This window comes from Bradyrhizobium sp. AC87j1 (assembly GCF_002936975.1).
Lineage (GTDB): Bacteria > Pseudomonadota > Alphaproteobacteria > Rhizobiales > Xanthobacteraceae > Bradyrhizobium > Bradyrhizobium shewense.
In genome coordinates, this window is record NZ_PTFE01000018.1 from 57,672 (window position 1) to 101,588 (window position 43,917).

Annotated in this window: 19 protein-coding genes (1 of these 19 cut by a window edge); 8 read left to right on the forward strand and 11 right to left on the reverse strand. The window is 61.6% G+C overall.

Going from position 1 to position 43,917, the window contains the following annotated elements:
* Positions 1-62, reverse strand: partial view of an acyltransferase family protein gene (locus CV770_RS12425; protein WP_104462549.1) — the beginning only. The gene continues 1,141 nt to the left of window position 1, outside the view; only the first 62 of its 1,203 coding nucleotides appear in the window; it begins with the start codon at positions 60-62; the stop codon falls past the left edge of the window.
* Between the two features lie 701 nt (positions 63-763).
* Between CV770_RS12425 and CV770_RS12430 the strand changes: the two genes are divergently transcribed.
* The 3 genes from CV770_RS12430 (at position 764) to CV770_RS12445 (ending at position 4,312) form a co-directional block, all read left to right on the forward strand.
* Complete coding sequence (locus tag CV770_RS12430; RefSeq protein WP_018323195.1) at positions 764-1,258, forward strand: hypothetical protein; 495 nt, start codon at positions 764-766, stop codon at positions 1,256-1,258.
* A gap of 32 nt (positions 1,259-1,290) precedes the next feature.
* Positions 1,291-3,522 carry a Wzz/FepE/Etk N-terminal domain-containing protein gene (locus CV770_RS12435; protein WP_104462550.1) on the forward strand — a complete coding sequence of 744 codons (2,232 nt, stop codon included), beginning with the start codon at positions 1,291-1,293 and terminating at the stop codon, positions 3,520-3,522.
* Positions 3,523-4,024: 502 nt separating this feature from the next.
* Positions 4,025-4,312 (forward strand): hypothetical protein, encoded by a 288-nt coding sequence (locus CV770_RS12445; protein WP_091956176.1) that lies wholly within the window; start codon positions 4,025-4,027, stop codon positions 4,310-4,312.
* A 42-nt stretch (positions 4,313-4,354) separates the two neighbouring features.
* Here CV770_RS12445 and CV770_RS12450 read toward each other — a convergent pair whose 3' ends face one another.
* Both CV770_RS12450 and CV770_RS12455 read right to left on the reverse strand, forming a co-directional pair.
* Positions 4,355-5,785 carry an undecaprenyl-phosphate glucose phosphotransferase gene (locus CV770_RS12450; protein WP_091956177.1) on the reverse strand — a complete coding sequence of 477 codons (1,431 nt, stop codon included), beginning with the start codon at positions 5,783-5,785 and terminating at the stop codon, positions 4,355-4,357.
* A gap of 218 nt (positions 5,786-6,003) precedes the next feature.
* Positions 6,004-6,297, reverse strand: coding sequence for a hypothetical protein (locus tag CV770_RS12455; protein ID WP_104462552.1), 294 nt, complete (start codon positions 6,295-6,297; stop codon positions 6,004-6,006).
* A 101-nt stretch (positions 6,298-6,398) separates the two neighbouring features.
* Here CV770_RS12455 and CV770_RS12460 point away from each other — a divergent pair, with 101 nt between their 5' ends.
* Positions 6,399-7,136, forward strand: coding sequence for a metallophosphoesterase family protein (locus CV770_RS12460; protein WP_104462553.1), 738 nt, complete (start codon positions 6,399-6,401; stop codon positions 7,134-7,136).
* A gap of 60 nt (positions 7,137-7,196) precedes the next feature.
* On the opposite strand, the gene CV770_RS12465 is transcribed toward CV770_RS12460, so the two are convergent.
* The gene (locus tag CV770_RS12465; protein WP_038972575.1) at positions 7,197-7,475 is read right to left on the reverse strand and encodes a hypothetical protein; all 279 of its coding nucleotides are present in this window, start codon (positions 7,473-7,475) and stop codon (positions 7,197-7,199) included.
* Positions 7,476-8,052: 577 nt separating this feature from the next.
* Here CV770_RS12465 and CV770_RS12470 point away from each other — a divergent pair.
* Positions 8,053-8,319: a hypothetical protein gene (locus CV770_RS12470; protein ID WP_091956179.1), complete on the forward strand. Its 267-nt coding sequence runs from the start codon at positions 8,053-8,055 to the stop codon at positions 8,317-8,319.
* A gap of 139 nt (positions 8,320-8,458) precedes the next feature.
* Here the strand turns inward: CV770_RS12470 and CV770_RS42115 are convergent, their stop codons facing one another.
* Entirely contained in the window at positions 8,459-21,886 is a 13,428-nt protein-coding gene (locus CV770_RS42115; RefSeq protein WP_104462554.1) for a VCBS domain-containing protein, read from the reverse strand.
* 877 nt (positions 21,887-22,763) lie between these two features.
* Here CV770_RS42115 and CV770_RS12480 point away from each other — a divergent pair.
* Both CV770_RS12480 and CV770_RS12485 read left to right on the forward strand, forming a co-directional pair.
* On the forward strand, positions 22,764-23,864 hold the full coding sequence (locus CV770_RS12480) for a helix-turn-helix transcriptional regulator (protein WP_104462555.1): 1,101 nt from the start codon (positions 22,764-22,766) through the stop codon (positions 23,862-23,864).
* A 489-nt stretch (positions 23,865-24,353) separates the two neighbouring features.
* Positions 24,354-25,025 carry a hypothetical protein gene (locus tag CV770_RS12485; RefSeq protein WP_104462556.1) on the forward strand — a complete coding sequence of 224 codons (672 nt, stop codon included), beginning with the start codon at positions 24,354-24,356 and terminating at the stop codon, positions 25,023-25,025.
* 177 nt (positions 25,026-25,202) lie between these two features.
* On the opposite strand, the gene CV770_RS12490 is transcribed toward CV770_RS12485, so the two are convergent.
* The gene (locus CV770_RS12490; protein ID WP_104462557.1) at positions 25,203-26,639 is read right to left on the reverse strand and encodes an OpgC domain-containing protein; all 1,437 of its coding nucleotides are present in this window, start codon (positions 26,637-26,639) and stop codon (positions 25,203-25,205) included.
* 445 nt (positions 26,640-27,084) lie between these two features.
* On the opposite strand from CV770_RS12490, the gene CV770_RS12495 reads away from it, so the two are divergent.
* Positions 27,085-27,747 (forward strand): response regulator transcription factor, encoded by a 663-nt coding sequence (locus CV770_RS12495; protein WP_091956184.1) that lies wholly within the window; start codon positions 27,085-27,087, stop codon positions 27,745-27,747.
* Here the strand turns inward: CV770_RS12495 and CV770_RS12500 are convergent.
* The 5 genes from CV770_RS12500 to CV770_RS12525 form a co-directional block, all read right to left on the reverse strand.
* Positions 27,742-29,862 carry an MASE1 domain-containing protein gene (locus tag CV770_RS12500; RefSeq protein WP_201759823.1) on the reverse strand — a complete coding sequence of 707 codons (2,121 nt, stop codon included), beginning with the start codon at positions 29,860-29,862 and terminating at the stop codon, positions 27,742-27,744. The genes CV770_RS12495 and CV770_RS12500 overlap by 6 nt on opposite strands.
* 2,322 nt (positions 29,863-32,184) lie before the next feature.
* A complete protein-coding gene (locus CV770_RS12510) occupies positions 32,185-32,418 on the reverse strand; it encodes a hypothetical protein (protein WP_091956186.1) in 234 nt (77 codons plus the stop codon).
* Positions 32,419-33,529: 1,111 nt separating this feature from the next.
* Positions 33,530-34,096, reverse strand: coding sequence for a hypothetical protein (locus CV770_RS12515; RefSeq protein ID WP_091956187.1), 567 nt, complete (start codon positions 34,094-34,096; stop codon positions 33,530-33,532).
* Between the two features lie 23 nt (positions 34,097-34,119).
* Positions 34,120-34,704, reverse strand: a complete 585-nt coding sequence (locus CV770_RS12520) for a hypothetical protein (RefSeq protein WP_245453747.1) — start codon at positions 34,702-34,704, stop codon at positions 34,120-34,122.
* 335 nt (positions 34,705-35,039) lie between these two features.
* Positions 35,040-43,910 (reverse strand): Ig-like domain-containing protein, encoded by an 8,871-nt coding sequence (locus CV770_RS12525; RefSeq protein WP_104462558.1) that lies wholly within the window; start codon positions 43,908-43,910, stop codon positions 35,040-35,042.
* Between the last annotated feature and the right edge of the window lie 7 nt (positions 43,911-43,917).

Consider the following 43,917-nt stretch of genomic DNA (forward strand, 5'->3'; position numbering starts at 1 on the left):
GTCGCGGCGATCCCCCGAATGCTATCGAGCGGCAGGACATGCGCCTTCTCACGATGAACCATCTCCGTCACATCAACATTCCGTAGCTATTGCACCGCAGCAGTGTGTATCAGGTCTTGCGCGCGTTCAATCTCTGCGATCGCGGACTCGCATTCGACGCATGAGGGTCGACGATAATTTCAAAGCTCGCAGATCATTCGGACATGCGAGCGCCAAGTTCACGCCACTTTTTGCTTGAGATCGAAGTGCGTCGGCGCGCAAATCAATTCGGACGTGATGATTGCGAGTATTTGCGTGCAAAGTGTGCGCTAAATTCGGCGCTGTTGCGATCAAGGCGACCGCAAAGTCATTGCTCTATCCCCATGCACGGTGACCCACATATTGCGCTGATAATTTTTTGCAAGCGGGGAACAATGAGTCGCGTGACGACTTGTGTCGGTTTTGCGACGCATGCTCGCGACACTTCGACGTTCAACGCCTCTTATGTTTTCAGTTTGCAACATTCCTAGGCGCCAGCGTGCCGATCTCGCAGGCATTGCATATCTTCATTTTGCAACCGACCGGGAAACAGACAATGCACGCGTTGTCTCGCCGAGCACACGCACGCAGCTTTTGCGCCGCACAAAAATTGACACAGTTGCATGTCAAGTTTCGCGTGTTCTCCTATTGCAACAGGGAGCAAGGGACTCGGATGGGTTGCGGACTAACACGTCGTCTTGCGAGATCGCGATGGCTACCGATCGTCTTGGCATGTTCTGCCTTGATGGTGTCGAGCATCGATGCTTGCCGCGCCCAATGCGTCGAATTTACGGATCGTGCCTCGCAGCTCCAACTCGACACGTTCGTAAAATCGCCCTCCTCGCTTCTGGAGCAGCTGCGCAATGACAAGGAGAAGCTGAGATATCGGCTCGCCACCTTTATCGCCACGAACCCGTCGGTGTTGCCGTCCGTGCAGACCCTCATCTCGGCGTCGACTTCAACCGACCGTTCAGCCATTGGCGCCGCGTTGAGGATCGCCGAAGGGCGGTGCACGTCGACGAAGCCAGACGCTGCGCGCAAGATCAGGGATTTCACGCAGCGGATCGGCGATCTCAACGTGCAAGCAGGTTATTCCGCCGCCGGAGAGGACGCCTCCGGCGCCCAGGCCCAATCGCAAGACAAGGGCCGTGCGCAACCGCCCCGAGGCGGGGCGCTGCTCGACGGCGAGTGGAAGACCAAGCTGGCCAACCCGTTCAAGCCCGTCCCCCTTCCGAATTGATCAGCGATCGTCAAAAGGCAGCGAATTAACAAATGTATCAGCCTAGAGAACATTTCCAGTCGGGCCACAGATTCGGCATCGAATTCGGCGGAGCCGTCCTCAGCTTCGAACGCGTGGCCGATGTCCTGCGCCGGCAATGGCCGATCATCGCGGTGTGCACCGGCGCTTCGCTGGCGCTGGTGTTCGTCTATCTGATCATGGCGCAACCCATGTACACGGCGAATGCCCGCATCATGATGGATACCCGTCAGGCGCAGGTGCTGGACAAGGACAGCAACGCCAACAGCGCCCTCATCGATACCGGATACGTCGACAGCCAGGTTGAGGTCATCAACTCGGACGACCTGATCCTCTCGGTGGTCCGTCGCCTGAAGCTGACGGACGATCCGGAGTTCAACGGCTCCAATCCCGGCGTGCTCTCCATCGTCCTCGGCAAGTTCATGGCGCTGTTCGGCTCCGGAGAGCCGGCCTCGCAGGAGCGGCTCGAGCACGCCGTGGTCGAGCAGGTTCAGAAGAATCTGAGGACGGAACGCGTCCTGACGACCTATGTCTTGTCGCTGAACTATCGCTCGCGAAGCCCTGACAAGGCCGCCAAGATCGTCAACGCCGTCGCCAGCGCCTACCTTGTCGGCGCCCTGGAAGCCAAATATCAGTCCACCAAGCGAGCGACCGAATGGCTTCAGCAGCGCAGCATCGAGCTGAGCGAGCAGGCAACGGCCAGCGACCGCGCCGTGCAGACCTTCAAGGCCGAAAACAACATCGTCGGAACCAGCCGCGGCCTGATGTCCGAACAGCAATTGTCGGACCTCAACACCCAGCTGGTTCAAGCGCGGGCGTCGACGGCCGAAGCCAAGGCCCGGCTCGACCGGATCACCGCGATTTCGGACCAGGACGTCGCACAATCGACGGTGACCGATGCTCTCAACAACTCGGTCATCACCCGCCTGCGCGCGCAATATCTGGACCTCCAGGCCCAGTATGCCGACTGGTCGAGGCGCTATGGCAAGCAACATCTTGCTGCGGTCAATCTGGCCAACAAGATGGAGGAACTGCGCAAGAACATCGCCGACGAGCTGCATCGGATCGGCGACGCCTATCGCAGCGACTATGAGATCGCAAAGAGCCGAGAAGCCTCGCTCGAGAAGAACGTAAAGGAACTCGTCGCCCAAGCCGGCGATACCGGCCAGGCTGCAGTCAAGTTGCGCGATCTCGAAAGCGCTGCCGACACCTACCGCAACCTCTACAACAACTTCCTCGAGAAGCTGCAGAGCGCGACGCAGAACCAGAGCTTTCCGCTCAGCGAGGCGCGCCTGATCAGCACCGCCACCAAGCCGGATCGCAAGAGCTCGCCGCGCACGGTCCTGGCCCTGGTGGGGGGCCTGGTTGGCGGCCTGTGCCTCGGCTTCGGCGCCGCCTTTGCCCGTGAACTGCTCAGCGACGTGTTGCGGACCCCTGGCGAGGTCGAGGACGAGCTCGGCGTGAAGTGCCTCGGAGTCCTGCCGGACATTCGTCCGCCGACGAAGACCGGCGCGTTGCTATCGACGTCCGCGAAGACCGGTCCACCCGATCTGTCCCGCTACGTCGTCGATCATCCATTCTCGCGATTTGCCGAGACGTTGCGCAACATCAAGGTATCGATCGACGTTGCGCGCCTGACCCGCGAGATCAAGGTGATTGGCATCGTCTCGTCTCTTCCCAAGGAAGGAAAGACGACGGTGGCGGCCAACTTCGCCCAGTTGATCGCCCTCACCGGGCATCGCACGGTCCTGATCGACGGCGATCTGCACACGCGCTCGCTCACGCGAGAGCTCGCGCCGAACGCCAAGAGCGGACTGGTAGAGGCGCTCAGCGATCCGGCCAGCCTCGGCTACCATGTGCAGCGAAGCAAGGAAACGGGCCTGGATTTCCTGCCGTCCGTCGTGGCCTCCCGCATGGTCAATTCGGCAGACGTCATTGGATCGAAGGCGATGGCCGATCTGCTCAAGGTGCTGAAAGAGCACTACGAGTATATCGTGATCGATCTTGCCCCGGTGATGCCGGTGGCGGATTCAAAGGCCGTCAGCTTCCTGATCGATGCCATGGTCTATGTAATCGAGTGGGGGCAGACGACACGAAGCGCTCTTCAGGAGTCGGTCTCCGGGTCGGAAGTCCTGCAGAAGAAATTGCTCGGCGCCGTGCTCAACCGCGCCAACCCGAAGATGCTCAAGCGCATCGAGGCGTACAAGGGCAAGCATCACAACAGCTACTACGTCGAGCATGCCTAAAGCATGATCCGGAAAAGTGCGCGGCGGTTTTCCGAAAAGATCATGCTTAAACAACAACCTAAAGCGCGATGACGATTCATCCTAATCGCATCGCGCTTTAGGCGGAGGCGCGGCAGGCCGCGCCCAGCCGAATTGTGGAGACGTCGGGCCCGCTGCCATTTGGCAGCGGGCCAATTTTTTGCGTTCTTCGGAACTATCGCCTGAAGAGGAGCGAGTGCGCCTTCGCGCACGAATGGAGGATTGCGCCGAGCTCACCTCGGACTGCTGAGGCCTCCGTATTCGTCCGGAATCCACAACTTGCAGTTATTGCTCTAGCCAAAAGCAAGGATTGACGAAGGCTGCGATGGCTAGGACAGTGCGCCAATTGGCAACCATTCATCGGCAAGACGAGACAATCCGGTCCTCGATGCTTCAAAATGCTGAAACTTTGGGCATCTTTCTTTCTGGGTTCCCTGAGGCTAACCTCGGCTGATATTTGTCGTTCATTTCCGGCGGGCTCGGAATGCTGATCGTCCTGACGATTTTGACTATTTGGGTTCTGCTCAACATCCTGTTCGTGTTGATCGTGGTTCCCCCACGCAAGCCGCGTCGGCAGCCGATGGCGACGACGCTCTCACCCGCGCCCATCGACCCGAGTCAAAGGGAAATCGAGCAGGACGAACCCTTCTCGATCCGCCATGTCATCGTTTCCGTTGCGATGGGGGCTTTCTTCGTGCTGGTGCCGCCGTTGCTTGCCTTGCGCGACGCGATCATGCGGCTCTTCAGCAGGTCGTCGAGAGACGGAACCTGATCCCCCGAGGATCCGGTTCCGGACAGTGAAGAAATTGAACGACTAGTATGCTTCCTGGAACATCACTGCGGACGCCGTCCGGGCCATAATCTTCAGGTCGAGCCAGATACTCCAGTTGCTGACGTACCAGACGTCATATTCGACCCGCTTCTCCATCAGATCGATCGTCGGCGTTTCCCCCCTGAACCCGTTCACCTGGGCCCAGCCGGTCAGGCCCGGCTTCATGTGATGGCGGTAGACGTACTTGCTGATGATCTCGTCATAGTAATTGTCATGGGCCAGCGCGTGCGGACGCGGTCCAACCAGCGACATGTCCCCGCGCAGCACGTTCCAGAGCTGCGGCAGTTCGTCGATGCTCGTCATACGAAGGAAGCGCCCGATCTTGGTGACCCGAGCATCCCTCTTGGTCGCCTGGGCAATCGTCTCGCCGTTCTCGCAGACGGTCATGCTCCGGAACTTCCAGATCTCGAACGGCCTGCCATTGAAGCCGCGGCGCGACTGGCGAAATATGACGGCTCCCGGGGAATCCAGCTTGATCAGCACGGCAACGGTGAGCAGCAGCGGCGTCAAGATTACGAGAGCGAACAGGGCCACGCCGACGTCGAGACAGCGCTTTTGCAACCGCTCGAGAATGGTGAGAGGCGGCCGCTGGATTTCGACCGCTACGGTTCCGCTGACCGGCAGGAAGGGACGAGCCACCAGATCGGCGACCGGATCGTCCGGTAAAAGGCGTATCGGTTGGGGGACGGCGCGCAGATATGGCCCGAGCTTGCGGAGCATCGGCAATTCGTCCCAGTCGATCGCAAGCAGGTATTCATCGACGTCGGCCGAGCGCGACTGACGGATCACGTCACGAATCTGCCGCTCCCAATGACCGTCATCCCGCTCGTCGCCGAGCACGAAATGGCGCATGACGTCGAAGCCATTCCTCCGCAGGTCCTTGAAGCGGCTGGAGGTGAAGTCGAGCGGCTTGAGGCTGAGCAGGATCACCTTGCGATCGACCAGCCGGCTTCGCGCAAAACTCGTGCCGAACACCGCCTGCCAGACGAAGCGGAGGCTGACCAAACCAAGTCCGCCGATCACGGCGAACACGATGACGGTGCCGCGGGACAGATTGTCGGTCGATTTCAGCAGGAACGCCGCAACAGCAAGGATCGTCAGCGACGTCAGCCAGATTAACACCGCCTTTCGAAGCTGCCAGACGATGTTGAGCAGCCGGTGCGTGGCATAGACGTCCCGGAAATAGGCGACTGCGACGAACACCACGCCGACAAACAACCCCGCTCCCACCGAAGCGCCGTCGGTGGGCGAAGCGACGGCGGCGCCGTACAGCGAAGCCCCGGCGGCATAGCTCAACAAGATCAGCAGAAAGTCAGCCGCCATGACGACGATTTGAAATGGCCTCTGAAGAGCGCCACCTCGCGTCGACGACAGCGCGTGAGCGTTTTCAGAACCATAAGTTGCAACAGCCATTCGAACCTCTGCCTATCGAGAGTGTGCCTGACGCTCATCGTGATGCTGAAGACTCGTCACTGCCCCGCACGGAAAGTGTTGAGTGATCGCAGCGACATTGTGGCGTTGCACGCAAAACTTTTGCGGCGCACGGATCATGCGTCGTGTTGAAATGCGCAGCGAAATTCGACGCGCTGAAAATGTCGTCACAGTGATGACATACGAGCGAACGCGTTGCCCTATTTTGAATCAAGTTCCACGTCCATCGCGATGCTTGGCCATCGCGCGAGCACCTCTTCGCTCATCTTTCGGGCGATGCAATCCTTCGACGAAGCACAATGAGTCATTTGCGAGAATTTCGATGATTTTCTATCTGGGCGTGCGATGCGAAATTGCGCCCAGGCATGCATCTTTGCTGCACTCTCGCCTTCAGCGATGCAATTCCCGCGGGCCGCGCCATTCGCGCTGCCGATCGCGAACAAGGTCGGCAAAAAATGCCGCCCTTCTTTTGGCGTGATCGAGCCGGAGAACAAGGACGCTCCCTCACCGAATTCACCTCGTTCGTGTTAGATGGAAGCTCTCCGGTGCCGGCGACTTGGGGAAATTTTTTCGACCACCCGATCGATTGAGCGCCATGATATCTCTCGCCCGACCACGCCCGCCTATTCCCAAACCGCAATTGCCGGAGGGAGTCCGCATCTATGCCATCTCGGACATTCATGGATGCGCGCATCTGCTCCAGCCGATGTTGCGGGTGATCGACGCCGACGTCGCCTGCAGCCGACCGCGCTACGCGGTCGAGGTCTTCATGGGCGATTACATCGATCGCGGCCCGGATACGCGCTCCACCCTCGACGTCCTGATCGAACGGAGCCGCCGGGGCAACGCGGTCTTCCTCAAAGGGAATCACGAGGCATTTCTGGTGAGGGTGTTCGAAGACCCTTCACTGTTCGAGGATTGGATTGCCGTCGGCGGGACCCAGACGCTGATGTCCTACGGGCTCGCGCCGCCGGACCTGAAGCGCGACGAGCCGGCATCGATCATGCGCGATCTGATTCGGGCGATGCCCACCGAGCATCTGGAATTCCTCGACAATCTGCGGCTGAGCTTCAGTTGCGGGGACTTCTTCTTCGTTCACGCCGGCGTTCGCCCGGGCGTTCCGCTGGCCGAGCAGGCGGAGCGCGATCTGCTCTGGATTCGCGAAGAGTTCCTGCGCAGCGAGGAGCAATTCGGCAAGTATATCGTACATGGCCATACGCCGGTCCGTAGTGCCGAATTCATGGCGAACCGCGTCAACATCGACACCGGTGCCTATGCGACCGGCAACCTCACCCTGATGAGCATCCAGGGCAGCCGCATGCTCGCGGTATGACGCGGAGCCTTGGTTCGCGACGGCTCGCCTATCGGACTATGGCATCGACCTCGAGCGGATCTAGTTGAGCAAGCGGGGCTTTTCCAGCCGCGCACGTGTTTCAGCCATCCAATCGTTCCAGGCTCGCTCGTGCTTGACGTAAAGCTCCAGCCAGCGCTCCCCATGTCTGTCCTGGCGGACACGGCGCGCCTCGACAAGCAAATCGGCGCCGGGGCGGGAGCTTGGATTATCCAACGCTTCGAACTCGACCGTCTCCGAGATCGTCAGCCCGACAAGCACGCGTTGTCCGGCGCCATCGACGATGTAACGCCGCGGCGCATCCTTCTTGGGTTCGCTCATCTCGTCATGCCCCATTCGTACCAGTGAGATCCCGCCAGCGAATCGGACGTTGCCTAAAAAGCTCGTCGGGCGTGGCCGAACGTCGAGGTGGGAGTCGGTCCGGTCATTCGGCGCGAGGCGCCGCGGGATGAGCTCGCAGGGCTTCGTTGCACGCGCCAAGCGCGTAGCGCGTATCCCAAGGTGAGGCCAGCGCCGAAAATGAAAGCGGAGAGGAATGCAGAAGTCATAGGAGTCGCCCTAGATAGTCCGGGACTCATCAAGAGCGAGCAGTGTGTCGACATCATGGTTCTTGCCGACTTCGGGCGCCGAAAGATTGTTCATGCCTGACCTCTTACGTGCATGCGGCATAACCTCCCGTGCATCGACCGCTGCGATCAAGATCGCTCTATGAGAGTCACTCTATATAGAGAGATTGACCTCGCGATCCCGATCCGTCCAAAGGCTGCTGCCGTCGAACGGACCTGGCACGCCTTCCCACGAACAGGAAATTTCGGGCCAACCGGCCAATCCATGCCCTTGCAACCATTCGGGACCCGTCGCATTATTTCGCGTCTCATATTACGAGGGATTCAATCCAATGACCGTCCGCGCTCTTATTCCATCCATTGCCCTGTCCGCTCTCGGCCTCGCTTTGACGGCATCCGTAGCTCCGGCAGCCGAGCTCGCTCTTGCGCCGGCACATCAGCGGGCGGCCTACGCCCAAACCGGGGTCGTGCTGTGGGATGACGTCTATCCGCCCGCGATCTACGGCCCGCAGCTTCGCTCCGTCGAGGAAGTCGCCGCCATGAAGGCGCAGGCGCGTCCAGTGTCCCAGCGCTGGTGGGGCTATTGGTACGTCCGGTGAGCGCAGGAGCGCTTAGCTAAGAGCCCCCCTGAGAGGCCAGCCACCTTCGACCCAGCGACCTTCGACTACAGACCGCCGATCCACCGGATAGCCGGTGGCGGCGGTTTTGCTTGGGCGCCTCTCCGAAGCGGGTTCCCTCTCAGGCCAACAGGAAGTTGCCGTTGTGCAGCGTGCCCGTGACATTTTGCAGGCTCACGTCCATATCGCTCGTTCCGTCGCCGTCGATATCGATCTGAAGATAGTCGTTACCCGGCCCGGAATTCTGCAGGTGGGCCGAAGCCTGGTTAGCACCGAGCAGCGCCGCATTCTCCACGTACTCGATGTGACCGCCAGCGACGCTAATGCCCGAGAACGTAAAGCTGTCATTATCGGCGTCGAAATTGTGAATGGTATCCGCAGCGCCGGCGGCGGAATCCGCGGTGCTGACAAAGCGGAAGTTGTCATGGCCCGCGCTGGCGAAGATCTCATCCGCACCCGCGCCAGCAGTGATCGTCGTGTTACCTGACGCATTGCCGATCGTGATCCTGTCGAAATTCGCGGCGGCATTGACGGTTTCGACATTGGTCACCGTGATGTCATAGACATTCGCGTTGAAGTTCAGAGTGTCGTTGCCGCCGCCGAGATCGATCACGTTCGCCGGGCTGCCCTGCAACGTCAGAATGTCGTCCGACGAGCTCCCGTTGAGCAGATTCACGTTCCACAGATTGTCGAACGAATTGCTGCCTGCGGCGAGATTCAGGACGTTTGCCGTCCCTTCGCCGAGATTGACCGACACTCCGGACACGGTGTTCAGAAGCGTGACCATATCGTCCGACGGGTTGAGATTGCCGGTAAAATCACTGCCGTTGAGGTTCTCGACGCCATTGATGCTGACCGAATTCACGCCATTGGCGAGGGACACCAGATCGTTTCCACCGCCCATGTCGATGACGATGCCATCGACATTGTTCGTCAAGCTGACTGAATTGTCGCCAGAATTGCCGTTGATATGCTCGACGCCGGCCACGGCGAATGCAGCGAAGTTTCCGTTAAGGACGATCGTATCCTCGCCGCCGCCGAGGTCGATCGCGACGCCGTTGACGGCTGCGATCGCGCCGGTGACGGTCAAGGTGTCGTCGCTTGCGGTTCCGTGCACGTGGTTGACGTCGTAGATGTTCACGAACGAGTTCGCGCCGGCAGCAAGATTCATCGTATTGTCGCCGTTGCCGAGGCTGATGTTCAGGCCCGTGACAATCGTCGACAGGGTGAGCACGTCGTTGACGCCGGGCGTCACGCCGAAATCGGACCCGCCGACTCCCTCGACACCGATCAGGCTGAGCGTGTTGGCGCCGCCCGCGAGATTGAGCTGATCATTGCCACCCCCGAGGTCGACGACCAGTCCGTTGGCTGTCGTCGTAAGGTTGACGAACTCGTCGTTGCCGTTGCCGATCAGGTTTTCGACACCCGAGAGGTTGAGCGTGTAACCGTTACCGAAGATGCCGTTGAGCAGGAGAGTATCCCCTGTCCCGGCTCCCAGATTGATCCCGTGTCCGAAGATGTTGGCTCCGACGCGAAGATAGTCGTCTCCGGCCGTTCCGATCACGGGTGCCGTGTTAGAGAACTGTTGCGCCGAGAGATCGATCGGACTGCCCGAAACTCCCGACGACAGCAGCACGATGGCGTCGCTGAACTGCAGCGCTTCGACATTGATCAGACTGTCGGTGCCGTCACGGTTCACAACATTGTCTTGAACCTGGATCGTTCCCGCCGTCGTCACGGTGTATTGCGATTGCGTACCCGAGAAGATCGCCAAATCGGAGCCGGCGTCGCCGTCGATCGTATCGTTGCCGCCCTGGCCGGTAATGCCATCATTGCCGCCGCCTGCGTTGATCGTGTCGCCACTGCCGCCGCCGAAGAAGAACTCGTTATTCGAGCTGCCGAGCAACGTATCGACCTGGTTCGAACCCTGGACGCTGTTGACGCCTCCCGTGATGAAGTCTGCTCCGGCCGCACCGCTCACAAGTCCCGTCGAAAGATCGACGGAAACTCCGCCCCCGCTCGCCTGAGAATACGAGACCCGCGTATTGCCGTTGCCGGTGATGGTGTCGTTACCGAGCAGGCCTTCGAACAGGTTGAAGGTGCCGAACGATCCGGCAGAGGTCACGCCGGTGAAGCCCGCGGCATTGTAGGTGTCGTTCAGGTTGCTGCCGGTCGCACTGTTGACGCCCACATAGCTGTCGGTGCCGATCGAGCTGCCACCGGTCGCAGTCCCAGCCTGCAGGTTGACCGTCACGGCATCGGTCGCGCTGGAATAGATGATCCGGGTGTTGCCGTTGCCGGTGATCGCATCGTTGCCAGCCAGGCCCTCGAATTGGTTGAAGTTGCCGTTGTTGCCGACGTTGTTGGTTGCGCCGTTCTGGAAACCAACGGCGCCGAAATTCGTGGCCGTGAAGACATCGTTGAACGTGGTGCCCTGGGCACCCTCGATTCGGCGGAACGTATCATTGCCGATCGAACCGTCACCGGTCGCGGTGCCCGCTGTGAAGTTGATGGTGACCGGGCCGGTGGAGAAGTAGATGTTGTTGTAGCTGATGACATCGAAGCCACCGCGGCCGTCGATGAAGTCGTCACCGGCAAGTCCGGTGAAGGTCTCCGTGGCCGTGGTGATATCGCTGCCGCTGATGGTGTCGTTGAACATCGAGGCCATCACGGCGTTGACGCCGCTGAACGTATCGTTGCCCGTGGACAAGTCACCGCTTGCAGTACCTGCCAGCAGATCGACCGTCACCGCGCCGGTGGCGTTGGTGAATGCAACGCGCGTGTTGCCGTTACCGGTGATGCTGTCATTACCTCCCATGCCGATGAATTCGTTGAAGGTGAGGTTGGAACCGGCATTTTGGCTGCCCCCGCTGAAGCCAACGGCGTTGAAGACGTCGGCAGCGTTCGAGCCGCGCACGGACTCGACCGATCGCAGCGTGTCGGTGCCGACCGTCGCGGCGTCGCCTACCACAATTCCCGAGGCCAGCTGAACGTTGATCCCACCCACTGCGGCCGGATCGAGCGCGTAGTCCGCCCGGTCAAAGCCCGCCCGGCCGTCGATGAAGTCATCGCCGGCGCGGCCTTCGAACGTTTCCACTGTTCCTGGGCCATTGGCACTGCCGAGCAGTTGGTCGACAAATCCGGAGCCGACAACACCCGCAAAGCCCGAGCCCACCAAGGTATCGGTACCGACCGAAGCATCTCCCGTCGCCGAGTGGGCCGTCAAATCGACGGTCACGCTGCCCGATGCATTGGCATACGAGATGCGCGTCAGGAGCGCACCCAGGCTATTCGTTGCTCCCGTGATGCTGTCGTTCCCGCCGCGGCCTTCGAACTCGTTGAAGCCCACATTGGTCCCGGCAATACCGGTATCGCCCGCAAAGCCGGTCGCGTTGAACGTGTCGGCGTAGTCGCTGCCCACGATCCCCTCGACGTTCACCAGCGTGTCAGTGCCGACCCCTGGACCTGTCACGGAGCCTGCCGCGAGATTTGCGGTAATACCTCCCGTTGCAGCGACATAGTCGGCGCGGTCGAAGCCGAGGCCGCCATCGAGCAAATCGTTGCCGTCGAGGCCCTTGAGGCGATCGTTGCCGCCGAGGCCGCTCAGGCTGTCGGTATAGGCGGTGCCGACCAGTGTATTTGCGCCGGCGTCGCCGGTGAGATTCACGCCCTGCCCCAGGATGAAGTCGGCAGCCGTGAGGTTCGACAGCGTCACGTTCAGCAGGGTGAGGGTGTCGCCATTGCCGAAATTGATGACCGTGTTCGGTCCCTGTTGGGTGGCAAGCGTCTGAACGTCTGCAAGGGTCGAGACGCCAGGGATCCCCGTGAGGTCGATCTTGTCGGCGTCGGCCTGCAGGAAGTCGCCGATGGTGTCGGCACCGCCGCCGGCAGCGTAGACAAAGGTGTCTGCACCGATGCCGCCGTTCAGGCCGTCGTTGCCAGCACCGCCGCTGAGCAGATCGTTGCCGCCGTTGCCGAACAGTTGGTCGTTGCCGCCAGAACCGGTGATCGTGTCGTTGAAGTTCGAGCCCGCAACGTTGGTCACCCCTCCAATGATGGTGTCGTGACCCACCGAACCGTCGCCGTCCGCGGTACCGCTCGCGAGATTGACGATCACGCCGGAGGTCGCATTCCCGAACTGGATTTGCGTGCTGCCGTTGCCGGTGATGGTATCGTTACCGCCCTGGCCCTGGACGGCGTTGAAGCCGGCGAACCCGGTTGCGTCGAACAGGTCGGCAAAATTGCTGCCGGTGGCGCTGTTGACACCGGAGAACGTGTCGTGGCCGACCGAGGCGTCGCCGCTGGCCGTTCCGGCCTGGAGGTTGATGGTGACGCCGGCGGTCGCATTGGCATAGATGACCCGGGTGTTGCCGTTGCCGGTGACCTGGTCATCACCGCCGAGGCCCTCGAACTGGTTGAAGGTGCCGTTATTGCCGATATTGAGCGCACCGGCCTGGCCATAGCCCGTCGCCACATAGCTGTCGGCATAGCCCGTGCCCTGAATGCCCTCGATCGAACGCAGGGTGTCGGTGCCAATCGACCCGTCGCCGGTCGCCGTGCCCGCCGCCATGTCGATCGCGACGCCACCCGTGACCGTGCTGAGGCTGTTGTAGATGGCAACGTCGAAGCCGGCGCGGCCGTCGATGTAGTCGTCGCCGCCAAGACCGGTGAAGTTGTTGTTGAAGCTGCTGCCCAGCAGGGTATCGGCGAAGGTCGAGCCTTGCACCGCATTGACGCCGGTGAAGCTGTCGGTGCCCTCGGTCGCACCCGTGGCGCTGCCGGCGACCGTGACCGCATTCGTGGTCCCGACGACGCTGGTCTCGAGGTCGACGCTGACGCCGGAGGCCGCGATCTGGTAGTTCAGGCGGGTGGAGCCGTTGCCGATGATGGTGTCGTTACCGCCGGCGCCGGCGAAGTCGTTGAAGGTGCCGGAGGAGCCGACATTGGTCGCCCCGGCCTGACCGAATCCGGTCGCATCGAACGTGTCGTCGAAATTGGTGCCGCGGGCGGCCTCGACGCTGCGCAGCGTGTCGGTGCCGACCGTCGCATCGCCGTTCACGGTGCCCGCGGCGAGGTGAACATAAATGCCCGATGTGGTCGTCGTATCCGAATTGTAGGTGACCTGATCGTAGCCGCCACGGCCGTCGATATAGTCGTCACCGCCGCGACCTTCATAGGTCTCGTAGGTAAAGGCCGCATTGTCGCTGCCGTAGAACGTGTCGTTGGAAGCCGAACCCCAGATCGTCGAGACGTTGGAGAACGTGTCGTGGCCGACGGAGGCATCGCCATCGGCGGTCCCTGCCCCGATGTCGACCGTGACCGCGCTGGTCGCGCTCAGATAGGACAGTCGCGTCACTGCCTGCCCCAAGGCGTTGAGATCGCCGATGACACTATCGTCGCCGCCGCGCCCTTCAAACTCGCTCTGGCCGGTGGCCACGCCGGGCAGACCGGTTGAGCCTGTAAACCCGGCCGCGTTGAACGTGTCGGCAGAATTGCTGCCGAGGATCCCCTCGACATTCACCAGCACGTCTGTTCCGACGCCCGGGCCGGTCACCGAGCCTGCCGCAAGATTGGCGGTGATGCCTCCCGTTGCATCGCCGTAATCGGCGCGATCGAAGCCCTGGCCGCCGTCGAGCTGGTCGTTGCCGCCGAGGCCTTGCAGGACGTCGTTGCCGCCGAGGCCGCTCAAATTGTCGGCATAGACTGTGCCGACCAACGTATTCGGGTTGGCATCGCCGATCAGATGAACTCCTGGCGCGAAGATGAAATCCGCAGCAGTCAGGTTCGATAGAGTCACGTTCTGCAGCGTCAGGCTGTCGCCATTGCCGAAATTGATGAACGTGTTCGGTCCCTGCTGCGAGGCGATCGCCTGCACGTCAGCGAGGTTGTAGATGCCTGCGCCCGAAAGGTCGATCTTGTCGGCTTGCGCATGCGAGAAGTCGCCGATGAAATCGGCACCGCCGCCGCTGACATACACGAAGGTGTCGGCGCCACCGTTTCCGAGCAGATTGTCGGCGCCGCTGCGGCCCTTCAGCGTATCGTTGAAGCCCGATCCCGACACGCCGTTCACGCCGCCGGTGATGGTGTCATGCCCAACCGAAGCATCCCCATTGACGGTGCCGCTGGCGAGGTCGACAACGACGCCGCCGGTCGCATTGGCGAACAGCAGCTGCGTGCTGCCGTTGCCGGTGATGAGGTCGTTGCCGGCAAGACCCTGGAACGAATTGAATCCGACGAAGCCCGTCGCGTCGTAAGTGTCGGCGAAATTGCCGCCATAGACACTGTTGACACCCGTGAAGGTATCATGTCCGACCGACACGTCGCCCGTGACCGAGCCGGCGTTCAGACTGACGGTGACGCCGCCCGTGGCATTCGTGTAGAGCAGTCGTGTGCTGCCGTTGCCAGTGATCTGATCATCACCGCCGAGGCCCTCGAACTGGTTGAAGCCGCCATTGTTGCCGACATTGAGCGCACCGGCCTGACCATAGCCAGTTGCCACATAGCTGTCGGCGTAGCCCGTGCCCTGAATGCCCTCGATCGAACGCAGGGTGTCGGTGCCAATCGACCCGTCGCCGGTCGCCGTGCCTGCCGCCATGTCGATCGCGACGCCACCCGTGACCGTGCTGAGGCTGTTGTAGATGGCAACGTCGAAGCCGGCGCGGCCGTCGATGTAATCGTCGCCGCCAAGACCCGTGAAGTTGTTGTTGAAGCTGCTGCCCAGCAGCGTATCGGCGAAGGTCGAGCCCTGCACCGCATTGACGCCGGTGAAGGTGTCGGTGCCCTCGGTCGCGCCCGTGGCGCTGCCGGCAACCGTGACCGCATTCGTGGTCCCGACGATGCTGGTCTCGAGGTCGACGCTGACACTCGAGGCCGCGATCTGGTAGTTCAGGCGGGTGGAGCCGTTGCCGATGATGGTGTCGTTGCCGCCGGCGCCGGCGAAGTCGTTGAAGGCGCCGGAGGAGCCGACATTGGTCGCCCCGGCCTGACCGAATCCGGTCGCGTCGAACGTGTCGTCGAAATTGGTGCCGCGCGCGGCCTCGACGTTGCGAATCGTGTCGGTGCCGACGGTCGCATCGCCGTTCACGGTGCCCGCGGCGAGGTGAACATAGATGCCTGAGGTGGTCGTCGTGTCCGAATTGTAGGTGACCTGGTCGTAGCCGCCGCGGCCGTCGATATAGTCGTCGCCGCCGCGACCCTCATAGGTCTCGTAGGTGAAGGCCGCATTGTCGCTGCCGTAGAACGTGTCGTTGGAGGCCGAACCCCAGATCGTCGAGACGTTGGAGAAGGTGTCGTGGCCGACGGAGGCATCGCCATCGGCGGTCCCTGCTCCGATATCGACGGTGACCGCGCTGGTCGCGCTCAGATAGGACAGTCGCGTTACCGCCTGCCCCAGGGCGTTGAGATCGCCGACGACGCTATCATCGCCGCCGCGCCCCTCAAACTCGCTCTGGCCGGCGGCTACGCCGGGCAGACCGGTTGAGCCGGTAAACCCGGCCGCGTCGAACGTGTCGGCATAGTTGCTGCCGACCACGCCTTCGATGTTGACCAGCGTGTCCGTCCCGACGCCGGGTCCCGAGATGGTGCCGGCCGCGAGGTTGACGACGATGCCGCCGGTCGCATCGGTATAGACGGCGCGGTCGAAGCCGGAGCCGCCGTCGAGGAGATCGCTGCCGCCGAGGCCCTGGAGGCGGTCGTTGCCGCCGAGTCCGCTGATGGATTCGGCATTGGCGGTGCCGACGAGGTCGTTCGCGTTCTCGTCGCCGACGATCGGCGCGGCCGGCGTGCCGAACAGGAAATCGCTCGCCGTCAAGCTGCTCAGATTGACGTTCTGAAGCGTGAGGCCGTCACCCGAGCTGAAGGTGATGACCGTGTTGGGGCCGCTCTGCACCGCGTGCGCTTGCAGGTCGGAGAGGCTGAAGATGCCGTAGATCCCGGTCAGATCGAGCTTGTCCTGGCCATGGACGAAGTCCTGGACGAAGTCGAGGCCGCCGCCGCTCGAATAGACGAAAGTGTCTGCGCCGGCGCCACCGCTGAGGAAGTCGTTACCGGATCGACCATCCAGGGTGTCGTTGCCGTTGCTGCCGGAGAGACCATCGTTGCTGGCGCCGCCGACGATGGTGTCGTTGAAGTTGGACCCCAGGACGTTGAACACGCCACCGGTGATGATGTCGTGGCCGACCGAGCCGTCGCCATCGGCCGTGCCCGCGGTGAGGTTGATGCTCACACCGCCGGTCGCGTTGCCATACTGGATCTGCGTATTGCCATTGCCGGCGATGGTGTCGTTTCCGGCATTGCCCTGGAATGTGTTGAAGTTCGCGTTGGCGCCGGTGAAACCCGTTGCATCGTAAACGTCATCAAGACTGCTGCCCGTGGCGCTGTTGACGCCGGTGAACGTGTCGTGACCGGTCGAGCCGTCACCGGTTGCGGTGCCGCCCGCGAGATTGATGGTCACCCCGCCGGTCGCGTTGGCGAAAATCAGGCGCGTGTTGCCGTTACCGGTGATGACGTCGTCACCACTCAGCCCTTCGAACTGGTTGAAGGTCCCGTTGTTGCCGATATTGGCCCCACTCGCGCCGTAACCGGTCGCATCGTAGGTGTCGTCGAAGTTGGTGCCCTGAATGCCCTCGATCGATCGAAGTGTATCGATGCCGTTCGATGCATCGCCGGTGACGATGCCGGCTGCCATGTCGACGGTGATGCTTCCCGTGATGAAGAAGATGTTGTTGTAGGACGAGACGTCGAAGCCGCCGCGGCCGTCGATATAATCGTTGCCGGCAAGGCCGGTGAATGTGTCGTTGGTCGCCCCGCCCAGCAGCGTGTCGTCGAACATCGATGCCTGAACGGCGTTGACGCCGCTGAATTGGTCGGTTCCGACGGATGAATCGCCGGTGGCAAAGCCCGTGACGAAGTCCACCTGGACGCCAGCCGTCGCGTTGTTGAAACCGAGCCGCGTGAAGCCGTTTCCGGTGACGATGTCGTCGCCGCCATTGCCGGTGAACTCGTTGAACGTCCCGTTCGAGCCGGCATTGACGCTGCCCGAGCCGAAACCGGTGGCATTGTAGGTATCGGCGAAGTTGGTGCCGCGGATCGCCTCGATCCCGCGCAACGTATCCGTTCCGATGGTCGAATCGCCGGTGACAGATCCGGCGGCGAGATTGACCGTAATTCCAGTCGTGGTGTTCGGATCGACATTGTAGTCGACGCGGTCATAGCCACCGCGGCCGTCGATGTAGTCGTTGCCCGCAAAGCCCGAATACACCTCCGCGGTGAACATCGGATTGTTGCTGCCCAAAATGGTGTCGTTATACGCAGAACCCCAGACGCCGTTGAAGCCGGACCCGACGAGCGTGTCGTGACCGACCGATGCATCACCCTGCGCATAGCCGGCGGCGAGATCCACCGTCACCGCCCCGGTGGCGCTGACATAGGAGACGCGCGTCAGCTCCGCACCCTGGCTGTTGGTGTTGCTGATGATGGTGTCGTCACCGCCTTTGCCTTCGAACTCGTTGTAGCCGACGGGGCTACCCGGGACATGGGCGTCGCCGGTGAAGCCCGCCGCGTTGAACGTATCGGCAAAGTCGCTGCCGATGGCAGCTTCGATGTTGACGAGGGTGTCTGTTCCCACGCCCGCGCCGGACGCCGTCCCGGCCGCGAGGTTGATCGTGACGCCGCCGGTTGCGTCGGTATAGACGGCGCGGTCGAAGCCCGGGCCACCGTCGAGGATGTCGTCACCCGAGCCGCCGCCAAGATAGTCCTTGCCGGCGCCGCCAAAGAGGATGTCGTTTCCGTCACCAGCGCTGATGCGATCGTTGCCGTCCTGGCCGTCAATCAGATCGTTGCCTGCTCCGCCCGAAAGCAGGTCATCGCCGAGCGAGCCGAACAGGGCATTCCCGACCGGGGTCAGCACGGCATTCGAAACCTCCGTGTCCAGATTTTCGACAAAGCGGTCTGTGAGCTGATCAATCGATTGTTGATCCGAAAAATCGGTCGCAGCCAACTGGTCGGCGGCCGCGCCTTGAGCGACCTGACCGGCCTGCGCCAGTTCCGTGACGTTCGTGGCCCCCTGAATGCTGTCGTTCGCGGCAGCAACCACCTCGATAACCGTCGCGGCCGCCGCCGCGTCGACGCCGGAGGACGTGACGACGCTCTGAACCGTTTCTGAAGAGGCCAGATCGAAGACGGGCGCGCCGGGCCCGCTCAGGGAGGCCGTAATGGCAGTTGCAATGGCTGTAATGACCGCGCCCGTCTCCACGCCGACGGCCGACACCTGGGCGACGGTGCTTTGGACCTGGATGGCTGCCGCGAGCACCGCCGTTGCCGTCGGATCGCCATTCACCGCAGCGGGCACCGGATCGTACGACAGCAGGTCAATGGGGTTGGCGGGATCAGAGGCGAGATCGACGTTGAACGCGGCCGCAATGGCGTTGATGGCTTGGTCCACCGTCAGCGGGTGCTCGTCGTTTGCCGTGCTATCGACCAGCGCAACGATCAATGTCGTCAGCGGAGTGATGACGGTGGAGCCCTCCGGCGCCCTCAGCACGCCCGCGACCTGCAATCCCGTCGAGATATCGACACCGCCGATACTCACGAGTGGACCGGAGCCGCCCGCCAACGTAAAGCTGCCGTCAGCCCGCGTCGTCGTGTACGCTTCGCCTGCGTCAAGTATTCCGTTGTTGTTCGCGTCAGCAAATACGGTGGCGCCGCCGATATAGCCGTCGATATCCAGCGCGTTGATCTCGTTGGCACCGGACGTCACGGTCAGCGAGAGCTGGGCCGAGCTCACCGCCTGATGAACGCCGTCGTCGGAGATGGCGGTGACTTGCAGGGTGAACGGATCAGCGCTGCCGACGGCGTGGTTCGGGATCAGAACGACGTTCTGAATGGAGTCGCCCGTCACGAGCCAGACGCCGTCCCCGATCGCTGCGCCGTTCTGGACCGTAAAGCTCGACGGAACCCCCTCGATCTTCACCGACAAGGTGCTGCTCTGGTCGACCTTATCGGCGGCAATGTGAAGCGTGATGTTTCCGTCGGCGGCGCCCGATGAGTCCTGAACGCTTAGATTCGGCGCGTCCTGCGCGCCATGGATATCGAAGCTGATGTTCTTGGTCGTGCCGTCGACGGACGTGACGGTGAAAGTCTCCGTCCTGGTGTCGTTGGCGCCGAGATGCTGAATAGCGCCGTTATCGACCGAATAGGTGTAGTGGCCGTCGGCCAGCAGCGTCACCGTGCCGAAGTTACCTGGTGCCGTGATCTCGCCGGCCTGGAACGCGGCCTGGTTCTGGTCGGCATCGACGATGGACAGCTGCCCGGACGCTGTCAGCTGGCCGTCCTCGGTGACGTCGTGATCGCCAACATTGCCGATGGTCGCGCCGTCGTCCTCGCCGTGGATCGTGAACGTGACGTCCTTGGAGGTGCTGTCCTGAGAGGTGACCCTGAACGTATCGATCTTGGTTTCGCCGGCTCCGAGATATTGCGCGGCGTTGTTGGCGACGGTGTAGGTGTAGCTGCCGTTGGCCGAGAGGTTCAGCGTGCCGAGATTGCCCGGCCCTGTGAGCACGCCGGCCTGGAACGACGACTGGCCCGCATCCGGGTCGCTGACCGAGATGCTGCCCACGGCGGTCAGATTCCCGGCGTTGTTCGCCGCAAGGTCTTCCGTCACATCGGCAATGGTGGGATCGCCGATCGTCGCCGCGTGATTGCCGCCGGCCGGGCCATGAACCGTGAAGCTGACCTGCTTGGTGGTGCCATCGACAGCGGTCACGGTGAAGGTGTCGACCTTGACGGTGCCGGCCGCCAGATTATGTGCAGCGCTTTCGGCCACGACGTAGACATAGCCGCCGTCGCCCGACAGCAGCAGGAAGCCGAGATTGCCGGCAGCGGAGCCAACGGCCGGCTTGAACGCCGCTTCGCCCTGATCAACGTCTGTGATGCCGATGCTGCCGGACGCGGTGAGCACGAGCGCGGACGGATTGTCGTAGACGTCGTGAACCGTGGCTGTACCAATCACCGCGGCGTCATTGACGCCCTTGATGACGAAAGAGACCTGCTTGGCCGTGCCGTCGAACGACTTGATCGTGAAGGTTTCAACCTTGGTGTCGCCCGCACCGAGATATTGCACGGCGCTGTTGGCAACCGAATAGCTGTAGGTGCCGTTGGCATTCAGCGTCAGCGCGCCCAGATTGCCCTGCCCCGTGATCACGCCGGCCTGGAACGTGGACTGGTTCTGGTCGGCATCCGAGATCGAGATCGTGCCTGACACCGACAGCGTCGGCGTGCTCGCGTCTTCGGTGACGGTGGTGAAGGCAGGCGCGCCGATCACGGCGGCGTCGTTGGTGCCGTGAACCGTGAAGGAGACCTGCTTGGCCGTGCCGTCCAGCGCGCTGATCGTGAACGTCTCGACCCTGGTCTCGCCGGCGCCGAGATATTGAACGGCGCTGTTGGCGATCGAATAGGTGTAGCTGCCGTCGGCTTTCAGGGACAGGGTGCCGAAATTGCCCACCGCGGATACCACGGTCGTCTTGAACGCCGATTCGCCCTGATCGACGTCGGAGATCGCGATCGTCCCGGTGAGCTTCAGGGTCGGATTGCGGGAATCCTCGGTGACATCGGCAGCCGAGGGTGTGCCGATGATTGCGGCATCGTTGGCGCCCTGGATCGTGACGGTCGCCGTCGCCGTTGATGTCAGGCCGGCGCTGTTGGTTACGGTATAGGTGAAGGTCTCGCTCTCGGACTGGCCGGCGCGCAGCGACTGGAACGCCACGCCCGGCGTATAGGCGATGTTGTGGCCGTCGGCGGCGATGCTGACCGTCCCCAAAATTCCCTGCGTGTTGACGGAGGTGACGCGCAGCGTCCCGCTCGCGGGGTTGGTGTCATTGGCGAGCACGTTGATCGCGGTGGCGCCGGCATCCTCGCCGATCGTGACCACATCGGCATTGGCGACCGGTTTCTGCACGAGCGAAACCTGGAAGACGGCGTCGTTGTAGTCGGCGTCGCCCGGCGCGGTGTAGGTGCCGTTGGACCTGCGCGTCGCGGCGGTGTCCTCCCAGGCGATGGTGCCGGCTGCGCCGTCGACGGTGTCGCCGGCGAGCTTGGCTGCCGTCTGCTGGCTGCCCGTGACCGAGGAGGCATAATCGACGCCGCCCGCGTTCTTGGAGGTCTCGGTGAACAACGCATTGGCGCCGGCGCCCCTGAGCAGGTCGGGCTTGCCGGCAACGTAAATGACGTTGCCGTTGGCATCGACATCGGCGACCGCCCAGGTGCCGTCCGGAAGCTTGATGACCTTGATGGCGCCGGAGAGATCGTCGGCATCGTTGCGGCTCGGCGCCGCGCCGTCCGGAATGAGGAAGAACTGGATCTTGCCGAGATCGGCGGTGTTCACCGCGAAGTCGACATAGGAGACACCGGGGGTGAGGGCGCCAGCCCCTTGCGAATCCGCATTTGCAAACAGAACTCCGCCGAGCCCTGTTGAGCTGTTGTACCAACCAAAGGTGTTGCGATAGGCCGCGGACTCCGAGACAAAACTGGCGCGCAAAATCGTCTGGTCGCTCATGGCGAGCCCCCCCTTTAACGTTCTGATGCTCAAAAATTCGCCGTCAGCCCAACGGCGCGAGTTGGAAATGAAATGGTCTTGTTATGGTTGTATCGGGTATCGATTCGACGAGGCGTCGTTGCCCGACGTCGAACGGCGAAGTCCTGTCACGGAGCGACGAAGGACTTCTGATAATTGCAAATTGTTTCCATTGTTGCGTGACTGCGTCAAGACAGCACAGCTGCTAACCTTAAGCGCGGTGTGAATCGAACTGCGCAGCGGAGAAAGCGCGCGTCCCAGGTTTGCGATTGCGCCCGATTTCGGCAAACCAGGATATCGAAGCTTTGCCGAATTGCAGCACAATACGGGATGGAATGAAGCGATCGCCTTGCCTCCCCGGCTGGCCTTGACCAGATCGCTTAAGCTGCCGAGAAAATGGATTGCGACCGTTGATAGCGCGGCTGAGCAATTCGCGCCGCGCCTGCCAACGCGAACTGCGTCACTCTGACGCGCCCAGATATCCCCGCAGATCGATATCGGGAGCCGAAAGCCGTCGCCGAGATCAGACTGACTCAAGCAAAGCAATGTCATCTCAATTCCTGGTGCGGCAAATATTCCTCCTCCATGGAATAGCGCCGGCACATCTGGACGCATGACCCGAATGGGTCATTCCGGTCCGGGCGCCGCCGCCTCCCGCAGCCATCCGCTAGACTTTCGTCAAGTGCGATTTTTCAGGAAAAACAGGCAAGGGGGCTTGCTTCGAGCCGCCTCCTCACGAAGCATCGCCGGTCAGGGAAACGCATTCCAGGGCCTCAAATGTCGGGGACTTGCAGGCATGCAGCAGGGATGCATGCGGGCTCGCAACGAAATGCGTGGGGTTAGGCGGAGGGGGCCGCGCTTGAAAGTCGACAAAATCGACGATGCGGAGCTGTCGAAGGTCTTCAATCGACTTGGCGAAGCCGCCGTGAATCCGGAAGCATGGCGCGACATCATGGATGACATCTGCAAGGCGGTGGGCGCGTCGGCGGCCCTACTCCTTCAAAGCGATATCCGGACCCCGGACGTTCCGCGCACGGCGTCGATTGCTGAGGCCACCGAGCTCTACTTCAGGAATAACTGGCACCTGAGGGACCCGCGCGCCAAGGCTTTTCCGCGCATGATGGCGGGCGAGGTCGTGACCGACCTCGATGTGATGACCCCGGAGCAGATTCGCGCCGATCCCATGTACAACGAGTTGCTGTTTCCATCCGGATATCGGTGGTTTGCCGGCATTGGCTTTTGGGCTGACAGCGCAGCGTGGGCATTGACGATCCAGCGAACCGGCCGCGAAGGCGCATTCGAGGCCGCCGACAAGCAACTGCTTGCCCAATTGGCGCCGCGCCTGACCGAGACGGCCACGCTCGCGACTGTCGTCGGCAGGGCCGCACTCACCGCGATGACCGATGTTCTGGACCGGGTCCGACAGCCCGCGTTGATCCTCAATCGGGAAGGAATGGTCGTGCGCACCAACGCGGCAGCCGAAGCGGGATTCGACAACGAGATCCGCATCAGGGAGCGGCGCCTCATCCTTCGCGACAAGCATGCGATGACAAGGCTCGATCAGCTGATCAGCGCGGTGCGCTCCACGCCGGACGCCTCCGCCATCCCCGCCTCTCCGATCCTTATCCGCCGGACGACAAAGCCACCGGTCGTCTTGCGGATCCTGCCGGTGGACGGCGCGGCGCGCTCCGTCTTCCTCGGAGCCCGCGCCATGCTGATCCTGTCCAACCTCATTCCACGCCCGGCGCCGGACCCGGCGCTGATCGGCCAGGCCTTCGATCTCACCCCGGCGGAATCCCGCCTGGCCGCCCTGCTTGCAACCGGCGCATCGCTCGCCAGCGCTTCCGAGCACCTGCGCATCTCGCGCGAAACCGCCCGCAACCACCTCAAGTCGATCTTCTCGAAGACAGGCGCGCACCGCCAGACGGAGCTGGTCACGCTTGTTTCTCAACTCACTTGATTTGCATCGTCCAGCTCGGGACAGGGACCGAGGTCCTGAACCGCGCGTGGTATCAGCCATCATCCGCGGCAAACACGAACGCACCAATTCCCTGCGAACAGGGAAGTTTACAGGGAAAGCGCCCACCGCAGGACCCGCCTTGGCAACGAGAGTTGGCGAGAAGTACCTTAAATTGCCAGAAATCCCGAGCGTCGCGGCCTCATCGGAGCAGGGAATTTTCGCTGGCGAATAGGGACTCGCGTGGCCATGAGCACGGAAATATATCCGGCGGACTTCAGTGGCGCGCCTCCCCTTGCGCCGCGCGAGCGGGATGACAATCAGGAGCTGCCTGAATGGGCGAATTGGCCGATCGGCGCAAGGTGAAGAACCGATCTCATCCATCTATTGATTGCAAGGAGGCATTTGCCTGAAAAATTTCGCGCCTTGGCGTGATCCCGGACCTGGCATAGCATTAGGGAGTTTCATGTCTCCGGGGAGGCGGCGTTTGTGATGCGCCTGCAAACGCTCTCGTTTCATGATTGGCTGGAGCACGCATTTGGACGCGAGGTTCGCGTTCAGCAAGCACCTTGGTACTTCGATCCCGAGCATGATTGGTGGGATCCGCCACCAGCAGAAGCCGTGTCTTATCTCACTCGGCTGTTTGAAAACCCGCAGACCGCGCTAGAGGGATTTGCTGACAGCCAAATCGCACAAGGCTTAACCTACCTTGTCAATACCAGCGCAAGCGGCGACAGCAGATGGCTTTGTTCAACTGATGTGCCCATCAAAGATCGTGTCCGCTGCGTCAAGTCCATCGCAGAACTCTTTGCCAAATTGTTCGAATCGCGGTGCACCCCCAGTTTGTCCCACCTGAGCGAAGCCGATGCCGGGACGCTAAACTGTGTCTGTTATATGTGGTGGGATGCATTTCCGTGCTTGGCTCTTGCCGACGATCCGCACCTGCCAACTCTCCACGATTGCGCGCTCCGCACAATGGAGCGCATCCTTCACCTCAACTCGATTGCCTGTCAGGAGAGCGCTCTGCACGGGCTCGGACACTGGCAACGCGGCTACAGTGACAAGGTGACCCCAATCATCGACCACTTTTGCACGGTGCATGCTAAAGCTGACTTTCGGCTCTTGGCCTATGCTCAATCTGCCCGCTGCGGGTGCGTGCTGTGACCTTGGGGACGTGGCTCGATGCATGAGCAACACGGCGGAACGCAAGATGGCGACTGAACCGTACGATTCCCGTTGCTGAAACATTCCGCCTCACGCTGCGAAGAAACGCGGTCCTTCACCTCCTGGTGATCTCTCAGAGCGGCTCGAGCTCTGCCGGAACTTTTCCGTGCCGATGTGTCAAAAGCCATATTCCGCCGATGGAATGGGCGCTGTTGCAGTCCTGGCCGCCGTCGCTGCAGGCTTCTGCGACGCCGCGATGACATCCGCCTTCGGCCGTAATAATCCGTCTGCGAGGCCAAACACCTGGTACACCCGGTGGGATTGCTTATCCGCGAACCAGCAATTGATGACGGGATTCCGGCCGCCGGCCCATCCGAGCTCGCGCAGTCCCCGGCGAAACGCCTCCCAGGGGCGCCAGCCAACGGTGCCCCAGGCGTCCGGCTGGACGTGCACGCCCGCAGCCAGAGCAACAGACGGCTGCAGTCTGGGCGTGATCTTGACCAAGTTCAGCAGCGTCGCTGCCACGATCATCATGAGGATCCCGCCAACGCTGAGCGTGATCTGCATCGCAAGCCCTTCCGATATATCGAGCAGCGCCAGGAGGCTAGCGAGCGTCAGCAGGACGCCGAGGCAGAAGATTGGCAACGAGTGCTTGCCACAGAGGATGGCGCCGCGCATCACCGCACTCGTCAATGCTTGCCGATTGGGTGGCACGAACCATACCGCCACAACCGCTAGAGCCAAGAAATGCAATAGACGCAACGGATCGAGATTGGATTTGTCTAGCGGGTAAGCCAATTTGGTCAGCCCCTGCGGGATCAACGCTTCCAACGGCTTGACTCTCCAGCTCAATGCGATGACGAGGCTGAAGATCAGATAGAGAGCGGCAGGCACGAGCACCGTGCGAGACGTTAGCCAGGGGCGCACTCTTTCGCCCTCGATTATCATCCACGCACCAAGAACCGCCAATAACTGCCAGGCCAGTGGATTGAAAGCCCAATGGCCGCTCGGCCACGCCGGCATGGACCAGCCGAACATTTGCACCAGCGCATAAAGCGCCAGCGAGGCGCCAAGCGTCACGTTCGGCATTCGGAGCAGCAACCACAGCAACGGCGCGAAAAAGAGGTGGAGAAGCACGAAGATCGGCAATACGTCGGTATTGACCGGACGGTATTGCAGGATCGCTGCGTGGGCGAGCGCCGAGCCCGGCTGGTCCAACAGAATCCGCGTATTGCTCTCATCAGCAAGACGGTCCCCGCCTGCGAGGTGAACCAAGATGGCGCAGGCGAGCGTCAGCAGCAGAAATGCGACATAGATGTCCCAACTTCGCCGCAGGGTCCGGCGGATCACGCTGGTCCACCCCTCGCAACTCCGCACTTTGCCGTAGGCCAGCGCGCAGGTGACTCCCGAGACAAACATGAACACTTCCGCGGCATCGCTGAAGCCGTAGTTCCGTAGCGTCAGCCAACTTCCAATGTTATTGGGGACATGATCAAGAAAGATGCACCAGAGCGCGATGCCGCGGCAGGCATCAATGCGAAGGTCGCGGCTGTTGACTTTGAGCTCCGGCAGAGCGCCCGCAAATAGCTTCGGGGATGCGGTCCGATCCTGCATTGGCTTGCCTCGTCCAGGGTACGCGCAGGCTTCGAGAGGAACGATCGAGAGGAACTGAATGTAACAAAAAGCACGCTGCGGGGTTCTGACAGCACCGCAGTCCGGAATTGCTTCACACCCACCCGGCCACGACAGCAATTGCGACAATGATGATATCGCCGGGCTGCGCACAACCCTCTGGTGAGGTGGCTGACTATCGTCATCATCGTGCAAGCGCCGCAGCCTGTAAATCGGCCGGAGGTCGGTACAGAGAGGTGCCTAGGTCCTATGACCAAGGTACCGTCCGTCCTGCGGGGCCCGCGAGCTGCGCGCTTCACGTAGTCAGCTCCCTTCTTACCTGAAGGCGAACCGCCGGCTTGAGACGAGATGGAAGATGGACGATTTCGAAGGTGGGTGTATGATTTTCTATTGATCTCCGGGCGGCCAGAAGACGGAGAGCTTTTTTATGAAGGTGCTTGTTGTTGACGATCACGCATTGATTCGGGCCGCGCTGCACGCTGTCCTCAAGCAACTAAAGCGAGAAGCCGTCATATTCGAAGCTTCGAGCGGCCGAGAGGCCATGCACATCGTCGAGGAGCATCCCGACATCAGCCTCATTTTGCTTGATATCAATTTGCCTGATCGCGACGGCTTCTCCGTCCTTTGCGAACTGCGCGATCGCTATGCGAGGACTGCTGTCGTCATTCTTTCGTCCTCCGATGATCAAGACACAGTCAGGCGCGCCTTCAAATTCGGCGCGCTGGGTTTCATTCCGAAAACCACGGAACGCGAGGTGATGCTCAAGGCTATTGAATTGGTGTTCTCCGGCGGAGTTTACATCCCGTTGGAGATACTGGAGAAGACAGCGGGCCCACGGCATGCAAACAAGCCAGTGGCGCCCGACTCGCTCAAGGGGCTCGGGTTGACCGATCGGCAGATTGAAGTGCTTGCGCTCCTGATGAAGGGGAAGAGCAACAAGGTCATTGCCACGATACTCAATATGGCAGTGCCTACGGTGAAGAATCACATCACGGTCGTTCTCAAGACGCTCGGCGTAGCGACGCGCACCGAGGCCATCATAAAGGTCGGAAAAATGGGCTGGGAGTGGCCGCCGAAATCTGGATCATGACACTGCCCCAGCGTCTCTCCCACCATCGTGATCCCTAAACAGCTTGTGCATGACGGCGCGGAGCTGCATTGGGTCAACCGGCTTATGCAGCAAAACGTATCCTCTATCCTTGGCGTCCCGCAGTGGTTCAGCTGCTGTATCGCCGCTGATGAGAATGGCAGGAATTGACGAGCCAAACGCCGCATTGATTTGTTCAATTGCCCTGATTCCGGTCTTCCCGCGTGCGAGATGATAGTCCGAGATGATGAGGTCGGGGCGTTGTTCGCGCTCAGCAAGTCGAACCAGTGCGGCTTCGTCGGATCCGGCGGCAAGAACCGAACATCCCCATTTGCTGAGCAATCCGCCCGTTCCCTCCTGCACGATGGGAGTATCGGCAATAACAAGAATTGCCTTGCCGTCGACTGCAAAAGCACCGGGGTGTGGTAAGTCGGCGGGCGCTGCGGCTCTGACGCATTCGTCGACCTTCGGAACCAGGATCGTGAATCGCGAACCGCGACCCACAGTCGAAGCGAGCTCAATTGGATGGTTGAGAAGCAAGCGAAGCCTGTCGACAATGGCAAGGCCGAGCCCCAGGCCGCCGGACCGGTTCTGCTCCGGAGCAGGAACTTGAAAAAACTCGCCAAAGATATTCTGCTTTTGATCCTCGGGAATGCCGGGACCGGTATCGTATACTTCGATGCGCAGCATTTCACCGCGCCGACGGCATCCGACCAAGATCCCGCCCTGCAACGTATAGCGTACAGCATTGGACACCAGATTCAGGAGTATGCGTTCGAGCAGCATGGCGTCGCTCCGCACCCAGGCCTCACTTGGCCTGACGCGTAAGCGCAAGCCTTTTTCACGCGTCGCCTGATCAAACGCCGTCTCACTTTTCTGCAACAGGCGCCCGATCGGGAATTCGGTAATGTAAGGGTTAAGCATCCCGGCATCGATTCTCGAAATGTCCAGCAGCGAATTGAACATTTCGTCCATTTCCTTGCGCGTTGCGTCGACCCGCTCGATCGTCCTCGCCCTCTCCCCCGGTTCGAGCGGCGTGCGCAGCTGGGCAACAAACAGCCCTAATGCATGTAACGGTTGCCGCAAATCATGGCTTGCCATGGCAAAAAAGCGTGATTTTGCAGCACTGGCGAGCTCCAGCTCTTGCGTTCGCTCTGCGACCTTCTGCTCGAGTTCGACGCGCGCGCGGCGCAGACGCTCCTCCGCTTTCTTGCGCACCTCGACATCGGCGCTCAGCAACAAGCTTGGAACGGTAATGCTGATCAAGAACATCAACACCAGCAGGAACGATGCGTTAAGGTCCGTAGTAGTGAACGGGCCGCCGCCCGTGAGCGTGCCCCAGATCGTGATGCCCGCAAGCATCAGGGCGACCGTCGCGGTATCGCGTGGACCGCGGCGCAGCGCCGCCCACAACATTGGCAAGATCGCCAGAAAACCCAGTGGATCTCGGCCGGGCGTTTGCTCGATCAAAGGGCTGAAAGCAATGAGTCCAACAACCGCCGCTGTTGTGAGGACGCCGACCGTCTCCTGAAGCGCATGGCGTTCGAAGTCATGATAGCGGCTTGATGCCCAAAGCACGATAACGGGAGTAATGACCAGTGCGCCTGTCACATCTCCCAGCCACCAGGTGATCCACGCGTCCGCGAAACTCTTCTGTTCGATGTACCCGAAGATTGTCAGACTGGTCAGTCCAATGCTGGCGCTGATCGGCGTCGCGATGACGACGCAGATCACAGCAAACTTTGCGACAGAATCGGGGGTTGAAAAAGTGTTACATCCGCTCGACCATCGATTAATGAGATAAGCGCCTACAACCGCTTCAAGAGCGTTACCGGCCGCAATCGCGATTGCGGTAGCAACCGAGCCCGCCGTCGTCGCATTTGCGATCAACGCTGCCGCAAAAATTGCTGGCCAGGTCTGATATCCCCCCAACAGCACCGCCGCCAGCGCGACACCTGTCGGCGGCCAAATTGGCGTTGAACTGGGATGAATGGACGCGAGAGCAAGCCCACCTTTGGCCAAGACGAGATAGATGGCGCCGATTGCGACCAGACTACCGACGTAGCTGACACCTCGGCTAGAATTTGTCTCGGGAGCTAATGATCGAGGATTGGACATCGATCCACGTCCTGGACTAGGCAAATGCTTCGTCTATCGAAACTGACTTTTGATCTCCGGATCTAAGATCGCTAGATGGATACGGGCAGATGCACTCAGGTCCAATTGATCACAGCAGTCTGCTGCGGACTAAGAGACGGCACGTGCGATCGAGCTGGCCGACTTGCTGTTCAATCCCCGCGGATTGCGTCAGAACCAGTGGGACGAACAGGGCACCGTTGCACCCCAAGGAATTCGCGCCATCTCGTGTTCACCCCGAACTTGGGGGAATGCATCGTACGACGAAGATAGGCGCTCCGAAAGCCGGATTTGGACCTGGACCATGTCGCTGTGTGCGACAAAGGCCTATCTCTCGTTGGAGTTTCGGGACTGAACCACTTGCACGATAGCTTGCTGCGGCGTGACGAGGAAGCGGAAGCTTCGCTCAGAAAATAGAAGCATCTCCATCACCGATGAGGCGACGAGTCCGTCGCGTCGGCCGCGGCGTTGCGATGGGCGGTGCAACTCTCCCCTGATCGAACAACCCTAAAGAAGCCTGTGATCGAGTGCCATCGTTCGACGATGCACGGCGGTCGTCATGTTTGAACGCTGCGTCCTTTGTTCGCTATCGCTGACAAAACGGCGCACTCACTTCACCGCATTCAAACATCTTTGAAAAAAGCAGCACTGGCGTGCTCACGCCGCCAGCCGGGCGGCAATTGATCACTAGCGTGGGCGCCCGCCTGATCCGAAGACGAATGCGCCGTACTACACGCCTTCGTCCGGATTGATCAAAGCGAATTGGCGGGCACACCGAACATTCGCCCGCATCCCGGCATGCCGGCGATCGTCTTGATCGCGACCGTTCACCGGGCCGCGTTCGAGTACACCGTCGGGCCGCTCGCATGTCATTCGATCAATCATTCCGACACAAATGACGTGTGAAACGCTTGATAGCCTCTTGCTCTTAAGCGCCAGCCGCACGTTTCGGCGCGCAGTCAGATTACGCCACTGAAATAGCGACATACCGGCTCGGTCAAGCGGATGGCGTGAGAAATCGGATTACTCCTGAGAAGATGAAGTCTCGAGATTTCATCGATTTAGGTGCAGGCCGCTCTACAGCCCAAAGCCTCGGCCGATCTCCCGCATCAGCCTGAGCGCGGCGTCAGTATGGCGGCCATAGAACAGCGCGCGATCAAGCTACGAGAAGATGCCCATTCCAAATAGCGCGATAGCAATGCCTCTAAGCATGGTTGCGGACCGGGTTTGAACGATGCTGCGAAAGTTCAAAACGGCCCCAGCTGCAGGATGGGGCAAAACAGCCAGGGCCGGCATTCCCATTCCAATGTGCCGCAATCGGCGGTAATCGGCACGCTCCCAGCTAGCCACAGGAAAGCTAATGAACCATTTCGCGTGTCCCGAATTCGGTGTGATGCGCGTTGCTGTTGCGCAAACCACAGCCCAACGCAAGACGAGCACCGCCCGTAATTATACGGACGCCGAACCAGAGCTGCGGTGGCGTCTCGTCCATCCTTCGGCTTCTTCAGGTTGATTTATGGCGATCCGATTTGGGACCGAGGACCCACGAGCCTCAAAGCCAGGATGGCGACCATTCTGCAAGACCAGGCGAGGTAGCGAAGTGTTGCGCCCGCGCTACATTTGGCTGTCAGACAAAATGAGAGTCGTAAAATATCCCGCGATGATTTCCGAAGCTTGTTCGCGCTCTATGCATGCGCAGACCGACCTGGCAAGCAGCACGATCGTGCACCTCGGCTGCTGAAGCTACTTACGTCCGCCCGAGACACTTCCGATGATCTCCTCGATCATTGGTCAGAGCGCATTGAGGCGCCTGGACCGGAAATTGTCGGCAGCGTGCTCAGTCCCTGCGCGCGTGGCGTGGCGGACGACAATGCAAATCACGACCATGCCAGCGCGTTTCTCCACGCCTTGCTCAAAGAGCTGGAACAGAGACAGCATTAGACTTCGTGGACTGGCCTACTCTCGCATGCGATTTCGCTGATGATGCTACGGCGCGCAGCCCGTGCCGCGTGATGCGCGGACTCTTTCGCTGTGCCAACCGCGGCAGCAGCAGTCCTCTTCCGCTCTGGGCCTGGCGCTGTCGTTTTCCGCTCTGCCTCAGCTCAGACGCGAGAACAGCACCGAAGATGGTGATCGCGCCGAGTCATCCGAAGCCGGTCGCGGGGGATATTGATGGAGGGCACGAAGTCGGGCGCCAGCGCCGGCGGCGCAGCAACCGCCGATTCGACGGAGCTATGCTCAAAAATCGTTATGTGCGCGGGGCGGATAAGGAAGACAAGCCGACGGCTTGGCCTCTTTTCCGTGTCAGCCGCGCTTCCGCTCGGGACGGATCAATTCCACGACCTCATGCTGGTCGCTGGGATCCGATTGCCCTTTTTGTTTCACGAGCTGCTCAAGCTCAAGAGCTTCTATGGCAAGTTCATCCGCCAAGCGCTTAAACAGCTCGCGCTTTTCTACGTCCGTTGCCCGCTGACTCATCAGGTCGAATTCTCTGGCGTCAGAGCGGAGCTTCTCTAATCGTCGCCTGAGGTCCTTCATGTTGTTTCGGCCCGGGGTTCTAGACTAGTGCTCGGCGCGAACAATAAGCCCGTTGTTCGGATCGCGCATGAGTCAACTACCGAAACGCGCTATTGGTTCTTCTTAATTGCCAATTAGTCGCTATTCACCGTGCGATATGTAGCCATCGCGCCGGTTGGACCAAGTCAGGGTCTTCGGCAGCAGATTCGGACGGTGCCGCCTGAGGAGCTGGACCGGCGTTTCGCGGACCGGCCCGGTCATCCCGTCCTAGCCGCCGCCGATCGATCCGGTGCCAGCGGTTGGCCACAGGCCGCAAGGCCCAGCCATCCGTGTCTGTTGGAACACGGCGCCGTCAACGTGCATGAATGTTCGAAACCGCACAGACCCGAGTTTTGCGCCGGACTAGGCTGTGACCGCTCCGAGCGCCGCCAACGCGCTCAGGGCCTGACGGCCTCGGCGTCTTGGTAGGGTGGATGTCGAGGCCGTTTTTACCGGGGCTGCGCTACGGCGGCTCCCTTTTTGCGACGCGGTATGGTGCCGGCTGCATCCTAGATATGAGGCAGGAGGTAAGTTCGGCAGATTTCAATCAAACGATGGTCGTTTATCGTGCGTACTGTCCTTCTTATTCTTGGGATATGGCTCCTGATCAACGTTCTGTTTGTTATGGTTGTCTTGCCCTCACGCAGGCCGATTCCCCCGCCGAAGCCGTCGGGGAGAACTGGTTCGCCGACACCCGATCAACAAGATCGCTCGTCGCCTGGAAGAGGATGAGCCACCATCGCTCCGGAGCTTTATTGTTTCGGTTGCGACAAGGGTTCTTTCCGTTCTCGTCCTTCCATTCGTTCAAGCGTGCGAGGCAGTCAGCGGACGCTTCGGAGGGGACCATGACATTCTCATCTTGGGTGCCGGCAAACGATCTTGGTGGCGCGGCCAAGACACTATTCTCCCTGGACGACGAAACGAGCGCCTCTGCTTCCACCAAGAACTACGCACCTGCGGATTTTCCGGTCAAAGATGTGGCGTACAGCAGTGACGCTGCCGGAATGGTCGGCTCCGCTGACCGCAGCGCGCTCGGTGCGCGCATCGAGAAGGTCGTCGGCTCTGCGAAGGACGGAAGCCGAATCGCTCTGAGTTATAAGCCAAGCGCGATCTCGGCCCATTTCAACATGCGGTCGCCATTGAGGAACGCCAGCACCGCCGGCTCCAGTGACGCGGGCGCGCCCGGTCCAACCAAAGCCGTCGCTGCCACCATGTCGCAGCGTTGATTGAAGGCGAGTGAGAGCGCGGCGTTGCGACTTCCTTCAAGACGATAGGCCCGACTGCGGCCGCGCATCGGACCGACGATGATCTCTCGGCCGGCACCGAGCGGCGTTGCCTTGCCAATCAGCGCCAGGTCGCCCATTTGCTCGAGATCGCCATCGTCAGCGACGCCGGTGGCGCAATTGCAGAAGCCGAGCTTGGCGCGAACGCAGAGCTGGACCTCGCCGCCGCAATCGTCGGCCTTGCAGCGGAACGCTTTTCCTTTGCCCCAGGGATCTGCGGCGAAAGGCCAGTCGGTTTCCGTCCACACCGGACGGACCTCGCCGGATGCCGCCGTTGCACGCGCCGGTTCGCCGGATCGCAATATCCAGATCGCAGCGGCTGCGCACAGCAGCGCGGAGGCTGCGCTGATCGCAACGAATTTGGTTGTCAGCCGCATGGTAGCCTGCCGCGGCACTCTTGCTAATTCTGAGCCATGAACTTCCGTGCGGCCGCGAGGTCCTCCCGCGAGGAGTCGCCATCGCGCGCCATGCCGACGACTTTCGCGTAGTATTGACGGGCCTTCACAGCGTCACCCGCCTTCTCGGCGGCGTGAGCGGCGCCGATCGTCGCGCCAAATCTATTCGGCTCCTTGCGCATGGTACTTTCGAACGCGACCAATGCCTCCGTCGCCATGCCCCGCTCAAGCAGCATGGTCCCGTAAAGCTCGCGTGCTGGGGCAAGCGGTCCCGGCGTCACGATGGATTTTTCGGTCTTGTCTTCGGCATCGGCGGCAACGCGCATCGCTTCCAACGCGTCGGCCTGTTTTCCCTGGGCATTGAGCTGCCAGGCGGTGGCGGCCTGCCGCTGAATGTCGACGATCTCCGCCCAATAGGCATCCTTGTCCCGCTGCAGCTCGTCCCGTAGCTCCGCCAGTTTGGCGATGTCCGCCGTTGCGGCGTCTGCATTGCCGGAGCGCGCGGCGCCAAGAGCGCGGGCGAAACAGGTGATCGCATCGACATAGGCAAACCGGCTCGGCTCCGCCTTCAGTGCGGCCGGCGGCCGCATAGCCCGTCGTCGCAACCATGTCCGCGATGACGTCGCGGGCTCGGCTGTCCTGCGCGCTGGAGCAAGGCGTAGACCATATAATCGTCGGCATGCAGCTGCTCGCTGGGGTCCTTGCCGTCCTTGGCAGCCTTGGCGGAACGGCTTGGCCTCGATGGATTCGTTCCAGTAGCCGACGCGCGTGAAAATGTGCGAGGCCATATGCAAAGCGTGCGGCGCTCCCTGCCTGCATCGATGAAAGAAGAGAGCTTCCTGAAGGTCAGCTCCTCGCGTCGTCTGGCAAAAATCCAGCAGGTCGGCGATTCCCGGCCCTGATGTTCTCCCCTGAGCGTTGACCGTTAGATGTGGAGGAGAAAATCCTGACTGGTCAGTATATTCGCGGTTACATTGGTCAAGACAATTTCCATATCCGCCGACCCTTGATTCTGCGCTGTGGTCGAGTTGTTGACGTAGACAATCGTATTTGCGCCGCTCTGAATCCACCCGATACTGTGCGCGGCGACTTGGGCGCTCCCGCTTAGCAAGCCTTGGGCACTCGTCACCCCCGCGATCGCCGAGGTGTCGATGATGTCTGCACCATGAACGAAATCGCTGATCGTATCGTGATTTGCAATCGTCGAATCAGAAATCGCAGTGAAGACGAATTGGTCGCTTCCCGCTCCTCCTATTAACGTGTCGGCACCTCCTCGGCCCTGGATCACGTCATTTCCTGCTTGCCCATCCAGCGTGTTGCTGCCGGCATCGCCAAAAATGAAGTCAGCAAAGGATGACCCACGGACGGCATTCACGCCGGTGAAGGTATCTGTCCCGGTGCCGGCGAGGTCACCGGAGGCCGTCCCATGGGAGTTGCCGGCGGCTAGATCGACAGTCACCCCATCCAGCGCATTGTAGAATGCAATGCGCGTGTTGCCGTTGCCGGTAATGGCGTCATTGCCGTCCATTCCCTCGAACTCGTTGAGGGTGCCGAAGTCGCCGGCATTTGCACCTGAGGTGCCAAAGTTGGTTGCGACATATGTATCGTCGAAATTGGTCCCGCGGATCGCTTCAATAGATCGGAGGGTATCCGTTCCGATGGAAGCGTCGCCGGCCACCACGCCTGACGCCATATCGACCTGAATACCTGAAACCGAACCGTCATTGTTGTAGAACGCCCTGTCGAAGCCAGTTTTGCCGTCGATGAAGTCATTGCCGCCGCGACCGGCAAAATCTTCCGCTGTACCATTGGGATTGTTGGAGCCGGTGATGGTATCGGCGAATGAGGACCCTGACACCGAACTAACGCCCGAGAAGCTGTCGGTGCCTACCGACGCATCGCCGGTTACGGTACCCGACGCGCCGCTGGTGGTGCTGGTCCAGCTATTGAGGCCAAACGTGATCGTCACGGGACCGGTTGCATTGGTGTAGATCAAACGCGTGTTGCCGTTGCCGGTAATGGCATCGTCACCACCAAGTCCCTCGAACTGGTTGAAGCTGCCGTTGTTGCCGACGTTAAGAGCGCCTGCGAGGCCGTATCCCGTTGCCACATAGGTATCGGCAAGGACGGTTCCCTGGATGGCTTCGATCGAACGCAGCGTGTCCGTACCGATCGAGGAGTCGCCCGTGGCCGTGCCGGACGCCATGTCAATGGTGACACTGCCGGTCGAAAGATAGATGTTGTTGTAGCTGGCGGTATCGAAGCCGCCGCGACCGTCAATCGTGTCGTTGCCGCCAAGCCCGGTAAATATCTCGTTGATGCCGCTTCCCGACAAGGAATCGGCGAACATCGTGCCCATGACGGCATTGACGCCCGTGAACGTATCGCTTCCGACCGAGGCGTCCCCGGTAGCCGCGCCGGCTGCTATGTCCACCACGACGCCTGCGGTCGCATTGTTGAATCCGAGGCGCGTGTTGCCGTTGCCGGTGATGATGTCGTTGCCGCCTTCGCCGGTGAACTCGTTGAAGGTCCCGAGCGAGCCGGAGTTCGTGCTGGTGCTGCTAAATCCGACGGCGTTGTAGGTATCGGCAAAATTGGTGCCACGGACCGCTTCGATCGACACAAGTGTATCAGAACCAACCGTGGCATCCCCGGTCAGGGTGCCAGCCGCGAGACTAACCGTGATACCCGACGTGGTGGTCGGATCGTTATTGTAGTCGACGCGGTCGAAGCCGCCGCGCCCGTCGATCACGTCGTTGCCAGCGAACCCCGCAAATACCTCGATCGTACCGAATCCATTGTTGCTTCCGAAAAGAGTATCGGCGAACGAAGAGCCCCAGACGGCAAGAATTCCAGAGCCAACAAACGTGTCGTGACCAACGGATCCATCTCCATCCGCCGTTCCGGCTGCGATGTCGACAGTCACACCGGCAGTGGCGCCCACATAGGAAGCCCGCGTCAGAGCCGCGCCTAAAGGATTCACGTCACTCAGAATGGTGTCGTTGCCACCGCGGCCCTCGAACTCGTTGAACCCGATCGGCGTACCGGGCGTACCGGTGACCCCGGCGAAACCGGTCGCATTGAAGGTGTCCGCAAAATCACTGCCAACCACGGCTTCGATCGCAACGAGCGTATCGGTACCCACTCCCGGTCCGGATACCGTTCCCGCCGCAAGGTTCACGGAGATCCCGCCCGTGGCATCGGTGTAGACAGCGCGGTCAAAATCGGTCCCGCCATCGAGCAGATCGTTGCCGCCGAATCCCTGAAGCCGATCATTTCCGGCGAGGCCGGAAATTGCATCCGCTTGACTCGTTCCGAGCAGCACATCCGAGCCCGAGGTGCCGTTGGTGGCGTTGGGAAAGATGAAGTCGCTCTGCTGGAGGCTTGTTACACCTATCAGCGTCAGAGTATTCCCGCTTCCGACATCGATGATGGTGTTGCCGCCGCTCACCGTTGCCTTCGATTGAACATCTGCGAGCGTGAAGAAGCCTGACAACCCTGTCAGATCGATCGTGTCGCCTTGGGTACGGTTAAAGTCCGTGATGGTGTCTGCTCCGTCACCATCGGCGTAGACAAAGGTGTCGGCGCCGTTCCCGCCGGTCAAGGTATCGGCGCCACCGCGGCCGTCGATCCGATCATTGCCGTCCCTGCCGTCGAGGGCATTGGCATTGGCATCCCCGAGAATGACGTCAGCGAAAGCTGAACCGCGGGAGGCATTCACGCCGGTGAACGTGTCTGTCCCGACACCTGCGAGGTCACCGGAGGCAGTCCCGTGGGAGTTGCCGGCGGCGAGGTCGACGGTCACCCCATCGAGAGCATTGTAGTATGCGATGCGGGTATTGCCGTTGCCGGTGATCGTGTCATTGCCGGCCATTCCCTCAAACTCGTTGAGGGTACCGAAATCGCCGACATTTGCGCCGGAGACGCCGAAATTGGTCGCGACATAAGTGTCGGCGAAGCCGGTTCCGCGGATCGCTTCGATGGATCGGAGGGTGTCCGTTCCGATAGCAGCGTCGCCGGTCACGACGCCCGAAGCCATATCGATTTGAATACCCGACGCCGAACCATCGTTGTTGTAGAAAGCCCTGTCGAAACCAGTTTTACCGTCGATGAAGTCATTGCCGCCGCGACCGGCAAATTCCTCCGAGGTGTTGTTTGGATTGTTCGAGCCGGTGATGGTGTCGGCAAATGACGACCCCGACACCGAGCCGACACCGGAGAAGGTGTCGGTGCCTACGGACCCATCACCGGTTACGGTACCCGACGCGCCGCTGGTGGTGCTGGTCCAGCCGTTGAGAGCGAAAGTGATCGTCACGGGGCCGGTTGCATTGGTGTAGATCAGACGAGTGTTGCCGTTGCCGGTGATGATGTCGTTACCGCCCATTCCCTCGAATTGATTGAAGGTGCCATTGTTGCCGACATTGGCATAGGGAAGGCCGGTCGCGGGATCGATAGCGCCGGTGACGCCGAAGTTAGTCGCGTCATAAGTGTCGGTAAAATTAGTGCCCTGAATGCCTTCGATTGAACGCAAGGTGTCGGTGCCGCTCGAGGCATCTCCGGTCACCGTTCCAGCGGCAAGGTGAACGCTGATCCCCCCCGTCGTGAAGGTCAGGTTGGCATATTGCGCCGTGTCGAAGCCGCCTTTTCCGTCGATGAAATCATCGCCGGCAAGGCCCATGAAGTTCTCATTGGCGCCGCTTCCAGAAAAGGTGTCGGCAAACATCGAGCCCATGACGGCGTTGACGCCGGTGAATGTATCGGTACCCACCGAGGCATCGCCGGTTGCAGTGCCCGCGAGGAAATCGACAGTCACGCCGGCGGTTGATTGCGTATACTGGAGTCGGGTGTTGCCGTTGCCGATGATGCCATCGTTGCCGCCCATGCCTTCGAAATTGTTGAAGGTGCCGCTCGATCCGGCATTGGTGCTGGTGGCGCTGAAACCAGTGGCATCGTAAGTATCGGTGAAGTTGGTGCCGCGGACGGCTTCCACTGAACGCAGCGTATCGGTCCCGATTGTCGCGTCGCCAGTGACGGTACCGGCCGCAAGATTGACGGTTATGCCCGTGGTGGTGGTGGCGTCGTTGTTGTAGACGGCAAAATCGTAGCCGCCGCGGCCATCGATCAGATCGTTGCCGGCACGAGCGTCATATTGCTCGAAAGTGCCGTTCGGATTGTCGCTGCCCCGCAGCGTGTCTCCAAATGCTGACCCAATGACCGAATTGACATTGGTGAAGATGTCGTTGCCGACTGATGCATCGCCGTTCGCTGTTCCCGCGGCGAAATCAACGACCACTGCCGCTGTCGCACTGACATAGGAAATGCGGGTCAGAATCTCTCCGGAAGGATTGACCGTGCCGGCGATGATGTCATCTCCCCCCATGCCTTCGAAGCTGTTGAGGCCAATTGGCGTGCCAGGCACCCCGGAATTGCCGCTGAAACCGACCGCCGAGTAGTGATCGGCAAAGTTGCTGCCCTGGATGGCTTCGATACCGACCAGAGTGTCGGTGCCGACACCCGGACCCGTCACGGTTCCTGTCGTCAGATCGGCGGTGATGCCCCCGGTCGCGTCGACATAGACCGCTCGATCAACGCCCGACAAACCATTGAATGTGTCATTACCGCCGAAGCCTTGGAATGCATCGTTCCCGGCGGTCCCTGTCAGGGTGTTGTCGCCAGCATCGCCGAGAATGGCGCCGGGCACGCCGACAGAATAGACCACCGCGCCGCTGGTTGCGGTGTTGCCAGCCGCATCGCTCACCCGTGCCGTCAGGGAGTTGCCGCCCTGGTTCAGCGTGACCGTGATGCTCCAGCTGCCGTTGCCCTGCACGATCGCGGTACCGATCGTCGTGCTGCCGTCCAGGATGGTGACGCTGGCGCCGGCATCGGCGACGCCCACCGTGCCGGTGATGATCTGGCTCGCCTGGTTGACGGGTCCGCCGGTGCTGGTGATGGCGACCGCGGGTGCCGTCGTGTCGAGCGTGAAGCTCAGGGCTGCGCTCGTCGAACTGTTGCCGGCGACATCGCTGAACTGCGCCGTGATCTGTTTGGTGCCATCGGCTCCGAGATCGCCGGCAGTCACCGTCAGATTAACGTTGCCTGCCGTCACGTCGGCGGCCGTGATCACATGCGTGACCGGATGCGCCAGCGGCGAGCCGCCCAGCAACAGCTGCACCGTATCGCCGATGGCAGCCGCCGGGTTCAGCGCCACCGTGAAGCTTGGCGACGTCGCCGAAGTGAGGTTGTCGGTAGCCGAGGTACCGCTGTCCGAGCCCGCTGTCAGGTCCGGTGTACCGCCGGTCGGCGCCGTTGTGTCGAAGGTGAAGCTCAGCGACGCCGAGCCGATGTTGCCAAAGGTATCGGTCTGGCTTGCGACAATGGTGTGTAATCCGTCGGCCAGCCCGCTCGGCGTAAACGACCACGCGCCTTGCGCATCCGTGGTCGCCGTAGCGGTGCTGAGAACACCATCGATCGTCAGATGCACCACGGTGTTGGCGAGGCCGGTGCCGCTCAGCGCCGGGTTGGCGGTGAGGTGATCGGTGGCGGAGGTGCCGGTGTCGGCGACCAGGGTCTCGGTCACGGTCGGGCCGGTGGTGCTGAGCGTGTAGACCACCGCGCCGCTGGTCGCGATGTTGCCGGCCGCATCGCTCACCCGTGCGGTCAGCGAGTTCGGGCCGTTGTTGAGCGTGACCGTGGTGCTCCAGCTGCCGTTGGCCTGCACGATCGCGGTACCGATCGTCGTGGTGCCGTCCAGGATGGTGACGGTGGCGCCGGCATCGGCGACGCCCACCGTGCCGGTGATGGTCTGGCTGGCCTGGTTGACCGGTCCGCCCGCGCTGGTGATGGCGACCGCGGGTGCCGTGGTGTCGAGCGTGAAGCTCAGCGAAGCCGAGCCGGTGTTGCCAAAAGTGTCGGTCTGGCTTGCGACAATGGTGTACAATCCGTCGGCCAGCCCGCTCGGCGTAAACGACCAGCCCCCTTGCGCATCCGTGGTCGCTGTCGTCGCGATCGGGCTGCCGTCGATGGCGAAGTGCACCACGGTGTTGGCGAGGCCGGTGCCGCTCAGCGCCGGGTTGGCGGTGACGTGGTCGGTGGCCGAAGCGCCGGTATCGGCGACCAGGGCCTCGGTCACGGTCGGACCGGTGGTGCTCAGCGTGTAGACCACCGCGCTGCTGGTCGCGGTATTGCCGGCCGCATCACTGACCCGTGCGGTCAGGGAGTTGCCACCCTGGTTCAGCGTGACCGTGGTGCTCCAGCTGCCGTTGGCCTGCACGATGGCGGTGCCGATCGTCGTGGTGCCGTCCAGGATGGTGACGCTGGCGCCGGCATCGGCGACGCCGACCGTGCCGGTGATGGTCTGGCTGGCCTGGTTGACGGGTCCGCCCGCGCTGGTGATCGCGACGGTCGGTGCCGTGGTGTCGAGCGTGAAGTTCAGCGAGGCCGAGCCGGTGTTGCCAAAAGTGTCGGTTTGGCTCGCGACGATGGTGTGTGATCCGTCGGCCAGCCCGCTCGGCGTAAACGACCAGGCGCCTTGCGCATCGGTGGTCACTGTCGCCGCGATCGGGCTGCCGTCGATGGTGAAGTGCACCACGGTGTTGGCAAGGCCGGTGCCGCTCAGCGCCGGGTTGGTGGTGAGGTGATCGGTGGCGGAGGTGCCGGTGTCGGCGACCAGGGCCTCGGTCACGGTCGGGCCCGTGGTGCTAAGCGTATAGACCACGGCGCCGCTGGTCGCGATGTTGCCGGCGGCATCGCTCACCCGGGCCGTCAGCGAGTTCGGGCCATTGTTGAGCGTGACCGTGGTGCTCCAGCTGCCGTTGGCCTGCACGATCGCGGTACCGATCGTCGTGGTGCCATCCAGGATGGTGACGCTGGCGCCGGCATCGGCGACGTCGACCGTGCCGGTGATGGTCTGGCTCGCCTGGTTGACGGGTCCGCCCGCGCTGGTGATCGCGACCGCGGGTGCCGTCGTGTCGAGCGTGAAGTTTAGCGAGGCCGAGCCGGTGTTGCCAAAAGTGTCGGTTTGGCTCGCCACGATGGTGTGTAATCCGTCAGTCAGCCCGCTCGGCGTAAACGACCAGGCGCCTTGTGCATCGGTGGTGGTCGTCGTCGCGATCGGGCTGCCGTCGATGGTGAAGTGCACCACGGTGTTGGCAAGGCCGGTGCCGCTCAGCGCCGGATTGGTGGTGAGGTGGTCGGTGGCCGACGTGCCGGTGTCGGCAACCAGGGCCTCGGTCACGGTCGGGCCGGTGGTGCCGAGCGTGTAGACCACCGCGCCGCTGGTCGCGATGTTGCCGGCCGCATCGCTGACCCGTGCGGTCAGGGAGTTGCCACCCTGGTTCAGCGTGACCGTGGTGCTCCAGCTGCCGTTGCCCTGCACGATGGCGGTACCGATCGTCGTGGCGCCATCCAGGATGGTGACGCTGGCGCCGGCATCGGCGACGCCCACCGTGCCGGTGATGGTCTGGCTGGCCTGGTTGACCGGTCCGCCCGCGCTGGTGATCGCGACGGTCGGCGCCGACGTGTCGAGGGTGAAGTTTAGCGAGGCCGAGCCGGTGTTGCCAAAAGTGTCGGTTTGGCTCGCGACGATGGTGTGTGATCCGTCAGTCAGCCCGCTCGGCGTAAACGACCAGGCGCCTTGTGCATCGGTGGTGGTCGTCGCCGCGATCGGGCTGCCGTCGATGGTGAAGTGCACCACGGTGTTGGCAAGGCCGGTGCCGCTCAGCGCCGGGTTGGTGGTGAGGTGGTCGGTGGCCGACGTGCCGGTGTCGGCAACCAGGGCCTCGGTCACGGTCGGGCCGGTGGTGCTGAGGGTGTAGACCACCGCGCCGCTGGTCGCGGTGTTGCCGGCCGCATCGCTCACCCGGGCCGTCAGCGAGTTCGGGCCATTGTTGAGCGTGACCGTGGTGCTCCAGCTGCCGTTGGCCTGCACGATCGCGGTACCGATCGTCGTGGTGCCGTCCAGGATGGTGACGGTGGCGCCGGCATCGGCGACGTCGACCGTGCCGGTGATGGTCTGGCTGGCCTGATTGACGGGTCCGCCGGTGCTGGTGATGGCGACCGTCGGCGCCGTGGTATCGAGCGTGAAGCTCAGCGAGGCCGAGCCGGTGTTGCCGAAGATGTCAGTCTGGCTGGCGACGATGGTGTGCAATCCGTCGGCCAGCCCGCTCGGCGTAAACGACCAGGCGCCTTGCGCATCCGTGGTCGCCGTGGAGGTGCTGAGAACACCATCGATCGTCAGATGCACCACCGTGTTGGCGAGGCCGGTGCCGTTCAGCGCCGGGTTGGCGGTCACATGGTCGGTGGCCAAAGCGCCGGTGTCGGAGACCAGGGCCTCGGTCACGGTCGGGCCGGTGGTGCTGAGGGTGTAGACCACCGCGCCGCTGGTCGCGGTATTGCCGGCCGCATCGCTCACCCGTGCCGTCAGGGAGTTGCCGCCCTGGTTCAGCGTGACCGTGGTGCTCCAGCTGCCGTTGCCCTGCACGATCGCGGTACCGATCGTCGTGGCGCCATCCAGGATGGTGACGCTGGCGCCGGCATCGGCGACGCCCACCGTGCCGGTGATGGTCTGGCTCGCCTGGTTGACGGGTCCGCCCGCACTGGTGATGGCGACCGCGGGTGCCGTGGTGTCGAGCGTGAAGTTTAGCGAGGCCGAGCCGGTGTTGCCAAAAGTGTCGGTTTGGCTCGCCACGATGGTGTGTAATCCGTCAGTCAGCCCGCTCGGCGTAAACGACCAGGCGCCTTGTGCATCGGTGGTGGTCGTCGTCGCGATCGGGCTGCCGTCGATGGTGAAGTGCACCACGGTGTTG

What these genes read in the sequence shown, in the direction of transcription:
- CV770_RS12450 (WP_091956177.1), bottom strand. Translation starts at nt 5,785, where the DNA reads ATGGCTGTTGCAACTTATGGTTCTGAAAACGCTCACGCGCTGTCGTCG.
- CV770_RS12460 (WP_104462553.1), top strand. Translation starts at nt 6,399, where the DNA reads ATGATATCTCTCGCCCGACCACGCCCGCCTATTCCCAAACCGCAATTG.
- CV770_RS12485 (WP_104462556.1), top strand. Translation starts at nt 24,354, where the DNA reads ATGCGCCTGCAAACGCTCTCGTTTCATGATTGGCTGGAGCACGCATTT.
- CV770_RS12470 (WP_091956179.1), top strand. Translation starts at nt 8,053, where the DNA reads ATGACCGTCCGCGCTCTTATTCCATCCATTGCCCTGTCCGCTCTCGGC.
- CV770_RS12465 (WP_038972575.1), bottom strand. Translation starts at nt 7,475, where the DNA reads ATGAGCGAACCCAAGAAGGATGCGCCGCGGCGTTACATCGTCGATGGC.
- CV770_RS12495 (WP_091956184.1), top strand. Translation starts at nt 27,085, where the DNA reads ATGAAGGTGCTTGTTGTTGACGATCACGCATTGATTCGGGCCGCGCTG.
- CV770_RS12435 (WP_104462550.1), top strand. Translation starts at nt 1,291, where the DNA reads ATGTATCAGCCTAGAGAACATTTCCAGTCGGGCCACAGATTCGGCATC.
- CV770_RS12445 (WP_091956176.1), top strand. Translation starts at nt 4,025, where the DNA reads ATGCTGATCGTCCTGACGATTTTGACTATTTGGGTTCTGCTCAACATC.
- CV770_RS12430 (WP_018323195.1), top strand. Translation starts at nt 764, where the DNA reads ATGGTGTCGAGCATCGATGCTTGCCGCGCCCAATGCGTCGAATTTACG.
- CV770_RS12500 (WP_201759823.1), bottom strand. Translation starts at nt 29,862, where the DNA reads ATGTCCAATCCTCGATCATTAGCTCCCGAGACAAATTCTAGCCGAGGT.
- CV770_RS12510 (WP_091956186.1), bottom strand. Translation starts at nt 32,418, where the DNA reads ATGAAGGACCTCAGGCGACGATTAGAGAAGCTCCGCTCTGACGCCAGA.
- CV770_RS42115 (WP_104462554.1), bottom strand. Translation starts at nt 21,886, where the DNA reads ATGAGCGACCAGACGATTTTGCGCGCCAGTTTTGTCTCGGAGTCCGCG.
- CV770_RS12520 (WP_245453747.1), bottom strand. Translation starts at nt 34,704, where the DNA reads ATGCGGCCGCCGGCCGCACTGAAGGCGGAGCCGAGCCGGTTTGCCTAT.
- CV770_RS12515 (WP_091956187.1), bottom strand. Translation starts at nt 34,096, where the DNA reads ATGCGGCTGACAACCAAATTCGTTGCGATCAGCGCAGCCTCCGCGCTG.
- CV770_RS12490 (WP_104462557.1), bottom strand. Translation starts at nt 26,639, where the DNA reads ATGCAGGATCGGACCGCATCCCCGAAGCTATTTGCGGGCGCTCTGCCG.